Genomic DNA, 43,924 nt, shown 5'->3' on the forward strand with positions numbered 1-43,924 from the left:
CTATTGACGACCTGCTCGACATCGACGGCATTGACGATGATCGTGCCGGCAAGTTGATCATGGCCGCCCGAGCCCATGGTTCGAGTAATTAGGCGCGGCCTGAGGAGAGAAATGCATGACGCAAGTCACGGTGAAACAACTGGCCGATGAGGTCAAAACACCGGTTGAGCGCCTGTTGCAGCAGATGCGTGAGGCAGGTCTGCCGCACACCGCCGCCGAGCAGAATGTGACCGACAGTGAGAAGCAAGCTCTGCTGACTCACCTGAAAAGCAGCCACAAGGCGAAAGTGGAAGAACCGCGCAAAATTACTTTGCAGCGTAAAACCACCAGTACCCTGCGTGTTGCTGGAAGCAAAAGTATCAGCGTTGAAGTACGCAAGAAGAAAGTCTTCGTACAGCAAAGCCCGGAAGAAATCGAAGCCGAGCGTAAACGCGAGATGGATGAACGCCGTGCAGTAGAAAATGCCGCACGTCAAAAGGCTGAAGAAGAATCCAAGCGTCGCGCCGAAGAAGAAGCGCGTCGTCAGCCTGCCGCTGCTCAAACTGCCGCGCCTGTTGCTGCTCCTGCTCCAGTGCAAACCGCACCGGTAGCAGCACCGGCACCTGCTCCAGCAGCAGATGCACGCAAGCGTGATGAGCAACGTCGTCCAGACAAGCCACGTGCTGACGATAACAATCGTCGCGGCAGTGGCGATGGCGAGCGTAAAAACGCCCCGCATCGCGCTTCTGTTAAAGAAAAAGCGCCAACTCCACGCGTAGCACCTCGCACTTCTGACGAAGAAAGCGACAGCTTCCGTCGCGGTGGTCGTGGCAAGAGCAAGCTGAAGAAGCGTAACGCTCACGGTTTCCAGAGCCCAACCGGCCCTGTGGTTCGTGACGTACAGATTGGCGAGACAATCACTGTCGGCGATTTGGCTGCACAGATGTCGGTCAAGGCTGCCGAAGTCATCAAGTTCATGTTCAAGCTGGGTACTCCAGCGACCATCAACCAGGTACTGGATCAGGAAACTGCCCAACTGGTTGCTGAAGAACTGGGCCACAAAGTGACTCTGGTCAGCGACAACGCCCTGGAAGATTCCCTGGCCGAGTCCCTGAAGTTCGAAGGTGAGTCGTTCTCCCGTGCACCGGTTGTGACCGTAATGGGCCACGTTGACCACGGTAAAACGTCCCTGCTCGACTACATCCGTCGTGCCAAGGTAGCTGCTGGCGAAGCCGGTGGTATTACTCAGCACATCGGTGCATACCACGTTGAAACCGAACGCGGCATGGTCACTTTCCTCGATACCCCGGGTCACGCTGCGTTTACCGCAATGCGTGCACGTGGTGCCAAGGCAACTGACATCGTGATTCTGGTTGTGGCTGCAGACGACGGTGTAATGCCACAAACCATCGAGGCTGTTCAGCATGCGAAAGCAGCGGGCGTCCCACTGGTGGTTGCAGTGAACAAGATCGACAAGCCAGGTGCTGACCTCGATCGCATCCGTAGCGAACTGTCCGTTCACGGCGTGACGTCGGAAGAGTGGGGTGGTGACACTCCGTTTGTTTCGGTCTCGGCGAAAATGGGTACTGGCGTTGACGAGTTGCTCGAAGCCGTATTGCTGCAAGCTGAAGTTCTGGAACTCAAGGCCACTCCATCGGCCCCTGGCCGTGGCGTAGTCGTTGAGTCCCGTCTGGACAAAGGCCGTGGCCCTGTTGCGACTGTTCTGGTTCAAGACGGTACCCTGCGCCAAGGCGACATGGTTCTGGTCGGTTCCAACTACGGCCGCATCCGCGCCATGCTCGACGAGAACGGCAAGCCAATCAAGGAAGCCGGTCCATCCATCCCTGTCGAGATTCTCGGCCTGGACGGAACGCCAGATGCTGGCGACGAGATGAGCGTAATGACCGACGAGAAGAAGGCACGTGAAGTTGCCCTGTTCCGTCAAGGCAAGTTCCGCGAAGTGAAACTGGCGCGTGCTCACGCAGGCAAGCTGGAAAACATCTTCGAGAACATGGGCCAGGAAGAGAAGAAGACGCTTAACATCGTCCTCAAATCTGACGTCCGTGGTTCGTTGGAAGCTCTGCAGGGTGCTCTGAGCGGCCTGGGTAACGACGAAGTGCAAGTGCGCGTAGTGGGCGGCGGTGTCGGTGGTATCACCGAGAGCGACGCTAACCTGGCACTGGCCTCCAACGCTGTATTGTTCGGCTTCAACGTGCGTGCTGATGCTGGCGCTCGCAAGATTGTCGAGCAAGAAGGTCTGGACATGCGTTACTACAACGTCATCTACGACATCATCGAAGACGTCAAGAAAGCCCTTACCGGCATGCTTGGCAGCGACGTTCGGGAGAACATCCTGGGTATCGCTGAAGTTCGCGACGTATTCCGTTCGCCTAAGTTCGGTGCGATTGCAGGTTGTATGGTGCTGGAAGGTGTTGTTCACCGTAACCGTCCAATCCGTGTACTGCGCGAAGACATCGTTATCTTCGAAGGCGAGCTGGAATCCCTGCGTCGCTTCAAAGATGACGCGTCTGAAGTGCGTGCCGGCATGGAGTGCGGTATCGGCGTCAAGAGCTACAACGACGTTAAAGTCGGCGACAAAATCGAAGTGTTCGAGAAGGTCCAGGTTGCTCGCAGCCTCTAAATCGCGAGCCTCAAGAGCCAGGACGAGCACACGCATGCAAATGCAACGTGCTCGGCCTGGACTCTAAACGCAACGCCCGGTCCGGCTTCTGTCTGGCCGGGCGTTTGCCGCTTTCAGAACGCATGGGTTTCCCATGGGTGAGTAACAGGTAACAAGACATGGCAAAAGAATACAGCCGTACCCAGCGTATCGGCGATCAGATGCAGCGCGAGCTGGCCCAACTGATCCGTCGTGAAGTCAAAGACCCGCGTGTGGGTCTGGTCACCATTACTGCCGTTGAAGTCAGCCGTGACGTGGGTCACGCCAAGATCTTCATCACCGTGATGGGGCAGGACAACGCAGAAGATATTGCTCAGACCATCAAGGTACTGAACGCTGCAGCGGGCTTCCTGCGTATGCAACTGGCGCGTGAAATGAAACTGCGCAGCGTTCCTCAATTGCACTTCCACTACGACGAAAGCGTTGTGCGTGGTGCCCATCTGTCCGCTTTGATCGAGCGTGCAGTGGCTGAGGACAACCAGCGCCCTGACGCCATCGCTCCTGAAGACACCAAGGAGTAACCGGTGGCTCAGGTCAAGCGTATCCGTCGTAACGTCAGCGGCATCATCCTGCTCGATAAACCGCTAGGATTCACCTCCAACGCGGCTCTGCAGAAAGTCCGCTGGCTGCTCAATGCCGAGAAGGCAGGGCACACTGGTAGCCTCGATCCATTGGCCAGCGGCGTCTTGCCGTTGTGCTTTGGCGAAGCCACCAAGTTTTCGCAATACCTGCTCGATTCCGACAAGGGTTATGAAACCTTGATGCAATTGGGCAAGACCACGACGACTGCCGACGCCGAAGGTGAGGTTTTGCTCACGCGCCCGGTGACCGTTGGTCGCACCGATATCGAAGCTGTTTTACCTGGATTTCGTGGGCAAATCAGTCAGATACCGCCGATGTACTCGGCGCTTAAACGCGACGGTCAGCCGCTTTACAAGCTAGCCCGTGCAGGCGAAGTGGTGGAGCGCGAACCGCGTTCTGTTACTATAACCCGCCTCGAATTACTGGCCAGCGAAGGCGACACTGCGCGCTTGTCCGTTGACTGCACCAAAGGCACCTATATCCGTACCCTCGTGGAAGATATTGGTGAAGCGTTGGGTTGTGGTGCCTACGTTGCAGAGCTTCGTCGCACGCACGCCGGACCTTTCAGCCTGGCCCAAACGGTAACGCTGGAAGAACTGGAAGCGGTTCACGCCGAAGGCGGCAATGAAGCGGTTGATCGCTTCCTCATGCCATCGGATAGCGGTTTGCTGGACTGGCCGTTGCTGCACTTCTCGGAGGCCAGCGCGTTCTATTGGCTCAATGGCCAACCTGTACGTGCTCCTGATGCCCCGAAGTTCGGCATGGTGCGGGTACAAGATCACAACGGTCGCTTTATCGGTATCGGTGAAGTGAGCGAAGACGGGCGCATCGCGCCACGTCGACTGATTCGGTCAGAATGACCGGAACAGCACGGGTTGGGGTGTAATGCCCTGGCCCGTACTGGAAAGAGGGTGGCTGTTATTAGGCACGGTCACATCTCACATTTAAATACGAGGGTTTGTCCTCGGCCTATTGGATCTGTCTTGTTCGCAAGCAGACCCCTAATGAAAGGAAATGCCTCATGGCACTGACAGTTGAACACAAAGCAGAAATCGTAAAAGACTACCAGCAAGCTCCAGGTGATACAGGTTCTCCAGAAGTGCAAGTTGCACTGCTGACCTTTAACATCAACACGCTGCAAGGTCACTTCAAAGCAAACAGCAAAGACCACCACTCCCGTCGTGGTTTGATCCGCATGGTAAACCAGCGTCGTAAGCTGCTGGACTACCTGAAAGGCAAGAACGTTGAGCGTTACAAAGCGCTGATCGCTCGCCTGGGTCTGCGTCGCTAATAGCGATGTTGCTAGAGGCTGGTCGTCTGTTGTGTGTTTGTGGGTTTCCCCAGGCATACGGCAGGCTTCCAGCCTCAAGTTTTATCTGGACCAGACGGATCCTTACGAAAGCTCGCCCAGCAGGCTGTTTTCGTAAGCATCTTGAATCGGGCATGACCCGGCAGTGCAGACGTATTTCGTAAGAAACCCTTTCCCCAAGAGCCACAAAGAAGGTAGGACACCGTGAACCCGGTTATCAAAAAATTTCAGTTCGGTCAGTCGACCGTCACCCTCGAGACTGGCCGTATCGCCCGTCAGGCCTCCGGCGCAGTATTGGTCACCGTTGACGATGACGTCAGCGTATTGGTGACTGTAGTGGGTGCCAAGCAAGCTGATCCAGGCAAGGGCTTCTTCCCTCTGTCGGTTCACTACCAAGAAAAAACCTACGCTGCGGGTAAAATCCCAGGTGGTTTCTTCAAGCGTGAAGGTCGTCCTTCCGAAAAAGAAACCCTGACCTCGCGTCTGATCGACCGTCCGATCCGTCCACTGTTCCCGGAAGGCTTCATGAACGAAGTGCAGGTTGTCTGCACCGTTCTGTCCACCAGCAAAAAAACCGATCCGGACGTCGCTGCGATGATCGGTACCTCGGCTGCGCTGGCCATCTCCGGCATTCCTTTTGATGGCCCAATCGGCGCTGCCCGTGTTGCTTACCACGAAAGCACCGGTTACCTGCTGAACCCGACCTACGAGCAACTGGCCGCCTCAAGCCTGGACATGGTTGTTGCCGGTACATCGGAAGCCGTATTGATGGTTGAATCGGAAGCCAAAGAGCTGACCGAAGACCAAATGCTGGGCGCTGTACTGTTCGCCCACGACGAATTCCAGGTTGTAATCCAGGCTGTTAAAGAGCTGGCTGCCGAAGCTGCAAAACCAACGTGGGACTGGGCTGCTGCTCCAGAAGCTACCGAACTGCTGGGCGCTATCCGTGCCGAGTTCGGCGAAGCGATCTCCCAGGCTTACACCATCACCATCAAGGCCGACCGTTACGCGCGTCTGGGCGAACTGAAAGACCAAGTGGTTGCCAAGTTCTCCGGTGAAGAAGGCCAGCCTTCCTCCAGCGAAGTTAAAGCTGCATTCGGCGAAATCGAATACCGCACCGTTCGCGAAAACATCGTAAACGGCAAGCCGCGTATCGACGGCCGTGACACCAAGACTGTTCGCCCTCTGAACATCGAAGTGGGTGTTCTGCCAAAAACCCACGGTTCGGCTCTGTTCACCCGTGGCGAAACTCAGGCACTGGTCGTTGCAACACTGGGTACTGCCCGTGATGCACAACTGCTGGACACCCTGGAAGGCGAGAAAAAAGACCCGTTCATGCTGCACTACAACTTCCCACCGTTCTCGGTAGGTGAGTGTGGTCGTATGGGTGGCGCTGGTCGTCGCGAAATCGGCCACGGTCGTCTGGCCCGTCGTTCGGTTCAGGCCATGCTGCCTGCTGCTGATGTTTTCCCGTACACCATTCGTGTTGTATCGGAAATCACTGAGTCCAACGGTTCCAGCTCCATGGCTTCGGTCTGCGGCGCTTCCCTGGCACTGATGGACGCTGGTGTTCCGATGAAGGCACCGGTTGCCGGTATCGCCATGGGTCTGGTCAAGGAAGGCGAGAAATTCGCAGTTCTGACTGACATCCTGGGTGACGAAGACCACCTGGGCGACATGGACTTCAAAGTAGCCGGTACCTCTAAAGGTGTTACCGCGCTGCAGATGGACATCAAGATCAAAGGTATCACCGAAGAAATCATGGAGATCGCCCTGGGCCAAGCCTTGGAAGCTCGCCTGAACATCTTGGGTCAGATGAACCAGATCATCGGTCAGTCGCGTACCGAGCTGTCGGCCAACGCTCCGACCATGATCGCGATGAAAATCGACACCGACAAAATCCGTGACGTTATCGGTAAAGGCGGCGCGACAATCCGTGCAATCTGTGAAGAAACCAAAGCTTCGATCGATATCGAAGACGACGGTTCGATCAAGATCTTCGGCGAGTCCAAAGAAGCAGCAGAAGCGGCTCGTCAGCGCGTTCTGGGTATCACCGCAGAAGCGGAGATCGGCAAGATCTACATCGGTAAGGTTGAGCGTATCGTCGACTTCGGCGCATTCGTAAACATTCTGCCAGGCAAAGACGGTCTGGTTCACATCTCCATGCTGAGCGACGCTCGCGTTGAGAAAGTGACTGACATCCTGAAAGAAGGTCAGGAAGTGGAAGTACTGGTACTGGACGTGGACAACCGCGGCCGTATCAAGCTGTCCATCAAAGACGTAGCGGCTGCGAAGGCGTCGCAAGCTTAATCGCTGCCGGCACCTGCTTTGAAAAAAGGATCCTTCGGGATCCTTTTTTTATGCCGGCAGTAAAGGCAGTGCAAAAGGCCATGACTCAAAAGCCGCAACTTGCATGCAGACTTGAAGAGCGTCATGCAATCTGCACGATACCTTGAAAACTGATTGTTTATAAGTTATTGATTTATAAGGTTTTAATTATTTTTGAAAGTTGGCACAAGCCCTGCACTAGTACTTGTAACCCTGCTGCCGTGAGACGGCGCAGATTTTAAAGAAGACAGGAGTTACTCGTATGAAGAAGTTCGCTATCGCTGCCGCAACTGCCACCGCTCTGACCCTGACCATGGCCAATGCTGCATTTGCTGCTCAAGCAACGACTCAGGCGCCTATGGTCGTAGCTGCTGGCGAAGTCACCAAAGCTAAAGAAGCCACTTCTGATACCTGGATCACGACCAAAGTTAAATCTGACCTGCTGACCGAGAAAGGTATTCCAGGTTCAGACATCAAAGTTGAAACCAACAAAGGCGTGGTTTCCCTATCTTCGACAGTGGCTGTCACTGAAGCACAGAAGAAAATGGCCATCGATATCACTAAGAAAATCAAAGGTGTTCAAGCTGTTTCGGCTGATGGCCTGAAAGCTGAGTAACACACCCTTTTCGTGGAACCGGGGGGAAAGCAGGAGCAGGTGATTTAAGCGACACACCTGCTGGCTTTCAAAATTGGTTCATGCGACGGCCATACGGATATGGCCATTACAGCCCTCGGCGTTCTGCGCCGGGGGCTGTTCTATTGGAGGAGAGAAAAGAGTCTCCGTCGGCGGGAGCTCGCACCAACGCGTAGCAGCTGCCGAATTTATCGTACGGCTGCGCAGCAGTCGTAAAGCCAGACGATTGAGTGTGGCCATTCAACCTTGCATTCAGTGTTTACGATCGCTTCGCAATCGGACGTAGAACTGCGACGAAATCGGTTTACTCACTGTCCAGATGCAGCGGCGAGACCACTCGGCCATCGCTCTCAGGTTCACCGAGCGTGGCATCGACAAAATACACACGCTCATCGGCCAATCCGCCTTTATCCACCAGATAATCCTTGATGCTACTGGCGCGGTCCTGGCCCAGTTGGCGCAGCAGAACTTCGCTTTTACTCCAGAAGTCGATGAGTGCAGCGCTCATCCTGGCCGCGCGTTCATCACGACTCAGATCAGCCCACTCAGCCGGGGGCTGCTGTTTGAGTCGCGTGCGGTAAATGCCTTCCAATAAGGGACCTTTTTCGTCATCCGGCACTTTAAGCAACGATGCCTGAGCGGGCACCTTCTCGCCACGGCGCTGGAGAATCTTGTAGTAGTTGTACTGGTACTCGCGCTCCAGTCGTTCTTGGGCAATCAGCGGCCCGTCACTTTTTTGCGCAGCAGTGCCTTCGATCTCCAAGCGCAAGGCCGGACGTTGCTTCAGGGCCTCAGCCAGAGTATCCAGGGCTTTTTGTGCTTCAGGGCTCAGCTCGCTCGATCCTGGGGCGAATGACACCGTGCCCAGGTCTTCGGCGCCCCCACCACTGATCAGCCCGCCAATGAACTTGAACGGGGCTTGTACAGCACGCATCACCAGATTGCGCAGGGTCTGCCAAACAATGGGCATCACACTGAACTGCGGATTATTCAGGTCGCCCGTCACGGGCAGTTCAATAGAGATCGTGCCGTCCGAGTCTTTGAGCAGGGCAATCGCCAGTTTCAGTGGCAGGTTGACGGCGTCCGGGCTGTCGACTTTCTCGCCGAGTTGCAATTGCTCGATTACCACCTTGTTCTCTGCCTTGAGCTGGCCTTGGGTGATCAGGTAGTGAACATCCAGGCTCAGACGGCCTTTGCGAATCCGGTAGCCGGCGAATTTACCGGAATAGGGCGTCAGGGTAGTGAGCTCGACACGTTTGAAGCTGGTGGCGATATCGAGGCTGGCCATTGGGTCAAAAGGATTGACACTGCCCTTGATTGTCACGGGTGCGTAACGGTCAACTTTACCTGTGACACTGACACTGGCCGGCTTGGCCTGACGGCTATCGATGGTGCCGATCTGGCCGTTGAGCTGTTGAATGGCCGTGGCGAAGTTGGGGGTCAGGCTGAAGTCGGCAAAGTTTGCGGAGCCATCATTGATCGCAATACCGCCGACATGGATACCCAGTGGTTTTTTCTGGGGTGCGGGTTTGGCAGCACTCTTGGCGCTGCTGTTGGCAGGTTGCGCAATCAGTAAGTCATCGATGTTGGTGGTGCGATCATCGTTGATCATGAACCGCACGTAGGGCTGTGTGATGTTGATCCGGGAAATCGACACGTTATCGTCGTGCTGATACTTCACATCTTCGAGCACCAGCCGCTGCCATTTAAGGAAGTCGCGGTTTTTCATGGTGTCCAACGTGTGCAACTGATCAATCTGGGCTCGCCCTTCGACTGTAAAAGCCAAAGGCTCAACACTGTTGAGGTTGACCGCCAAATCGCTGTCGAGCATACCGCTGCGCAGTTCCAGACGAATAAACGGGTCGATGTAGGCTTGGGCGACCCGCAGGTCAATGTCTTTGGTGGTGACTTGCAGTTTTGCGCCAATCGGGCTCAGATTGACGTTGCCGCTGGCCGTCAGCTTGCCCTGCTTGCCCACGCCGGTGTCGAGCGTGAGGCTGAAGGGTGACTGATTCAGGCTGTCGAAGTTTTTCAGGTTCAGGTTGAGCGGGCCAATGTCCAGCGCCACCGGGGTTTTGGGCTCTTTGTCGGCCAAGTGCACGCGGTAATTGCGCAGCTCCACATCCTTAAGCAGCACTTGCCACGGCTTGCTGGGTGCTGCGGGGCTTGAGGCGGGCTTCGACGCTTGAGTCGCCAGCTTCTCTTCAGCGGTGTGTGCAGGTTTGGCGGGTTGGCTGGCAAACAGCTTTTGCCAGTCGAGCTGGCCATCGTTCTCCCGCGTGGCCCATGTTTCAAGGTTGTTGCTCTGAATTTTTCCGACAACCACGTGCTGCTTGGCCAGGTCGACCGTGGTATCGCTGACATTCAGACGTTCCAGACGCACGAGTGGCCGACCGTCGGGGGCATTGATCTTGAATGGCGCGATGCTGGCGGAAACGTTGCTCAAGACCATTTCAGTGTTTTTAGTCAGGTTCAACGTGTAGTCAGTGCTGAAACTCAACACGCCGTCTTCGAGTGCCAGCGGCAGCGCATCACGCACATACGGCCACCAGACCTTCATCTGCCCATCGGTGACCTTGAGTTTGCCTTCGGACGCAATCGGCACCAGGCTCAGCGTACCGCTCCAATCGATCCGCCCCCCGGTAGGCCCCATCGCCACGAGCGTCATATCCGCGTTGTCTTTGGGCAAGGTGCTGAGATTTTTCAGCTCAAGGTTCATCGCGTCGTACAAAAACTCGATCGGTTCGCTGGGCCGCCTATCAGTGAAATGCAGGTAGCCGTCAGCCAGCTTGATGTTGTCGATGCGTACGGGGAAGGGTTTGCTGTCAGGCTGTTCGGGTTTGGGTTCACTGGCTGGCAGTTTGAACAACTGAACCAGGTTGAGTGAGCCATCTTTGTTAAACAGCAGCTCAGTCTTGGGTTTGTCCAACTGCAGGTCGGTCAAGTGCAAGGCTTTGGTCCACAGGCTGTCGGCCTGCAAATTGCTGTAAAGGCGCTCGAAGCCGATTTGCTCCTTGCCAGGCTCGCCGACGCTAAAGCCCCACAACGTGAGTTCCAGGCTGAACGGATTGAACTCTAACCGGTCGAGTTTGGCGGGAACCGTGGCGTAGTTGGCCAACTGCTGGTTGATAACGCGTAAGCCAATGCCGGGCAAAATAAAGAAGCCCAGCACGCTATAAATAGCGATAGCAGTCAGCACTGCGCCAATGGCGCGGATCAATCCTTTGAGCATGTGAGGCGTCGTCTTTACGTTCAGGAGTGCCTTTGAGTATGGCACGCGTTTGCGGTTCCGATACGGACGCCTTATTTCGTGTGGGACTTTCCCCGGTGTTGCGAGGTTTTAGAACTGCAAGATCAGCGTTTTCAACGGCGGCTGCTGATCCTGTGACGGGAAGTCCGTGGCGGGTTTCAGCTCTTGCCAGTCGCGCACTGGGCGACCTGCTTTCTGCGCACAACGCAGCACCTGTTCGCGCCAGTCGTCCATGCCGACTTTTGCCAGGTTGTTGCAACAGATCAGCACGCCATTCGGTGCGGTGGCGAGTACTGCAGGCTTGAGCAGGCTTTGGTAGTCGCGCAGCAGGTCAACAGTGCCGAAAGCACTCTTGGCCCAAGCAGGCGGGTCGAGCAGTACCAGATCGTATTCGCGCTGCTCCAGGCGCGGATAAGCCGGCAATTTGTGACGACGCTGAATGATCGGTAGCCCGGCCAATTGGCGGATGGCGGCGAAATAATCAGATTGTACGAATTGCATTTTCTTCAGCTCAGGGTTCAGCAGGCCATTCTCACGGCCAACGGCCAGATTGCCTTCGGCGAAATCCAGGTTACAGATTTCGCTGGCGCCACCGGCCGCGGCGCTCAAGCCCACGCCGCAGGTGTAGGCAAACAGGTTGAGCACGCTTTTACCGGCGCTGTGCTGCTTGACCCAGCCGCGCGCATTACGCAGATCGAGGAATAACAGCGGATCCTGGCCAGCATGACGCCCGCGCACACGGTACTTAAGGCCCCATTCGTGACCGACCATGTCAGCCAGCGCGGCCTCTTGAGCTTGGTACACCGTATCTTCGCGATCGATGCGCGAGTTGCCTTGGGAGCGATCGTTGTAGACCAGCAGTAATTCCAGACCCAACTGGCGATTGATGGTGTCATGCAGTTGCAGCAGATCATCGCGGTCAAGGCGCTGATGGAAACTTTGCACCAACAGTTGCGGGCCGTAGCGGTCGATGGTCAAACCGCCAGCACCTTCTTGGCTGCCGTGGAACAGGCGATAGCAGTCAGTGCCCTGAGCGTGCAACTCGGCCAGCAAATCCTGACGATTATCGAGGGCGGCGCGCAGCGCCTGATTCAAGGAAGACATGCGATGCGCCTTGGGGATGGATAAGGCGCGGCAGTTTAACAGAATAGGGCGATGGTACGTCTCAAACCTGTGGGAGCAGGCAAGCCAGGCGCTCACAGCTTTTCGCTGCATAGTAAGGTCAGGATTCAGACATCCAGCCCCATCCGCCGCCGTGCCCGTTGCACAGAGCCATTGCGTACGGCCCAGCGCAGGATCGGCGCCGTACTGTTTACCCCCGCACGCACCAGCTTACGGGTCAGCGGCTGCTGCTCAAGTTCAAGTTGATCGCTGGCCCAGTCCGGCAGTAAATCAATTGCGGCCTGCATCATCAGTGACCCAAAGGGTTTGGCCAGCAGACTGGGGGCGGGTGCATTCAGCAGCAGGCGAATCACCTCGTGGCTGCGTTCATCGCACAGTAACTGGGGGCGAATACCTTCAAGGTAGTCAGTTATTTGCTGACGTGAGCGCGGCACATCGGTGGCGCCCAAGCGTTCAGCGACCACCGCAATTTCATCGTAGTAACGGTCTTGATCTTCGGCGCTCAAGTGCGGATTGCGGTAGCGAAGATGAGCCGCGAGGAAGTTGCTGACTTCTGCCACATGCACCCATGTGAGCAATTCAGGGTCGCTGGCGGCATAAGGTTTGCCATCAAGCCCAGTGCCAATGACTTGCAGGTGAATGGTGCGGACTTTGTCGATCAGCCAGTTGGCGTCTGCGGTAGAGCCAAATGTGGTGCCGGAAATGAACTGCCCGGTGCGGCGCAACCGGCCCAGCATGTCCTGGCGAAAATTGGAGTGATCCCAGACCCCGGCCAAGGCCAGCGGGTGCAAGGCTTGCAGCATCAAGGCGCTGATGCCGCCAATCAGCATGCTGGTGAAGTCACCGTGCACACGCCAACTGATAGAGTCCGGACCAAACAGCCCGGGGTCGCCTTTGGGGTTTTCGAGGTCGAGCTGGCCGAGCGCAAGCCCGGTCAGGCTCATGATTTGGTGTTCGATGGGACGACGGATAAATTCCATGCTGCCTCGGTGCCAGCCAGTCGCGCAGACTGGCTGGCCATCAATCAACCGCGATGACGTCCGCGGAAGTAGTTGATCAGCCCTTGGGTCGATGCGTCGTCGGCAGGCTCTTCGAGGCTGCCGGTCAGGCGATTGTAAACGCCCTTGCCCAGCTCTTTGCCCAGTTCCACGCCCCATTGGTCGAAGGCGTTGATGCCCCAGATCACGCTTTGCACGAAGACTTTATGCTCGTACAGCGCAACCAGTGCTCCCAGACGGCGAGGGCTGATGCGTTCAACCACCAGGGTATTGCTCGGACGGTTGCCCGGAATCACCTTGTGCGGTGCCAGTTTTTGCACCTCTTCTTCGCTCAGGCCTTTGTCACGCAATTCAGCTTCGGCTTCTTCGCGGGTTTTACCCAGCATCAGCGCCTGGCTTTGCGACAGACAGTTGGCGTACAACCACTGATGGTGATCGGACACCGGGTTGAAGCTGACGATCGGCACGATGAAGTCAGCCGGAATCAGTTGGGTGCCTTGATGCAGCAACTGGTGATACGCGTGCTGGCCGTTGCAACCCACGCCGCCCCAGATGACCGGGCCTGTGTCGGTGGACACTGGCGTACCGTCCTGGCGCACGCTTTTGCCGTTGGATTCCATGTCCAGTTGTTGCAAGTGCTTGGTGATGTTACGCAGGTAGTGGTCGTACGGCAGGATCGCGTGACTTTGCGCACCCCAGAAGTTGCCGTACCAAACACCGAGCGAGGCCATCAAGACCGGCATGTTCTGTTCGAACGGCGCGTTCTGGAAGTGCTGGTCCATGCTGTAGGCACCCGACAGCAGCTCTTTGAAGTTGGACATGCCGATGGCCAGTGCAATCGGCAAACCAATGGCCGACCACAGCGAATAACGACCGCCTACCCAGTCCCACATCGGGAAGATGTTTTCTTCGCGAATCCCGAACGCTACTGCGGCCGCGTTGTTGCTCGACACCGCGATAAAGTGGCGATGCAACTCGGCTTCCGAGCCACCTTGAGCCAAGTACCAGGCACGCGAAGCCTGGGCGTTTTTCAGGGTTTCTAGGGTGTTGAAAGATTTCGACGAAACGATAAACAGCGTGGTTTCAGCGCGCAGTTTTGCAGTCAGTTCGTGGAATTCACTGCCGTCGATGTTCGCCAGATAGTGGCAGCGCACGCCTTTTTGGGCATAGGACAGCAGTGCTTCGGAGACCAGCTCCGGGCCGAGGAACGAGCCACCAATACCGATGTTGACCACATCAGTAATCGGCTTTTCGGTGTAGCCACGCCACAAACCGTCGTGAATCCGGCCGACCAGTTCGGTCATTTGGTTCAGGACTTTGTGCACCTGCGGCATGATATTTACGCCGTTCACCGACAGTTTGTCGGCCACTGGGCGGCGCAAAGCGGTATGCAGGGCAGGGCGGCCTTCAGAGGCGTTGACGATTTCGCCGTCAAACAGCGACTTGATCGCACCCTTGAGGTCGGCCTCGTTCGCCAGGTTTACCAGCAAACTGCGGGTTTGATCGGTGATCAGGTTTTTCGAGTAATCCAGAAACAAGCCACAACTGCTCAGGGTGAAATCTTCAAAGCGTTTGGGGTTGTTGTTGAATGCATCGCGCATGCTGAAATGCTGCATGTCGGCGCGGTGGAGTTTCAACGCTTGCCAGGCGGGCAGAGCGGTAACGTCATGAGGAGTGCGGTAGTACGCCATCGCTGCGAATATCCTTTTGCTTGAACTGCCTTTTGGACACTGAAAACACCGAAACCTTCGTTCTAATGTCGATATTTCGGTCGGTCTGCTTCTGCGCTTCATTCAGAAGCAGGGCGATAACAGTAAACCTCGCGCCTGCTTCTGTCTCGGCTTTGTCGGACGCTACTGAGTAACTTTTGTCACGAGCATGTTACTCGGGCCCTACACGGTTTTCAGTGTTGGATCATGAGGGGCGGTTTATCCGCTGTTCCGCGCAGCCTGCCTCTTACAGCGAGCTGTCGAGATTCAGGTGAATGTTGTCGATCAGGCGTGTGGTGCCCAGGAACGCCGCAACCAGAATCACGATGTCACGATCATTGGCTTGCGCTGGCAGCAAGGTCAGTGCATGACGGATTTCCAGGTAGTCGGGGCGAAACCCTTCGGCTTCGATACGCTGCAGATGCTGGCGAATCAGTTGTGGGTAATCATGCTCGCCCGTTTTAATGGCTTGAGCGATCTCGTTCAGATGACGATACAGAGCAGGTGCAACATGGCGCTGTTCTTCGGTCAAATAGCCGTTACGCGACGAGAGGGCTAAGCCATCTACGGCACGCACCGTCGGCTCGCCAATAACTTGCACCGGGATGTTCAGGTCATGAACCATGGCGCGAATAACTGCCAATTGCTGGTAGTCCTTTTGCCCAAAGATCGCCAGATCGGGTTGGACCATGTTGAACAATTTGCTAACGACCGTTGTTACGCCGTCGAAATGCCCGGGCCGGCGGCTGCCGCACAGTTCATTGCTGAGCTGGGCCGCCGTTACGCGGGTCAGGCCAGCCATGCCGTGAGGGTACATTTCTTCTACTGTGGGGGCGAACAACAGGTTGCAACCTGCTTGCAGGAGTGTTTCCTGATCGGCCGCGAGGGTGCGCGGGTAGGTATCCAGGTCTTCGTTGGCGCCGAACTGCAACGGGTTGACGAAAATACTCGCCACAACGAAGTCGGCCTGCTGAGCGGCGGTGGTCACCAACGCTGCGTGGCCGCTGTGCAGATTGCCCATGGTGGGCACGAGGCCAATTTGTTTACCTTCGCTACGGGCGCGGGCGACTGCAGCGCGCAATTCGCGAACGGTTTTTACTGTGTTCATGCAGAGAATCCGTGTTCGGTACCAGGAAAACTGACGGCTTTGACTTCAGCCACGTAAGCGCTGAGTGCCGATTGAATGTCGGGTTGCCCCGTCATGAAATTCTTTACAAATTTGGGTACGCGTCCAGTCAAGGACAGGCCGAGCATGTCGTGCAGCACCAAAACCTGGCCGTCAGTGTCGCTGCCAGCGCCAATGCCGATCACCGGGATTTTGACCGCAAGGGTGATTTCCCGGGCCAGCTCGCTCGGCACGCATTCGAGCAGCAACATGGCCGCGCCTGCTTGTTCCAGAGCGATAGCATCGGCGCGCATTTGACGGGCCTGAGCTTCATTGCGGCCCTGGACTTTGTAACCGCCCAATACGTTTACAGTTTGCGGGGTCAGGCCCATGTGTGCACACACGGGAATGCCGCGCTCGGTCAGCACACGGATGGATTCAGCGAGCCAGACGGCACCTTCGACCTTGACCATATGTGCGCCGGCTTTCATCAGCTCGGCGCTGTTGTTCAAGGTTTGCTCGAGTGTCGCGTTGGCCATGAAGGGCAGGTCGGCGAGAATCAGTGCGTCCTGGTTGCCGCGTTTGACGCTGGCCACGTGGTACGCCATTTCTGCGGTAGTGACTGGCAGCGTGCTGTCATGCCCTTGCAGAACCATGCCCAAGGAGTCGCCCACCAGTAACACTTCCACTCCGGCCTGATTACAGACGTGGGAAAAGGTGGCGTCATAGCACGTCAGCATGGTGATTTTTTCACCTTTTTGCTTAAGGCTTTGCAGGGTGGTCAGGGTGATAGCCGGCATGAAAAAGGATCCTCGTCAGGCAGTGTGATAACCACAGTGCGTTACGCACGTGATTGATCGTATAAGCAGGAACACCTTTATGGACGGTGCTTATAAAGCCTGCTTTTCACATTGCGCCGCCCAATGGACGGCAGCGGGACGCCTATAGTCGTGACGGGAACACTGGAAGTCAATTAGAGGTGTTACCGCGGGTGTGTTACCGGGATCATTGATTCGTTTCAGCTTAAGGTTCGAGGCGCTCAAGACCGACAAACGGGCAGTCTGCCAGCAACTGTTCGAGGCTACGGCCATCGGCGAGCGTCAGCGACGCAGGCGCCAGTTCGGCCAATGGATACAAAACGAAGGGCCGGGCGTGCATGTGGTAATGCGGAACTTTGAGTCTGGGCTCGTCGATCAGTCGATCACCGAACAGCAGGATGTCCAGGTCCAGAGTGCGCGGCCCCCAGCGTTCATGGCGTTCGCGACCTTGATCCAGCTCGATGGCTTGCAGCGCATCCAGCAAGTCCAGAGGTGCCAGCGTGCTGTCGATGGCTGCCACGGCATTGGTGTAACGCGGCTGGCCGGGTAGCAACGAGTCGCTTTGATAGAACGCCGACACCCCCACGAAACGGGAGTCTGGCAGTTGCGTCAGCGCCTGCACAGCGCTGCGCAATTGGTCTGCCGGGGCAGCCAGATTGCTGCCCATGCCGATGTAGATTCGTTCCATCGCTTACTCGTCCGCGCCAGCGCTGCGTTTGCGCTTACCGGCGCTACTGGTGCGGCGGCGTTTACGCGGGGCAGCCCCGGAGCCGTCATCTTTGCTGTTGCTCAAGTCGCGGATCATATCGCGGCGGCCGCTTTCATTGGCGTCCTGATACTCAGTCCACCACTCGCCTAAGCCATTGGTCTGCTCGCCAGCGCTTTCACGCAACAGCAAGAAGTCATAGCCCGCACGGAAACGCGGGTTGTCCAGCAACATGTCAGCACGTTTGCCACTGCGACGTGGCAGGCGTTCTTGCATGTCCCAGATCTCACGAATCGGCATGGTGAAACGCTTGGGAATGGCAATCCGCTGACACTGCTCGGCGATCAGTTCGTGGGCAGCTTCCTGCATGGCTGGAATAGGCGGCATGCCACGGTCTTGCAGGCGCAATACGCGGGCAGGCAACGCAGGCCACAGCAACGCGGCAAACAAGAAGGCCGGGGTCACAGGCTTGCCCTGCTTGATCCGCAGATCGGTGTTGCGCAAGGCTTCGCTGATCAGGGTGTGGGTGTACGTCGGATTGTGTTCCAGTGCTTCGGCGCTTGCCGGGAACAGTGGATCGAACAATTCAAGGTCGACCAGCATTTCAAACGTGTCGCTGGCATTGCCGGAGAGAAACAGCTTCAACACTTCTTCGAACAGCCGTGCTGCCGGGATCTCACGCAGCATGGGAGCCAGGTCGCGGATGGGGGCTGCCGTGTGTTTTTCGATACCAAAGTCGAGCTTGGCGGCAAAACGCACAGCGCGCAGCATGCGCACCGGATCTTCCTGGTAGCGCTGTTGCGGATCACCGATCAGGCGCAGCAAGCGGTTGCGAATGTCGTGCACGCCATTGGCGTAATCGAGAATGCGTTCGCTGACCGGGTCGTAGTAGAGGGCATTGATCGTGAAGTCACGACGCTGAGCATCTTCTTCAAGGGTGCCGTAAACGTTGTCGCGCAAAATACGCCCGCTTTCGTTACGAGAGGACTGATTGCTGTCTTCCTCTTCGTCGTTTTGCGGGTGATTGGCTCGGAAGGTCGCGACTTCAATGATTTCGCGACCAAAGTGGATGTGCACCAACTTGAACCGCCGACCGATGATTCGCGCGTTGCGAAACTCTGCACGCACCTGTTCAGGGGTAGCGCTGGTGGCGACGTCGAAGTCTTTAGGGGTGATGTTGAGCAGCATGTCGCGTACACAGCCGCCGACCAGGTAAGCCTGGTAACCGGCGTTCTGCAGGCGCTCGACAATATTGACCGCGTAACGGCTGAATTGGGCGCGTTGCAGCGAGTGTTGGCTGCTGTTGAGCACTTCAGGAGTGCTACGCAGTTGTTGCGTGCGACGCTTGGGAGAACGGAGTGACTGGAACAGCTTCTTCAGCATGGGATGCACTGTTTGAAGGAATGTTCGGCCAAAACGAAGAATGACCGCATGATGGGCGGGGATTCTAGCATTTAGTCAGGGGATGGTGTAGGAAGCTGAGCCGCTCTTGTGACCGAAGCGCTACGCGGCGAGTAGAAATAGCGGCAAGAAAGGCGAGCCAGACAGTCAGAGGATTTTGTCGAATCGCAGGAAGCACAAGGGGAGCCGAAGCTCCCCCAGAATTAGTTGCATGCTCTATTTTTATTATGTTTTTCGGGCTTTTTGTTTTTATTAAGTGCCCTGGCTACAAAGGTTTTGCCTGTGTAGCCCTCTCAAATTGAGAGATAAGAGCAAACGGATTGCTTTGGTCGCTGTGTTGATGTGATCAAAGATCCAACTAGTTCAGGCTCTGCTTTAAGTGCAGTTTTTGTTGTTCTCTGCCTAGTCGTGGGGCAAGCCCCATTTACAACGCCTCTCCAAAACAATCAGTTAGCTGCGCCTCCGCCGTGTTGTTTTTGTTATGCGTGAGCCGATACGTCTTATTTTTATTGTGTGTTGCTGTGATTCTTATTGTTCTTGTACGAATACATATAGCAGGGGTCGTGCCAACTTTTGCGCGGCCTAGCAAAATAAGGGGTTTTGGCGGTTTTGACTTTTTTACGGACCAAAAAAAGCCGGGGGTTCGTTACCGTAATCCCCGGCTTTTGTTACGTTTTAGATGGCGGTAACAGTTTTTTTACCGTCTTGCGTGTTACCTGACTCAGTTTTCGCTGGCAACCCCGGTTTTTCGGCGCGGAATACCCAGGCGCTGGCGCCGTTCCCACAGGCATTTGCGGCTGACCCCTAGTTTGCGGGCCAGTTCGGTCTCGGTCATGTGGTCCTGGTGTTCCAGGACAAAGTGCTGGAAGTAGTCTTCCAGTGACAGGTCTTCGGTCGGATCCAGGCTGGTGTTACCGCTGCTGATGCTCTGCTGCGGGGCCAGGCCGATGAAGTCGTCGTCTTGCAAGTCGCTCAGTTCAATGTCGATGCCCAGTAGATCAGCCGAAATTTCCGGGCTTTCGCACAGGATAACGGCGCGCTCTACGGCGTTCTCCAGTTCGCGAACGTTACCCGGCCACGTGTAATGGCTGATGGCACGCTCTGCGTCTGGGGCGAATTTCAAGTCGGTACGGCCAACGCGGGCGCTTTGGCGGGCGAGGAAGGCGTGGGCAATTTCGTTGACGTCAGCGCCTCGTTCACGCAAGGCGGGCAGCTTGAGTGCGATGACGTGCAGGCGGTAGTACAAGTCTTCGCGGAACTGGCCGACCTTGGCCAGGTTTTTGAGGTCTCGGTGGGTCGCCGCGATCAGGCGTACATCGACCTTTTGCGATTGCACCGAGCCGACGCGGCGAATTTCGCCTTCTTGCAGGACGCGCAACAGGCGCGCCTGGGCTTCAAGTGGCAGTTCACCGATTTCATCGAGGAACAAGGTGCCGCCATCGGCCGCTTCGACCAATCCGGCACGCCCTGCGCTGGCGCCGGTAAATGCGCCTTTTTCGTGTCCGAACAATTCTGATTCGATCAGCGATTCGGGAATGGCTGCGCAGTTGACCGAAATCATGGGGGCCTTGGCGCGCTTGGACAGATTGTGCAGGGCGCGTGCGACCAGCTCTTTACCTGTACCAGATTCACCTTGAATCAATACATTGGAGTCGGTAGGCGCCACTTTGCGAATCTTGCTGTACATGTCGAGCATCGGCGGGCACGAGCCAATAATGCCAATTTCACCGTTGCTGTTGTCCACAGTGCTTTTTTCGGCGCTGTCGGCCTTGTTCGCCGGGCGTTCAGCGGCCACGTTCTGCAGGTGTTGACGGTCTCGCAGAATACGCGCGACGGCTTGCAGCATTTCGTCGTGATCAAAGGGTTTGGCGATGTAATCGACCGCGCCCATCTTCATCGAGTCTACGGCTGAACGCAGGCTTGCATAGCTGGTCATGATCAGCACCGGCTTGCCTTGCCCCAGCTTGATCAGCTCGGTACCTGGCGCTCCTGGCAGGCGCAAATCGCTGACAATCAAGTCGAACGAGGGAATGCTGAAACGCTCTTGCGCTTCCTGAACCGAGCCAGCTTCGCTGACCTGGTACTGATTACGCTCCAACAGACGGCGCAACGCGGAGCGGATGATTGTTTCGTCTTCGACGATCAAAATATGCGGCATTGATTCGGTTCTCTCGACGGTCTCAGTTCACAGCGGACGTCGCTTCGACATGACGCGGTAGTGTCACCCGGATACGGGTTCCGCGTTGGCTTTGAATGTCAGCCGGGCTGTCGATGGTGATTTGTCCATAATGCTCTTCAACGATGGAATAGACCAGTGCAAGGCCCAGGCCGGTGCCTTCGCCAGGGTCCTTGGTGGTGAAGAAAGGTTCGAACAATCGGTCCATGATGTTCTTCGGAATACCGGTGCCTTCGTCTTCCACGATCAGGTCGACCGTGTGTTCGCTGGCTTCGCTTTTGACGCGTACGGCACTGCCTGCAGGCGAGGCGTCGCGGGCGTTTGACAGTAAATTGATCAGCACCTGAGCCAGCCGTTGCGGGTCGCCGTCGACCCAATGGTCGGGATCGCACAGGTTATAGAACTGGACTTCAAAATTGCGCCGGTTCAGGGCTAGCAGACCAATTGCATCCTGAGCGACTTCGGCCAGACAGACGGGCTCGTCGTTGTGCTGATGACTGCCGGCGTGGGCGAAGCTCATCAACGACTGCACAATGCGCGAAATACGTTTGGTCTGTTCAAGAATCTGGCTGCTGATTTCGGTCAGCTCGCTGTCGTCTTCGCGCTCTTCGCGCAGGTTTTGCGCCAGGCAGGCGATGCCGGTTACCGGGTTACCGATTTCATGGGCCACACCCGCCGCCAGTCGACCGATGCTGGCCAGACGCTCGGAGTGCACCAATTTGTCTTCGAGCATTTGTGTTTCAGTCAAATCTTCAACCAGTAACACCAGACCACTGTTGCCCGGCGCCAACGGTTCATCAATAGCCGCCTTGTGCAGGTTTAACCAGCGCGTCTGACCGTCCAGCGCCAAGTGCTGTTTGTGCAAGTGCTCGTCGGGCAGGTCGATAAAGCCTTGCAGCAGTTCACGCCACGGGTTGGCCAGGGTACTCAGGCGCGAACCCACGACGCGTTGCGCAGGAATGCCCGTCAGCTCTTCCATGGCCTTGTTCCACATCAGGATCTCTTGATCCTTGGCCAGTGAGCACACGCCCATTGGCAGCTCTTGCAGCGTTTGACGGTGATAGCGGCGCAGGGCATCGAGTTCGGCGGCGAGCCCGGTCAGGCGCGAGTGGTAGTCCTCCAGTCGGCTTTCGATGAAATGAATGTCTTCGGTAACGTAGTTCTCGCCGCCTGATTTATAGGGCAGGAAGGTTTCGACCATGTCTTGGGCAACGCTTGGGCCCATAAGGCCTGACAGGTTGGCTTCGATTCGGTCACGCAGACGGCGCAAGGCATAAGGGCGGCGCTCGTCGAACGGCAAATACAGGTCACGCAAGGCTTGCTCGACTTCTTTCTGCGCGGCTTTGGCGCCCAAAGGCTTGGCCAGTTGGGTGGCGAACTCTTGCGGAGAGGCCGCATGCAATTCGCGACGCTGCGGGCGGCGAACGTTATCCACAGCGCAGGCTTCGGCGGCACTGGCTTCTTCGGGGCTGGCGTTGGTGAACAAGGAGATCAGGGTAAACATCAGCACGTTGGCGGCGAGCGAGGCAATGGCTGCCATGTGCCAGCTGGTATCGTCCAGCACGTAGATCATGTCCAGCCACGGGATGTAGAAACCCTGGAAGTTGCCAATCAGCGGGAACAGCATGCTGACCATCCACACCATAATCCCGGCCAGTAAACCCGCTATAAAGCCGCGTCGGTTAGCGGTGGGCCAGTACAGGACCGAGAGCACGCCCGGCAAGAATTGCAACGTGGCGACAAAGGCCACGATGCCGAGGTTGGCCAGATCCTGCTCGGCGCCCAGCAGCAGGTAGAACCCGTAGCCGGCCATGATGATGGCCACAATCAGTGCGCGGCGGGTCCACTTTAGCCAGCGGTAGATGTTGCCTTCTGCGGGCGGCTGGTAAAGCGGAAGCACCAGATGGTTCAGTGCCATGCCCGACAGCGCCAGCGTGGTGACGATAATCAACCCACTGGAAGCCGACAATCCGCCCACATAAGCCAGTAAGGCCAGGGGTTTGCTGTTGGCGGCGATGCCGATACCCAGGGTGAAGTATTCGGGATTGGTGGTGGCACCCAGTTTGAGCCCGGCCCACAGGATGAGTGGCACCGCGAGGCTCATCAACAGCAAGAACAGCGGCAAGCCCCAACTGGCGCTGACCAGCCCGCGAGGGTTGAGGTTCTCGGTGAAGGTCATGTGATACATATGCGGCATCACAATGGCCGAGGCAAAAAACACCAGCAGCAAAGTGCGCCAGGGCCCTTCTTGCAACGGTGTGTGCAGGGCTGCGAGCGCCGCCTGGTTTTGCAGCAGCCACACTTCCAGCTGCTGCGGGCCATCAAATACGCCGTACAGCGCGTAGAGGCCCACTCCGCCAATGGCCGCCAGCTTGATCACCGACTCAAAGGCAATTGCAAACACCAGCCCTTCGTGTTTTTCACGGGTAGCGATGTGCCGTGACCCGAAGAAAATTGTGAACAGGGTGATCATCGCGCAGAAGCTCAGGGCCACACGGTGCTGCACGGGCTCGCGGGTCAGGATGCTGATGGAGTCCGCCACAGCCTGGATTTGCAGGGCCAGCAGGGGTAACACGCCGATCAGCATGAAAATGGTGGTCAGTGCCCCCGCCCAGGAACTGCGAAAACGAAAGGCAAACAGGTCGGCCAGCGATGACAGCTGGTAGGTGCGGGTAATTTTTAAAATGGGATAGAGCAGCACGGGGGCCAGCAGAAACGCTCCGGAAACCCCGAGGTAGCTGGACAAAAAGCCGTAGCCGTATTCATAAGCCAGGCCCACGGTGCCGTAGAAAGCCCAAGCGCTGGCATACACGCCCAGTGACAAGGTGTAGGTCAGCGGGTGACGAATGATGGCCCGCGGGATCATGCCGCGTTCACTGATCCACGCCACACCAAACAGCACCAGCAAGTAGGCGGCGCTGACCAGCACCATCTGGGTCAGGCTAAAGCTCATCGGCATCTTTTTGGCTCTGAAGAATAAAGGTCACAACGATCAGAATCAGCCAAAGCAGATACGGCCTGTACCAGGCGCCCGTCGCGTCAATCCACCAATCCATGATGGCGGGGGAAAACAGGTAAATCCCGACAACCAGCAACAGGACCAAACGATAGATATACATCCTGCCCTCACTTTTGCTGGCCGCATGCCCTAAAAACGTGCGGCGATGGTAACGGATGGCTGGCAACCTGCAAGGGGTGTCAGCGTAATTGCGCTTCGGCCAGGGTGAGCGTGCGCGGTATTCGTTCGGCATTCCAGTGTGCGATGCCCCAATCGAGGATTTCACGCGGGCTGGCGCCAGTCAGGTACGCGTCGGGAGCCTGCCCCAATGTGCGCAAGGCACGAAGCAGCAAGGGGGATGCCTGTTCGGGGGGCAGCGGCGGTGAACGGTATGACTTGCCGAGCTTGTGGCCGTCCGGCTGTACGATCAGCGGCACGTGCAAATAGCGAGGTTGCGGCAAGCCGAGCAGTTCTTGCAGGTAGAGCTGACGCGGCGTGGAGTCGAGCAGGTCGGCGCCACGGACAATATCGGTCACGCCTTGCCAGGCATCATCGAGCACTACGGCTAATTGATAGGCGTACAGCCCGTCGCGGCGACGAATCACAAAGTCGCCGACGTCCCGGCCCAAATGCTGGCGGAATACGCCTTGCACGCGGTCTTCAAATGCATATGCCAGCTCGGGGACACGCAAACGTATGGCGGCGTTTTCCATCGAGTGACCCGCGTTGCGGCACAACCCCGGATAAATCCCGTTATAGCCTTCGAGTTGCTTGCGAGAACAGGTGCAGGCGTAGGCCAGGCCTTGGTTGAAGAGCCGATCCAACACCTGCGCGTAGGCGTCGTTGCGTTCGCTTTGGCGAACCAGCTCGCCGTCCCACTCAAAACCATAGCGTTGCAGCGCATCCAATATCGCGGCTTGGGCGCCAGGCATTTCGCGCGGAGGATCGAGGTCTTCCATACGCAACAGCCAGCGGCCACCGACGGAGCGGGCATCAAGGTAAGAGGCGAGGGCGGCTACCAGCGAGCCAAAGTGCAGATGGCCACTGGGCGTTGGGGCAAAACGCCCGATGTATGAGGGGAGGGGAGAGGCGGTCATGGCATAGATCCTGTAGCCGCTGCCGCAGGCTGCGATGGGTGCGCAGCAGCCCTGGTGTTTTGAAGGCCCTTCGGTCCTTATCGCAGCCTGCGGCAGCGGCGACAGAGCTGGGTGACCAAATCTCACAAACGAAAATGGGGCGTTCGCACGCCCCATTTGTTCAAGCCGACGATTATTTGCCGACTTGTTTTTCCTTGATTTCAGCCAAGGTTTTGCAGTCTACGCACATATCCGCTGTGGGACGTGCTTCGAGCCGGCGGATACCGATTTCGACGCCGCAGGACTCGCACCAACCGTATTCTTCGTCTTCGATCAGTTGCAAGGTCTTGTCAATTTTCTTGATTAGCTTGCGCTCGCGATCGCGGGCACGCAGTTCCAGGCTGAATTCTTCTTCCTGGCTAGCGCGGTCAGCTGGATCAGGGAAGTTGGCCGCTTCGTCTTTCATGTGATCAACGGTGCGGTCGACTTCCTGCATCAAGTCCTGTTTCCACTTTTGCAGAATTTTGGTGAAGTGCTTGCGCATGGGCTCGCCCATGTACTCTTCACCCTTCTGTTCAACGTAGGGTTCGAAGCCGCTAAGTTGACTATTCTGTTGCTTTGCTTGTGTGGGCATGAAATGGACCGCCTCTCATTCTTCTAATCCATTGCGCAGGATTGCAACATCACCGACACCTGCCGGCCCTGCGGCTGCAAGCGGGCGAACTTACCAGATCAAATCGGGCCGCGCTACTCCCGGTTGTCTAGCCCATTGTCAGTTGTTGTGTACAGAGCCTGTGATGCTTGAGATTAGTGGCTAATTAATAATTTTAGTCGAGCTATGACCGACGCTTGCGTCGTTTGGTTCTAGTCACAGGCAGTCTAAGACTCTATTTCGCTCTCCCTTGTGACAGTGCTTGGGTAGAATCGGGCTTTTGCTTACCCAGGAAGGCAGGCTCATGGCTCAGTCTTACAGTGCGCGCAGTCGCGCGATTGAACCGTTCCACGTGATGGCGTTGTTGGCGCGTGCCAACGAGCTGCAAGCGGCGGGGCACGATGTGATTCACCTGGAGATCGGTGAGCCGGACTTCACCACGGCTGAGCCGATTATTGCGGCTGGTCAGGCGGCGCTGGCTGCTGGCAAGACGCGTTATACAGCCGCGCGCGGCCTGCCTGAGTTGCGCGAAGCCATTAGCGGGTTTTACCAGCAACGCTATGGCCTGAATATTGACCCTTCCCGCATTCTGATTACTCCTGGAGGCTCCGGTGCTTTGCTTTTAGCTAGCAGCCTACTGGTTGACCCCGGTAAACACTGGCTACTTGCGGATCCGGGTTACCCATGTAACCGACACTTCCTACGCTTGGTCGAAGGTGCCGCGCAGTTGGTTCCGGTCGGTCCCGACGTTCGTTACCAACTGACCGCCGATTTGGTCGAGCGGTACTGGGATCAAGACAGCGTAGGAGCGTTGGTGGCTTCGCCGGCCAATCCGACGGGCACGATTTTAAGCCGTGATGAGCTGGCTTCGCTGTCGGCGGCCATCAAGGCGCGCAACGGTCATTTGGTGGTGGACGAGATCTATCACGGCCTGACGTATGGCTGCGAGGCGGCCAGCGTGCTGGAGGTAGATGACGGTGCGTTTGTGCTCAATAGCTTCTCCAAATATTTCGGTATGACGGGCTGGCGCCTGGGCTGGCTGGTGGCACCGCCTGAGGCCGTGGCCGATCTGGAAAAGCTCGCGCAGAACCTCTACATCAGCGCCCCGAGCATGGCGCAGTACGCTGCGCTGGCCTGTTTTGAGCCGCAAACGCTGGCCATTCTGGAAGAGCGCCGTGCCGAGTTTGGGCGTCGCCGCGATTTTCTGTTGCCGGCTTTGCGTGAGCTTGGGTTCGGCATTGCGGTTGAGCCCGAAGGTGCGTTCTATCTGTATGCCGATATCAGCGCGTTTGGCGACGATGCATTCGCTTTTTGCCGGCACTTCCTGGAAACGGAGCACGTAGCGTTCACACCTGGGTTGGATTTTGGTCGTTTTCAGGCTGGGCACCATGTTCGCTTTGCCTACACTCAAAGCCTGCCGCGCTTGCAGGAAGCCGTTGAGCGGATCGCTCGTGGCCTGCGCAGCTGGAAAAACTGATGCAGTTCTCACCCGCGTTAGAAGAAGGACGCCTGCTCAAGCGCTACAAGCGTTTTTTGGCGGACATTGAGACCGCCACGGGCGAGTTGCTGACCATCCACTGTCCAAATACGGGCTCGATGCTCAATTGTATGGTGGAGGGCGGGCAGGTTTGGTTCAGTCGCTCCAATGACCCCAAGCGCAAGTTGCCAGGCACCTGGGAAATCAGCGAAACCCCGCAAGGACGGCTGGCGTGTGTGAACACCGGACGTGCCAACCGTTTGATTGAGGAAGCGCTGTTGGCGGGCGTCATCACCGAGTTGAACGGTTTTACCGCGCTCAAGCGTGAAGTGGCTTACGGACAGGAAAACAGCCGGATTGATTTTCGTCTGGAGTACCCGGACGGTTTTGCCTTTGTCGAGGTTAAAAGCGTCACGCTGGGGTTTGATGACACGCGGGTGGCCGCTTTTCCCGATGCAGTCACACAGCGAGGCGCCAAACACTTGCGTGAGCTTGCCAGTTTGGCCCGTGACGGTGTGCGGGCCGTGCAGTTGTACTGCGTCAATCTCACCGACATCGACGCCGTGCGCCCGGCACAAGAAATCGATCCCGGTTACGCCCAAGCCCTGCAGGAAGCCGTCGCCGCCGGGGTCCAGGTGCTGGCTTATGGTGTAAGTCTTAGCTCTGATGCCGTTGTGGTTGATCGCCGGTTAGGCGTCATCCTCTGATTCTTCTGATGTTATCCAGATTCCTTGATGGTCTTCGCGGCAATTAAGGGCTGTCAGAAACTGCCCGGCACAAGGCCCGGCCACGCATTCCCCGGTCTCAATCAAAAACAGCGCGGCGTGGGTCGCGCACTGAATCAGGCTGGCGCTGGGGTCGAGGAACTGATTGGGGTGCCACTCCAACGGTACACCGCGATGCGGGCAGCGGTTTTTGTAGACATAGACCTGGCCGTCTCGGCGAACCGCGAACACGCGTGTCGCGTCCTGTTCGAAACCCAGGCTGGCGCCTTCGGCCAGCGCTTCAGAGGGGCATAAAAACGTCATTGCAATCCTTAACCTACTCTGTTGATTGGGGTAGATAGCGCGCAAGGGGTTGGTTAAGAGGTTGACGCGCAAATGCAAACAATTATCAAATGGCCGCTTGCTCTGCGATGTGCTGTTTTGACTGCGCGGCAAAACTGTTGTCCCGTTGTGCCCTCTTATCAAGGAACGCCCTCTATGCGCTTGAGTACCCGCCTGACAATGCTTTGTGCAGGCCTTGTGATCAGTCATGCCAGTTTGGCTGGTGAGTTGCCACAACGTTGGGTCAGCGCTGGGGGCGCGCTTTCTGAGTGGGTCAGCGCATTAGGTGCAGAGTCTAAATTGGTTGGGGTCGATACCACCAGTCAGCATCCTGAATCACTTAAATCCCTGCCCAGTATTGGCTATCAGCGTCAGCTCTCGGCGGAAGGGATTTTAAGTTTGAAGCCGGACGTTTTGATCGGCACAGACGAAATGGGGCCACCCCCAGTTGTGGCGCAGATTCGCAATGCGGGTGTCTTGGTCGAAATGTTCTCAGCAGAGCCTGACCTGGCGAGCTTGCAGGGCACGCTTACGCATTTGGGGCGGCTGCTTGGTGAGGAGGCGCAGGCGGCGCAGTTGTTCAAGGCTTATCAACAACAGCTGGACGAGCACCAGCAGCAGGTCAAACAGGCGCAGACGAATCACTCGTCACCCGGCGTGCTGCTATTGCTCGGGCATGCAGGTGGCAAGCCGTTGATCGCTGGCAAAGACACCGCAGCAGATTGGCTGCTGACTCAGGCAGGCGGGCACAACCTGGCGACTCACACCGGCTACAAACCTTTTTCCGTCGAAGCGCTGGCAGGTCTGGACCCTGAAGTGCTGGTATTTGCAGACCGCAGCCTCACCGGGGAGCAGGCACGTAAAGCGCTGATGAAGCAGAACCCTATTCTGGCTTCGTTCCGTGCCGTCAAAGAGGGCCGCATTTATGAGTTGGACCCAACGCTTCTGGTGGGCGGCCTGGGCCCTCGTTTGCCGGCCAGTTTGAAGCAATTGACCGCTAAGTTTTACCCTGCGACTTCGGCCAATCCATGAGAACGCTGGTTAAACCGCGTCCTTTGTTTATTGGGCTGAGTGCGCTGTGCATGCTTGCAATCTGGTTGTCACTGGCGCTGGGGCCGGTCAGCTTGCCGCTATTTGACACGTTGCGGGCTGCACTGCGTTTGATCGGCGTGCCGATTCAGGGTGAAGGGTTGGAGCAAGCCGAGTTGATTCTGGGGCAGATTCGTTTGCCTCGGACACTCCTCGGACTGGCGGTCGGCGGGGTGCTGGCGCTGTCAGGTGTGGCCATGCAAGGACTGTTTCGTAACCCTCTGGCCGACCCGGGTTTGGTGGGGGTGTCCAGTGGCGCCGCGTTAGGGGCGGCGATTGCGATTGTTGGCGGTGCGGCATTTGGCGGACTGCCAGATGTCATGGGGCCGTATTTGCTGTCGCTCTGTGCATTTCTCGGTGGGTTGGGTGTGACTGCGTTGGTGTACCGGCTTGGTCGACGTAACGGTCAGACCAATGTCGCGGTGATGTTGCTGGCGGGTATCGCGTTGACGGCGTTGGCCGGCTCTGCCGTCGGGTTGTTTACGTACCTGGCCGATGACGCAACGTTGCGCACATTGACGTTCTGGAATCTGGGCAGCCTGAACGGCGCCAGTTATTCACGTCTGTGGCCTTTGCTGATTGTCACTGCGGGGGTTGCCTTGTGGCTGCCGCGCCGCGCCAGTGCGCTCAATGCGTTGTTACTGGGTGAGTCTGAAGCCAATCATTTGGGCGTCAATGTCGAGGGCCTGAAGCGTGAGTTAGTGTTTTGCACCGCATTGGGCGTCGGTGCGGCGGTGGCCGCGGCAGGCATGATCGGTTTTGTCGGCTTGGTGGTGCCGCACTTGGTACGACTGCTGGCGGGCCCTGATCATCGGGTGTTGTTGCCCGCGTCGATATTGGCTGGCGCAGCTTTGCTGCTCTTTGCCGATCTGATTGCGCGCCTGGCCTTGGCCCCGGCAGAACTGCCGATTGGTATTGTGACTGCGTTTTTGGGCGCGCCGTTTTTCCTTTTCTTGCTGTTGCGAGGCCGCCACTGATGCTACGCACAGAACATTTGCAGATTCGCCGCGGTTCAAAAGTGGTATTGGCTGATGTCACCCTCGATGTTCGTCCGGGCGAAGTATTGGGCGTACTGGGTCCAAATGGCGCGGGTAAAAGCACGCTGTTGGCGGCGTTGTGCGGGGAGTTGGCACCGACCCATGGGCAAGTCTGGCTCGATGATCAGGCCTTGAGTCACTGGAAGGGCGGCGAGCGGGCGCAACGTCTTGCTGTGTTGCCACAAACCTCGACCCTCGACTTCGGGTTTCGTGTTGAAGAAGTGGTGGGCATGGGCCGCTTGCCGCATCAGACCGGGAGCGTGCGTGACGCCGAGATTATCTGCGCGGCCTTGCAAGCGGCGGATGTCGAACATCTATCAGGTCGCAGCTATCTGGCTTTGTCGGGCGGAGAGCGTCAGCGGGTTCATCTGGCGCGAGTGCTGGCGCAATTATGGCCAGGGCAAAATGGGCAAACGTTATTGCTCGATGAGCCAACCTCGATGCTTGATCCTTTGCATCAGCACACAACCTTGAAAGCTATCCGCGCATTCGCCGATCTCGGTGCCGCGGTATTGATCATCCTGCATGACTTGAACCTGGCTGCGCGTTATTGCGATCGCCTGCTACTGCTTGAAGACGGGCGCCCACGTGCGCTGGATTGCCCGCAACAGGTGTTGCAGCCGCAGTTGCTCAAAGCCGTGTTTGGTCTGGATGTATTGGTGCAGCCGCACCCTGAGCTAGGTCATCCAGTGATTATTGCGCGCTAGCAGGTTGATGCCTGCCTCCTGCGTGAGGGGCTTACCCGCGATGGCCACTGCGCGGTTTGACAGAGGAACCCTATCGTCTGTATCGCTGGTAGCCAGGCTCCTTCAGAATTTTCGCTGCATTTGAAACACTACTCGCTTAACTGACCGGCATTGCGCGAGCCGATAGCTGGTTTGCAGACAGCTTTTCAGTAGGCAAAAAAAGACCCGGCAAGAGCCGGGTCAAATAACCGTGATTAGCCTGATGAGGAGATTTTCTGAGAGTCCGAACCAAGGGCTTTTCAGAAGATCGGCTGGCCTCGCGACCAGATGGCGTAATAATAACAATTCTCATTTCCGTGTCAACACCTGTTTTTGAGCTTTTTTAGCGGCCCCGATAAACGGTGTTTGCTAACTTTTTTTCAGTGTCGACAAACTCTCCACTTGCTTGTTCAGAAACACTTTTCGCTCCGTCGGTATATCGTTCCAGTGAACGTCCAGCAGGGCTCCTTCAATGGCATACAGCAGCACTTTCGATGCTCGGAACCCTCGAGCCTTGACGGCTCGGTAGGCATCAACGGCCCCAAGGCGCCTTAAGTCCGAGGCACTGTGGATACCCACTGCGTGCAGCCATTGTGCTGAGGTTTTTCCAAGGTTTTTTAGATGCTGGAGTTCATCGTGCATCAGCCCTCCTTGCGACGGCGTGAGCTCAGCGTTTACGAGATAAAACGTATCTGTATGAGTGTAGCGGCTGATAGGAAAGTCGCCGTGCGTTAGTCGTTTTTGGAACAAGCAGGGGGGATAGATGAAGAAGTTTGCGCTAGGCCACTATGAGTAAATGGCTGAGATGCAGAGGCTAGAGCATCTGCCATGCGTTTAAAGTTACAGCCCAACGCCGCGCGGGTATTGAGCTGGGTGTCGTATTTGCTTTATTTGGTGCGGTAGCGCAAACGCGTACCGAAATTAACAGACATCAGAATTTCATCAGCCGTCAGTTCGACCGGGAAATACGCGCCCGAAATTTGCGCATGGGCGAGGCTGGCGCCTTCGATGCACGTATTGCGCAAGTCCACGCCGCGTAGGTCTGCCGAGCGAAAATAGCCATCGGTAAAGTCCACCCCGTCGGCATTTAACGTTCGCAAGTCCAACCCGCGAAAGTCTCCGCCGCGCATATCGATGTGCCCGGGGGGGCGCTGCTGGTTAAACCCGTCGATATCGTCTTTATGCAGTAGTGAGTAGAGCGCCGATTCAAGCAAGGCTGGGCGGCTCATGGGGCGTCTCCTGAGGGATGTGCACGCTAGTATTATAGTGCCACTATTGGTGCGCCGTGAAACCCTTGCAGCTTCACGGCGCGTACCTGCATTTACAGACCAGGCAGGCGTTTGCGGATGTCGCTGATCAGCGTATCGAGGCTTTTGCTGTTGTTGGTTTCAACGCGCTTGCTGCGCAGGATTTCATCCGCACCGAGTGCTTCGCGGCTGGCTTGTTGTGCCTTGACGACTTCGATGGTGGCGTCAGACGGATCGCTGCCAATGCTTTGGCGGTGGGCCAACCAGCCTTCGATCACGGCGTCTGGTGCGGTGCAATCGAGTATCAGGCACGGTACGCCAGTGGCCTCCGCCACTTTGGCTGCGGCATCGCGTTGTTTGCGTGTGAGATAGGTCGCGTCAATGACCACGGGGAAGCCAGCACGCAGAACGATGTCTGCCAGTTCATGTAGTTTGTTGTAGGTAGCAGCGCTGGCGTCGGCGCTGTAAATGCCTTGGCCGACGGCGTTGTCAGTGTTTTGTTCGCCGAACAATTGTTTGCGGACAACGTCGGAGCGCAAACGAATGGCACCCAGCGATTCAACCAGGCGCATGGCAACGGAGCTTTTACCGACAGCCGAAACGCCGTGGGTAATGGTCAGGAAGCGTGAAGGAATCGTGCTGTAGCTTTCCGCCAGGTTGGCATAGTTGCGGTATTGGCGCAGGGTGGCGGCACGCTGAACGGCGCTGGCCTCGGCTGGCATGCTGAACAGACTGACTTTGGCGCGAACCAGAGCCCGGTAGGCTTTGTAGAAGTTCAGCAGCTCAAGGCCCTGATAGTCGCCGGTCAGTTCCAGGTACTGGCTGACAAACCGTCGTGCCAGGGATTTTAGGCCACGGTCTTCAAGGTCCATGGCCAGGAACCCTGCGTCGGCATACACGTCCGTAAAGCGGAAAGGTTCGTTGAATTCGATACAGTCGAAAATCACCACCTTGCCGTCGATTATTGTGGCGTTGCCCAAATGAATATCACCGTGGCACTCGCGGATAAAGCCTTGTGCCTTGCGTTGTTCCAGAAGCGGTTTGAGCCGGGTGAAGCTGGCTTCAGCCCAGGCCTGAAGTGCCTCGAGTTGCTGTAAGTCGGCCTTGTCCGAAAGGAAAGGGCGAATCTGCTCGAAGTTTTGGCGCACCGGCTCCATGACGGCATCGGGGGTGCCTTGGTGGTGTTCCAGCGGAACATGCGGGGCATGAGCATGGAAATGGGCGATTTGCTGGGCCATCTCGTCGATGTGCGCGGCAGTCAGTTCGCCATTGGCTTGCAGTGTGCTCAGCAATTGGCTTTGTGGGAATTGGCGCATTTTTAGTGCGTATTCGATGACTGGGCCATCACCGCCCAGTTGTGGCGCTTCAACGGTGCCGGTGATGGGCAATACGTCGAGGTACAGACCTTCGGTCAGGCGTTGGTTGAGGCGCAGTTCTTCGTTGCAAAAGAATTGGCGGGCGCTGAGTTCGGTGAAGTCAAGAAAGCCGAAGTTAACCGGTTTTTTGAGTTTGTAGGCATAGGGCCCGGTGAGGATGACCCAGGAAATGTGGGTCTCGATAACCTGAAACCCGTCGATTTTATGCGGGTATAAGCTCGGATCTTGTAACGCGGCAATCAGGTTCTGGCTCACAGTCGGTCCTTCTAAGGCGGGAAAATTCGATGCGCCATTATGGCTGTTGACAGCGGTCGTGCAAACCGCCGGACGCGCATGATGATCCTGAGCAAAGTGCGTATAATCCCGCGCCATGACTCGATCTCGATCCCCCCGTACTCGCTCCAAACGTCCTTCTGGCGGCCTTCGGCCCTGGCTGGGCTGGGCCCTGAAGCTCAGCCTGGTTGGCCTGGTTGTGCTGGCAGGTTTTGCTGTTTACCTCGATGCCATCGTTCAGGAGAAGTTCTCCGGCAAGCGCTGGAGCATCCCTGCCAAGGTCTATGCGCGGCCGCTGGAGCTGTTCGTCGGCCAGAAGTTGAGCAAGAACGACTTCCTGACGGAGCTCGATGCGCTGGGCTATCGCCGCGAAAGTGTGGTCAATGGCCCCGGCGCGGCGTCGGTGAATGGCAACACGGTTGACCTCAACACACGCGGCTTCCAGTTTTATGAAGGCGCCGAGCAGGCGCAGCCTGTGCGTGTCCGGTTTTCTGGCGACTATGTATCAGAGCTTTCCGCGACCAATGGCGCCAAGTTACCCGTAGTACGGCTTGAGCCGCTGTTGATTGGCGGTATTTATCCGAAAAACCTTGAAGACCGCATTCTGATCAATATCGATCAGGCCCCACCGTATCTGCTCGATACGCTGGTAGCGGTAGAGGACCGCGATTTTTATCATCACTTTGGCGTGTCGCCCAAGTCGATCATTCGTGCCATGTGGGTCAATACGTCGTCCGGGCAAATGCGCCAGGGTGGCAGTACGTTGACTCAGCAGTTGGTCAAGAACTTTTACCTGACCAACGAACGCAGCCTGACCCGCAAACTGACTGAAGCGATGATGGCGCTGCTGTTGGAGATGCATTACGACAAACGCGAGATTCTTGAGGCGTACCTCAACGAGGTGTTTGTCGGCCAGGACGGCCAGCGTGCCGTGCACGGTTTTGGTTTGGCCAGTCAGTTCTTCTTTAGTCAGCCGTTGTCTGAACTCAAGCTGCACCAAGTGGCGTTGCTGGTGGGGATGGTCAAGGGGCCTTCTGCTTATAACCCGCGTCGTTACCCTGAGCGGGCGCTCGAGCGCCGTAACCTGGTGCTCGATTTGCTGGAGCAGCAGGGTGTAGCCACTGCTGAGCAGGTTGCCGCTGCCAAGAAAATGCCGCTGGGTGTGACCAAGCGAGGCAGTTTGGCGGACAGTTCTTTCCCGGGCTTCCTGGACCTGGTCAAACGTCAATTGCGTGAGGATTATCGCGACGAAGACTTGACCGAAGAAGGCCTGCGGATCTTCACCAGTTTCGATCCGATTTTGCAGATGAAATCTGAAGCGGCTGTAGGCGATACGTTTAAACGTCTGGCCGGGCGTAAAGGTTCGGATGAAGTCGAAGCGGCGATGGTGGTGACCAACCCTGAAACCGGTGAAGTTCAAGCGTTGATCGGCAGCCGTTTGCCGGGCTATGCGGGCTTTAACCGGGCGCTGGATGCGGTACGTCCAATTGGTTCGTTGATCAAGCCGGCGGTTTATCTGACGGCACTTGAGCGGCCGAGCCAGTTCACGCTGACGAGTTGGTTGTCGGATGAACCGATATCGGTCAAAGGTGCCGATGGCCAGGTCTGGACGCCGCAGAACTATGACCGTCGCTCGCACGGTACGATTTTCCTTTATCAGTCGATGATGAACTCCTACAACCTCGGTACTGTTCGGTTGGGACAGCAAGTCGGCGTGCCTAATGTGCTCAAGACGCTTGCGCGGCTTGGTGTTGAGCGTGAGTTTCCGGCGTTCCCATCCATGCTGCTGGGGGCTGGGGCGCTGAGCCCGATGGAAGTGGCGACGATGTATCAAACATTGGCCAACGGTGGTTTCAATACGCCAATGCGCGGAATTCGCAGTGTGTTGACGGCTGAAGGTCAGCCGCTGAAACGTTATCCGTTCCAGATCCAGCAGCGCTTCGATCCGGCGTCTATTTACCTTATTCAGACCGCGATGCAGCACGTGATGCGCGAAGGTACGGGGCGTTCGGTCTATAACGTGTTACCGAAAAATCTCACGTTGGCGGGTAAAACCGGTACCAGTAATGATTCGCGTGACAGCTGGTTTGCAGGTTTCAGTCAGGACTTGCTGGCGGTGGTGTGGCTGGGCCGCGATGACAACGGTAAAACGCCATTTACTGGCGCGAGCGGTGCATTGCAGGTATGGACCAGCTTTATGAGTAAGGCTGATCCATTGCCGCTTGATATGCCGCAGCCGGATAACATTGTTCAGGCCTGGATTGATCCGCATACCGGGCAAGGCTCTGCCGCTGACTGCCCGGGCGCGGTGCAGATGCCGTATATTCGCGGCAGTGAGCCGCCTGCGGGGGCCGGTTGTAGCGCTCAGGCGCCAGCGACAGGCGAAGCCGTGATGGATTGGGTCAAGGGCTGGTTGAATTAAGCAAAGAGGGTTTGACGTGAATAAGTGGTGGATTCCGGCTGTTTCAGCCCTGGCTTTGCTCAATGGTTGCGCCAGCGTGCCACAGGGTTCGATCCCTGTGGTCGATTCCGGTGTTCCGGTGTCGAACAGCGAACGCGTTTCGTCGCAGCGTACGACAAATAGTTACCCGCAGGCTGCCGCGACGCGTGTAACGCAGGCTCAGGCGATTCCTCAGGATTCGGGTGTGGTGGTGATGATCCCGGGTGGTGGTGCGGCCGTTTCGACGCCGATCAGCAGCGAGCCTTTCACGCCAGGGCCTATAACCCCAGGTCCTGCAGCGGTTGCGCCGATCAGCACGGGTAGTTACACGCCGTCAACGACGTACAGTGCTCCAGCACCTATTACGCCGAGCGGGATTCCGTCCAGCAGCAATGGCCTGGCCGCTGATGAGCAGTTGGATGGGCCGGTATTGGCATTGCTGACTACGGCTCAGCAGCAACAGGCGAGTGGCGACTTGAACGGCGCTTCGTCGAGCCTTGAGCGGGCGCAGCGTGTGGCGCCTCGTGAACCGCAGGTGCTTTATCGCCTGGCGCAAGTGCGTATGGCCCAGGGCGATGCAGCCCAGGCTGAGCAGTTTGCTCGTCGTGGTTTGAGCTTTGCCAGTGGCCGTCCGGATTTGCAGGCGAGCTTGTGGGCGTTGATCGCCCAGGCGCGAGACAAGCAAGGTGATGCAGCGGGCGCTGCTTTGGCGCGTCAAAAAGCCAAGGTTAGTCTCTGATGGATGTCCGATTTCCGGCGATTGCCGAACAACTATTGCTGATTGAGCGTGAGTTGCGCGTTCAGGGCTGGTGGGACGAGGAGCCGCCTAGCGCTGAAGCTCTGAACAGTGTTGAGCCTTTTTCTGTCGACACGCTGGACTTCCATCAGTGGTTGCAATGGATCTTTCTGACAAGGATGAAGTTGATCCTTGAACGGGATCTTCCACTTCCCAATGCGTCGGGGATTCTTGAGATGGCCGAGATGGTCTATGCCGATCGGCCACTAGAGAGCCTTGGATTGCGGGCAGCGCTGAAAAAGTTCGACCAATTGATCGTCGACGCTCGTTAATTGCCTGGCTGCCGGTTTTTCCGGCAGTCTTGCGCATATTTCTACCGCTTTGCGCCATTTATGCGAGTTTTATCCCTCCTCAAGTCGGTTTCTTCTATGTTCTCATGCGCTTAGTTGGAAAAAAGCGCAATTATTGCTTGACTTGGAGAGGCTGAAACAGAAGAATCCAAAGTCCGCTGTACAGGGACTGCCAGAAGCAGACCCTCTCAGCAGATCATGAGGCGCATACCCGCGCCGACCTGTTACACCCGCAACGCGTTACCTCGCGCTGGGTGGGAAAACCCCGCAACATTTGGGGACTCCCAATACTTGCTCAGTCAGTGCTGACGTAGTCGGCGACCACCGTCGCTCATGCTCTGCTGAGAAGTAAACCTATTAAGACCCGTTCGTATTTTTGCGCACGGTATTCTGGCGTTTTAGAGGTGAACAACGTGGAGCTTTTATCTGGCGGTGAGATGCTCGTCCGCTTTTTGCGCGACGAAGGTGTCAAATATATTTACGGGTACCCTGGTGGTGCTCTCCTGCATGTCTACGATGCACTGTTCAAGGAACCGGATGTGACCCACATCCTGGTTCGTCATGAACAAGCTGCTACCCATATGGCTGACGGCTATGCCCGTGCTACCGGTAAAGCCGGTGTGGTACTGGTAACTTCCGGGCCGGGTGCTACCAACGCTATCACCGGTATTGCGACTGCCTACATGGACTCCATTCCGATGGTGATCATTTCTGGTCAGGTGCCTAGCACTATGGTCGGGACTGATGCCTTCCAGGAAACCGACATGATCGGTATCTCGCGGCCTATCGTGAAGCACAGCTTCATGATCAAGCATGCGTCGGAAATCCCGGAGGTCATGAAAAAGGCGTTCTATCTCGCGCAATCCGGCCGTCCTGGTCCGGTGGTGGTCGATATTCCGAAAGACATGACCAACCCGGCTGAAAAGTTCGAATACGTTTTCCCGAAAAAAGCCAAGCTGCGCTCTTACAGCCCGGCTGTGCGTGGGCACTCGGGACAAATCCGCAAAGCGGTAGAAATGCTTCTGGCGGCCAAACGTCCGGTTCTGTACGCAGGCGGCGGCGTTATCTTGGGGGGCGGTGCTGCACCGTTAACCGAGCTGGCGAAAATGCTTAACGTTCCCGTGACCAATACGCTGATGGGCTTGGGTGCATACCCGGGCACCGACCGTCAGTTTATTGGCATGCTCGGCATGCACGGTAGCTTCACCGCCAACATGACCATGCATAACGCTGATGTCATCCTGGCTGTGGGGGCGCGTTTTGATGACCGAGTCATCAACGGAGCTTCCAAGTTCTGCCCGAACGCCAAAATCATCCATGTCGATATCGACCCGGCCTCCATCTCCAAGACCATTAAGGCAGACGTGCCGATTGTCGGTCCGGTCGATAGTGTGATGACCGAAATGGTTGCGATCCTCAAGGACATTGGCGAGAAGCCAAACCCTGAAGCGGTAGCTAGCTGGTGGAAGCAGATTGATGAGTGGCGCGGTGATCGCGGCCTGTTCCCTTACGACAAAGGCGACGGTAGCAAGATCAAGCCACAAGCTGTGATCGAGATGCTCTGCGAAGTCACCAAGGGCGATGCTTTTGTGACATCCGATGTGGGCCAGCACCAGATGTTCGCCGCTCAGTACTACCGTTTCAACAAGCCTAATCGCTGGATCAACTCGGGCGGTCTGGGCACGATGGGCTTCGGTTTCCCGGCTGCGATGGGTGTAAAACTGAGCTTCCCAGATGCTGACGTCGCTTGTGTGACGGGCGAGGGCAGTATTCAGATGAACATTCAAGAGTTGTCGACATGCTTGCAGTATGGCCTGCCGGTAAAAATCATCAGCCTGAACAACGGTGTTCTCGGTATGGTGCGCCAGTGGCAGGACATGAATTACGGCAGCCGTCATTCGCACTCTTATATGGAGTCGCTGCCTGACTTCGTCAAATTGGCCGAGGCCTATGGGCATGTGGGTATTCGGATCACCGATCTCAAAGACCTGAAGCCCAAGATGGAAGAAGCCTTCGCCATGAAAGATCGCCTGGTGTTCCTGGATATACAGGTTGATACCAGTGAGCACGTTTATCCGATGCAGATCAAAGATGGCTCCATGCGCGACATGTGGCTGAGCAAGACGGAGCGTACTTAATCATGCGGCACATTATTTCTTTGCTTCTTGAAAACGAACCCGGTGCTCTGTCTCGCGTGGTTGGGCTGTTCTCGCAACGTAACTACAACATCGAAAGCTTGACGGTAGCGCCCACAGAAGACCCGACCTTGTCGCGTCTGACGTTGACGACCGTGGGGCATGATGAAGTGATTGAGCAGATCACCAAAAACCTGAACAAGCTGATCGAAGTGGTCAAGCTGGTGGATTTGTCGGAGAGTGCTCACATCGAGCGCGAGCTGATGTTGGTTAAGGTCAAGGCCACTGGCGCTCAGCGCGCAGAGATCAAACGCACGACGGATATTTTCCGTGGGCAAATCGTTGATGTCAGCGCCAGCGTGTACACCGTGCAGTTGACAGGCACCAGCGACAAGCTCGACAGTTTCATCCAGTCGATTGGTACCGCTTCGATCCTGGAAACAGTTCGCAGTGGCGTGACGGGTATTGCCCGTGGCGACAAAGTACTCAGCATCTAAAACTAACAAGTGCTAATGGCCTGAATGGCCTGGATACATAAAGGAAAATCATGAAAGTTTATTACGACAAAGACTGCGACCTTTCGATCATCCAGGGCAAAAAAGTAGCCATCATCGGTTACGGCTCTCAAGGTCACGCTCAAGCGTGCAACCTGAAAGATTCCGGCGTGGACGTTACTGTCGGTCTGCGTAAAGGTTCGGCTACTGTCGCCAAGGCTGAAGCTCATGGTCTGAAAGTTACTGACGTTGCCAGCGCTGTTGCCGCTGCTGATCTGGTTATGATTCTGACCCCGGACGAGTTCCAATCGTCTCTGTACAAGAACGAGATCGAGCCGAACATCAAGAAGGGCGCAACTCTGGCCTTCTCCCACGGCTTCGCGATTCACTACAACCAGGTTGTTCCGCGTGCTGACCTCGACGTCATCATGATCGCGCCAAAAGCGCCGGGCCACACTGTACGTTCCGAATTCGTTAAGGGCGGCGGCATCCCAGATCTGATCGCGATCTATCAGGACGCTTCGGGCAACGCTAAAAACGTAGCTCTGTCGTATGCAGCTGGCGTCGGTGGCGGTCGTACCGGCATCATCGAAACCACATTCAAGGACGAAACCGAAACTGACCTGTTCGGCGAACAAGCCGTTCTGTGCGGCGGTACTGTTGAGCTGGTTAAAGCTGGTTTCGAAACCTTGGTTGAAGCTGGCTACGCGCCAGAAATGGCTTACTTCGAGTGCTTGCACGAGTTGAAGTTGATCGTTGACCTCATGTACGAAGGCGGTATCGCCAACATGAACTACTCGATCTCCAATAACGCTGAATACGGCGAGTACGTAACCGGCCCAGAAGTGATCAACGCTGAATCCCGTCAAGCAATGCGCAACGCTCTCAAGCGCATTCAAGATGGTGAATACGCGAAGATGTTCATTAGCGAAGGTGCTACCGGTTACCCATCGATGACCGCCAAGCGTCGTAACAACGCTGCTCACGGCATCGAAGTTATCGGCGAGCAACTGCGCTCGATGATGCCTTGGATCGGCGCGAACAAGATCGTCGACAAAGCAAAAAACTAAGTCAGTACGATGCAGAGAAAACGCGGCCTAGGCCGCGTTTTTTCGTTTAAGCGGCGGCTTCTGGTATAAAGCAGGATCGTTTGCGGGTGAGTGTTGGTCTGCAAGCTTCTATTGAAACTTTCCATATCGTTGCAAGGTAATGTCCATGAGCGAACGTCCCGAAGAGCCAAAACAGGCTCCTGACGCCGATAGCCTGCTACCTATCGATGAGCATGTCGAAGAAGGGCATGACGCTGAAGGTCGCAAAGTCCGGCATCGTGGTATCTATCTGCTGCCGAACCTTTTCACGACTGCGAACCTGTTCGCCGGTTTTTATTCGATCATCAGTTCCATGAGTGCCCAAAGCGCCATGAGTGCGGGTGATGCTGCGGGTGCAAGCAAGTATTTTGCGTTTGCGGCCATCGCGATCTTTGTCGCCATGGTGCTGGACGGCCTTGATGGTCGTGTTGCCCGTATGACGCATACCGAAAGCGCTTTTGGCGCTGAATACGATTCCTTGTCGGACATGGTCGCCTTTGGTGTGGCGCCCGCGTTGCTGGCGTTTGGCTGGGCGCTGGGGGACATGGGCAAGGTTGGCTGGATGGTTGCCTTCATTTATGTCGCGGGTGCTGCTTTGCGTTTGGCCCGTTTCAATACGCAGGTCGGAACTGCCGACAAGCGTTACTTCATCGGTTTGGCCAGCCCGGCTGCCGCTGGTGTCGTGGCGGGTATTGTGTGGGCGTTCAGTGATTACGGAATCCAGGGTTCGAAAATGTCATTCCTGGTGGCTTTGCTGGTGGCTGCTGCGGGCATGCTGATGGTCAGCAACATCAAGTACAACAGCTTTAAAGAGTTGGATTTGAAGGGTCGCGTACCCTTTGTCGCGATTCTGGCGGTGGTGCTGGTGTTTGCAGTGGTATTCAGTGATCCGCCGCGCATTCTGCTACTGGCTTTCCTGGCGTATGCCGCATCGGGGCCGATTCAGTATTTATTGCATCTGCGCCGTAACAAAAACGGGCAGTGATGTAATTTCTCCCATACTCCGTAGTCTATTGGTGCATCAGTCCTCCAATACTGCGGAGTTGCCATGCTCATCAAGCTGCCAAAAGCGTCCGACTGCAAAGAGTCGGACGTCACACCTGAAGCCTTCTATCTATCTCGTCGTGCATTGCTGGGCAGCTCGTTTGCAGGGTTAGCCGTGGGTGTACTTGCGCGCTGGGCGAATGCAGAGGAAGCTTCGCGCTATGCGCAGGTTGAACCGGGCAAGGCGCCAGGCTGGTTTGCTGAAAAGCTGCCGCAAACCAAATGGCAAGCGATCACGGTCAAGGGCGAGGCGATCACGCCCTTCAAGGACGCCACGCACTACAACAACTTTTATGAGTTTGGCACTGACAAAGGTGATCCTGCGCAAAACGCTGGTGCTTTGAAAACCGAGCCTTGGACAGTGGTTGTGGACGGGGAGGTTGGTAAGCCTGGGCGTTACGCGCTTGAGGATTTCATGAAGCCTTATCAGTTGGAGGAGCGGATCTACCGTTTGCGCTGTGTTGAAGCCTGGTCGATGGTGATCCCCTGGATGGGGTTTCCATTGTCTGCATTGCTCAGTCAGGTTGAACCGACATCGAAAGCTAAATACATACGTTTTGAAACCTTGCAGGACCCAAAGGTGATGCCGGGCCAGCGTTCGGGTTTTGCTTTGATTGACTGGCCTTATGTAGAAGGTTTGCGTTTGGACGAGGCGATGAATCCATTGGCTATATTGGCGGTGGGGATGTATGGCCGCGAACTACCCAATCAGAATGGTGCTCCGTTGCGCTTGGTGGTGCCGTGGAAGTATGGCTTCAAGAGTGTTAAGTCGATTGTGCGGATCAGCCTGGTTGAGACGCAGCCGAAAACCACTTGGCAGAGCATTGCGGCTGATGAGTATGGTTTCTATGCGAATGTGAATCCGCAGGTCGATCACCCTCGCTGGACTCAGGCCAGGGAGCGGCGTCTGCCGAGCAGTTTGTTCAGTCCGAATGTGCGGGATACGCAGATGTTTAATGGCTATGCGGATGAAGTCGCTTCTTTATATACCGGCCTGGATTTACGGAAGAACTACTGATGCGATTTCCTCTTTGGCGCCTTGGTGTATTCATAGCGGCGGCGATCTGGCCTTTGTATTGGCTCTATGAGGCGTGGAGCTTTGCATTGGGGCCGGACCCTGGAAAGGTATTAGTTGACCGGCTTGGTCTAGGAACACTGGTTTTGCTGCTGGTGACGTTATGCATGACGCCCATGCAAAAGCTGACAGGATGGCCGGGGTGGATTGCCGTCCGGCGCCAAATTGGGTTGTGGTGCTTTGCTTACGTGGTGCTTCATCTATGCGCTTATTTGTTCTTTGTGCTTGGGCTCGACTGGTCGCAGTTGGGGGTAGAGCTACGCAAGCGGCCTTACATTATTGTCGGCAGCTTGGGGTTCCTGTGTTTGCTGGCGCTAGCGGTGACATCCAATCGCTACAGTCAAAGGCGTATGGGGGCGAGTTGGAAAAAGCTCCATCGTTTGGTGTACGTGGTCTTGGGGTTGGGGCTGCTGCATATGTTGTGGATTGTGCGAGCTGACCTTAAAGAATGGTCGATCTATGCCTTTATAGGTGGCTGCCTTATGGTGATGCGGATACCAGCTGTGATGCGTCGAATTGCGCGTCTATATAAGAAGAAACCACAAACTGTCACTTAATTCTGAATTAGCCCTTGACTCAAATTTTCAACGGCCTATAATTCGCCCCACTTCCGGCGCAGTCGAAACGGAAAACTCCTTGTATATCAATGAGTTGGATTGGTTTTAGGCGGTGCAAGCTTCAAGTCATCGAAGCAGGAAATGAGGTGTTGACAGCAGCGTGTAACGCTGTAGAATTCGCCTCCCGCTAACGAGAGATCGAAAGCGCAAGT

38 protein-coding genes are annotated in these 43,924 nt (G+C 56.5%); 21 read left to right on the plus strand and 17 right to left on the minus strand.

Features of this window, described 5'->3' with window-relative positions; translation table 11 throughout:
- From ACIQYF_RS22390 to ACIQYF_RS22420, 7 genes are all read left to right on the plus strand, one after another.
- Positions 1–92: hypothetical protein (locus tag ACIQYF_RS22390; RefSeq protein ID WP_402866232.1), on the plus strand; the 92-nt coding region annotated here is incomplete at its 5' end.
- Between the two features lie 23 nt (positions 93–115).
- Positions 116–2,620 carry a translation initiation factor IF-2 gene (gene infB / locus ACIQYF_RS22395; RefSeq protein WP_402866165.1) on the plus strand — a complete coding sequence of 835 codons (2,505 nt, stop codon included), beginning with the start codon at positions 116–118 and terminating at the stop codon, positions 2,618–2,620.
- A 158-nt stretch (positions 2,621–2,778) separates the two neighbouring features.
- Positions 2,779–3,180 carry a 30S ribosome-binding factor RbfA gene (gene rbfA / locus ACIQYF_RS22400; RefSeq protein ID WP_402866167.1) on the plus strand — a complete coding sequence of 134 codons (402 nt, stop codon included), beginning with the start codon at positions 2,779–2,781 and terminating at the stop codon, positions 3,178–3,180.
- 3 nt (positions 3,181–3,183) lie between these two features.
- Positions 3,184–4,101 (plus strand): tRNA pseudouridine(55) synthase TruB, encoded by a 918-nt coding sequence (truB, locus tag ACIQYF_RS22405; protein WP_402866169.1) that lies wholly within the window; start codon positions 3,184–3,186, stop codon positions 4,099–4,101.
- Positions 4,102–4,262: 161 nt separating this feature from the next.
- Complete coding sequence (gene rpsO, locus ACIQYF_RS22410; protein WP_016783433.1) at positions 4,263–4,532, plus strand: 30S ribosomal protein S15; 270 nt, start codon at positions 4,263–4,265, stop codon at positions 4,530–4,532.
- Between the two features lie 222 nt (positions 4,533–4,754).
- Positions 4,755–6,860: a polyribonucleotide nucleotidyltransferase gene (gene pnp, locus ACIQYF_RS22415; protein ID WP_402866172.1), complete on the plus strand. Its 2,106-nt coding sequence runs from the start codon at positions 4,755–4,757 to the stop codon at positions 6,858–6,860.
- Positions 6,861–7,140: 280 nt separating this feature from the next.
- The gene (locus tag ACIQYF_RS22420) at positions 7,141–7,494 is read left to right on the plus strand and encodes a BON domain-containing protein (protein WP_402866174.1); all 354 of its coding nucleotides are present in this window, start codon (positions 7,141–7,143) and stop codon (positions 7,492–7,494) included.
- 322 nt (positions 7,495–7,816) lie between these two features.
- On the opposite strand, the gene ACIQYF_RS22425 is transcribed toward ACIQYF_RS22420, so the two are convergent.
- The 13 genes from ACIQYF_RS22425 to dksA form a co-directional block, all read right to left on the minus strand.
- On the minus strand, positions 7,817–10,744 hold the full coding sequence (locus tag ACIQYF_RS22425; RefSeq protein ID WP_402866176.1) for a DUF748 domain-containing protein: 2,928 nt from the start codon (positions 10,742–10,744) through the stop codon (positions 7,817–7,819).
- Between the two features lie 108 nt (positions 10,745–10,852).
- A complete protein-coding gene (locus ACIQYF_RS22430) occupies positions 10,853–11,866 on the minus strand; it encodes a class I SAM-dependent rRNA methyltransferase (RefSeq protein WP_402866178.1) in 1,014 nt (337 codons plus the stop codon).
- Between the two features lie 125 nt (positions 11,867–11,991).
- Positions 11,992–12,864 carry an oxygenase MpaB family protein gene (locus ACIQYF_RS22435; RefSeq protein WP_402866180.1) on the minus strand — a complete coding sequence of 291 codons (873 nt, stop codon included), beginning with the start codon at positions 12,862–12,864 and terminating at the stop codon, positions 11,992–11,994.
- A gap of 44 nt (positions 12,865–12,908) precedes the next feature.
- Positions 12,909–14,573: a glucose-6-phosphate isomerase gene (gene pgi, locus ACIQYF_RS22440; protein ID WP_402866182.1), complete on the minus strand. Its 1,665-nt coding sequence runs from the start codon at positions 14,571–14,573 to the stop codon at positions 12,909–12,911.
- Positions 14,574–14,838: 265 nt separating this feature from the next.
- Entirely contained in the window at positions 14,839–15,699 is an 861-nt protein-coding gene (panC, locus tag ACIQYF_RS22445) for a pantoate--beta-alanine ligase (protein ID WP_402866184.1), read from the minus strand.
- Positions 15,696–16,496 carry a 3-methyl-2-oxobutanoate hydroxymethyltransferase gene (panB, locus tag ACIQYF_RS22450; protein WP_402866186.1) on the minus strand — a complete coding sequence of 267 codons (801 nt, stop codon included), beginning with the start codon at positions 16,494–16,496 and terminating at the stop codon, positions 15,696–15,698. The genes panC and panB overlap by 4 nt, the downstream gene beginning before the upstream one ends.
- A 223-nt stretch (positions 16,497–16,719) precedes the next feature.
- A complete protein-coding gene (gene folK / locus ACIQYF_RS22455; protein ID WP_402866188.1) occupies positions 16,720–17,202 on the minus strand; it encodes a 2-amino-4-hydroxy-6-hydroxymethyldihydropteridine diphosphokinase in 483 nt (160 codons plus the stop codon).
- A gap of 3 nt (positions 17,203–17,205) precedes the next feature.
- Positions 17,206–18,603 carry a polynucleotide adenylyltransferase PcnB gene (locus tag ACIQYF_RS22460; RefSeq protein ID WP_402866190.1) on the minus strand — a complete coding sequence of 466 codons (1,398 nt, stop codon included), beginning with the start codon at positions 18,601–18,603 and terminating at the stop codon, positions 17,206–17,208.
- Positions 18,604–19,342: 739 nt separating this feature from the next.
- The gene (locus ACIQYF_RS22465; protein ID WP_402866192.1) at positions 19,343–20,779 is read right to left on the minus strand and encodes a sigma-54-dependent transcriptional regulator; all 1,437 of its coding nucleotides are present in this window, start codon (positions 20,777–20,779) and stop codon (positions 19,343–19,345) included.
- Between the two features lie 22 nt (positions 20,780–20,801).
- The gene (locus tag ACIQYF_RS22470) at positions 20,802–23,756 is read right to left on the minus strand and encodes a sensor histidine kinase (protein WP_402866194.1); all 2,955 of its coding nucleotides are present in this window, start codon (positions 23,754–23,756) and stop codon (positions 20,802–20,804) included.
- Complete coding sequence (locus tag ACIQYF_RS22475) at positions 23,740–23,916, minus strand: hypothetical protein (protein ID WP_003176118.1); 177 nt, start codon at positions 23,914–23,916, stop codon at positions 23,740–23,742. Before ACIQYF_RS22475 ends, ACIQYF_RS22470 begins: the two co-directional genes overlap by 17 nt.
- 79 nt (positions 23,917–23,995) lie before the next feature.
- Complete coding sequence (gene gluQRS / locus ACIQYF_RS22480) at positions 23,996–24,892, minus strand: tRNA glutamyl-Q(34) synthetase GluQRS (RefSeq protein ID WP_402866197.1); 897 nt, start codon at positions 24,890–24,892, stop codon at positions 23,996–23,998.
- A 172-nt stretch (positions 24,893–25,064) separates the two neighbouring features.
- Entirely contained in the window at positions 25,065–25,505 is a 441-nt protein-coding gene (gene dksA, locus ACIQYF_RS22485) for an RNA polymerase-binding protein DksA (RefSeq protein WP_019410380.1), read from the minus strand.
- Between the two features lie 322 nt (positions 25,506–25,827).
- Between dksA and ACIQYF_RS22490 the strand changes: the two genes are divergently transcribed.
- Together ACIQYF_RS22490 and sfsA are read left to right on the plus strand one after the other, a co-directional pair.
- Positions 25,828–27,000 carry a pyridoxal phosphate-dependent aminotransferase gene (locus ACIQYF_RS22490; RefSeq protein ID WP_402866200.1) on the plus strand — a complete coding sequence of 391 codons (1,173 nt, stop codon included), beginning with the start codon at positions 25,828–25,830 and terminating at the stop codon, positions 26,998–27,000.
- Positions 27,000–27,707: a DNA/RNA nuclease SfsA gene (gene sfsA, locus ACIQYF_RS22495; protein WP_402866202.1), complete on the plus strand. Its 708-nt coding sequence runs from the start codon at positions 27,000–27,002 to the stop codon at positions 27,705–27,707. Before ACIQYF_RS22490 ends, sfsA begins: the two co-directional genes overlap by 1 nt.
- Here sfsA and ACIQYF_RS22500 read toward each other — a convergent pair.
- Positions 27,690–28,028, minus strand: coding sequence for a Rieske (2Fe-2S) protein (locus ACIQYF_RS22500; protein ID WP_402866204.1), 339 nt, complete (start codon positions 28,026–28,028; stop codon positions 27,690–27,692). The two genes, sfsA and ACIQYF_RS22500, sit on opposite strands and share 18 nt — an antisense overlap.
- Positions 28,029–28,202: 174 nt before the next feature.
- On the opposite strand from ACIQYF_RS22500, the gene ACIQYF_RS22505 reads away from it, so the two are divergent.
- Genes ACIQYF_RS22505 through ACIQYF_RS22515 form a run of 3 tightly spaced genes read left to right on the plus strand, consistent with a single transcriptional unit; the run spans position 28,203 to position 30,879 of the window.
- The gene (locus ACIQYF_RS22505) at positions 28,203–29,078 is read left to right on the plus strand and encodes a hemin ABC transporter substrate-binding protein (RefSeq protein ID WP_402866206.1); all 876 of its coding nucleotides are present in this window, start codon (positions 28,203–28,205) and stop codon (positions 29,076–29,078) included.
- 50 nt (positions 29,079–29,128) lie between these two features.
- Positions 29,129–30,112, plus strand: coding sequence for a FecCD family ABC transporter permease (locus tag ACIQYF_RS22510; RefSeq protein WP_402866208.1), 984 nt, complete (start codon positions 29,129–29,131; stop codon positions 30,110–30,112).
- Positions 30,112–30,879, plus strand: coding sequence for a heme ABC transporter ATP-binding protein (locus ACIQYF_RS22515; RefSeq protein ID WP_402866210.1), 768 nt, complete (start codon positions 30,112–30,114; stop codon positions 30,877–30,879). The genes ACIQYF_RS22510 and ACIQYF_RS22515 overlap by 1 nt, the downstream gene beginning before the upstream one ends.
- 387 nt (positions 30,880–31,266) lie before the next feature.
- On the opposite strand, the gene ACIQYF_RS22520 is transcribed toward ACIQYF_RS22515, so the two are convergent.
- The 3 genes from ACIQYF_RS22520 to ACIQYF_RS22530 form a co-directional block, all read right to left on the minus strand.
- Positions 31,267–31,539 (minus strand): TfoX/Sxy family protein, encoded by a 273-nt coding sequence (locus tag ACIQYF_RS22520; RefSeq protein ID WP_019410373.1) that lies wholly within the window; start codon positions 31,537–31,539, stop codon positions 31,267–31,269.
- A 245-nt stretch (positions 31,540–31,784) separates the two neighbouring features.
- Positions 31,785–32,126 carry a pentapeptide repeat-containing protein gene (locus ACIQYF_RS22525; RefSeq protein WP_402866213.1) on the minus strand — a complete coding sequence of 114 codons (342 nt, stop codon included), beginning with the start codon at positions 32,124–32,126 and terminating at the stop codon, positions 31,785–31,787.
- A 92-nt stretch (positions 32,127–32,218) separates the two neighbouring features.
- Positions 32,219–33,775, minus strand: coding sequence for an AAA family ATPase (locus ACIQYF_RS22530; RefSeq protein WP_402866215.1), 1,557 nt, complete (start codon positions 33,773–33,775; stop codon positions 32,219–32,221).
- 115 nt (positions 33,776–33,890) lie between these two features.
- Here ACIQYF_RS22530 and mrcB point away from each other — a divergent pair, with 115 nt between their 5' ends.
- From mrcB to msrQ, 9 genes are all read left to right on the plus strand, one after another.
- On the plus strand, positions 33,891–36,215 hold the full coding sequence (gene mrcB, locus ACIQYF_RS22535; protein WP_402866217.1) for a penicillin-binding protein 1B: 2,325 nt from the start codon (positions 33,891–33,893) through the stop codon (positions 36,213–36,215).
- A gap of 16 nt (positions 36,216–36,231) precedes the next feature.
- Positions 36,232–36,972: a tetratricopeptide repeat protein gene (locus ACIQYF_RS22540; RefSeq protein WP_402866219.1), complete on the plus strand. Its 741-nt coding sequence runs from the start codon at positions 36,232–36,234 to the stop codon at positions 36,970–36,972.
- The gene (locus tag ACIQYF_RS22545) at positions 36,972–37,301 is read left to right on the plus strand and encodes a YqcC family protein (RefSeq protein ID WP_402866221.1); all 330 of its coding nucleotides are present in this window, start codon (positions 36,972–36,974) and stop codon (positions 37,299–37,301) included. The genes ACIQYF_RS22540 and ACIQYF_RS22545 overlap by 1 nt, the downstream gene beginning before the upstream one ends.
- Before the next feature lie 431 nt (positions 37,302–37,732).
- Positions 37,733–39,457 carry an acetolactate synthase 3 large subunit gene (locus tag ACIQYF_RS22550; RefSeq protein WP_402866223.1) on the plus strand — a complete coding sequence of 575 codons (1,725 nt, stop codon included), beginning with the start codon at positions 37,733–37,735 and terminating at the stop codon, positions 39,455–39,457.
- Positions 39,458–39,459: 2 nt separating this feature from the next.
- Positions 39,460–39,951, plus strand: a complete 492-nt coding sequence (gene ilvN / locus ACIQYF_RS22555) for an acetolactate synthase small subunit (RefSeq protein WP_019410366.1) — start codon at positions 39,460–39,462, stop codon at positions 39,949–39,951.
- Positions 39,952–40,001: 50 nt separating this feature from the next.
- Complete coding sequence (gene ilvC, locus ACIQYF_RS22560; protein ID WP_003194132.1) at positions 40,002–41,018, plus strand: ketol-acid reductoisomerase; 1,017 nt, start codon at positions 40,002–40,004, stop codon at positions 41,016–41,018.
- A 145-nt stretch (positions 41,019–41,163) separates the two neighbouring features.
- A complete protein-coding gene (gene pssA / locus ACIQYF_RS22565) occupies positions 41,164–42,021 on the plus strand; it encodes a CDP-diacylglycerol--serine O-phosphatidyltransferase (protein ID WP_402866226.1) in 858 nt (285 codons plus the stop codon).
- Positions 42,022–42,084: 63 nt separating this feature from the next.
- Positions 42,085–43,098, plus strand: a complete 1,014-nt coding sequence (gene msrP, locus ACIQYF_RS22570; RefSeq protein WP_402866228.1) for a protein-methionine-sulfoxide reductase catalytic subunit MsrP — start codon at positions 42,085–42,087, stop codon at positions 43,096–43,098.
- Positions 43,098–43,712, plus strand: coding sequence for a protein-methionine-sulfoxide reductase heme-binding subunit MsrQ (msrQ, locus tag ACIQYF_RS22575; protein WP_402866230.1), 615 nt, complete (start codon positions 43,098–43,100; stop codon positions 43,710–43,712). The genes msrP and msrQ overlap by 1 nt, the downstream gene beginning before the upstream one ends.
- The last annotated feature ends 212 nt before the right edge of the window (positions 43,713–43,924 follow it).

This window comes from Pseudomonas sp. NPDC096917, assembly GCF_044762555.1.
GTDB lineage: Bacteria > Pseudomonadota > Gammaproteobacteria > Pseudomonadales > Pseudomonadaceae > Aquipseudomonas.

Coding starts and splice junctions, on each gene's coding strand:
- infB (WP_402866165.1), top strand. CDS start 116: ATGACGCAAGTCACGGTGAAACAACTGGCCGATGAGGTCAAAACACCG.
- ilvC (WP_003194132.1), top strand. CDS start 40,002: ATGAAAGTTTATTACGACAAAGACTGCGACCTTTCGATCATCCAGGGC.
- ACIQYF_RS22520 (WP_019410373.1), bottom strand. CDS start 31,539: ATGCACGATGAACTCCAGCATCTAAAAAACCTTGGAAAAACCTCAGCA.
- folK (WP_402866188.1), bottom strand. CDS start 17,202: ATGGAACGAATCTACATCGGCATGGGCAGCAATCTGGCTGCCCCGGCA.
- pssA (WP_402866226.1), top strand. CDS start 41,164: ATGAGCGAACGTCCCGAAGAGCCAAAACAGGCTCCTGACGCCGATAGC.
- ACIQYF_RS22515 (WP_402866210.1), top strand. CDS start 30,112: ATGCTACGCACAGAACATTTGCAGATTCGCCGCGGTTCAAAAGTGGTA.
- mrcB (WP_402866217.1), top strand. CDS start 33,891: ATGACTCGATCTCGATCCCCCCGTACTCGCTCCAAACGTCCTTCTGGC.
- ACIQYF_RS22525 (WP_402866213.1), bottom strand. CDS start 32,126: ATGAGCCGCCCAGCCTTGCTTGAATCGGCGCTCTACTCACTACTGCAT.
- ACIQYF_RS22425 (WP_402866176.1), bottom strand. CDS start 10,744: ATGCTCAAAGGATTGATCCGCGCCATTGGCGCAGTGCTGACTGCTATC.
- ACIQYF_RS22470 (WP_402866194.1), bottom strand. CDS start 23,756: ATGCCGATGAGCTTTAGCCTGACCCAGATGGTGCTGGTCAGCGCCGCC.
- rbfA (WP_402866167.1), top strand. CDS start 2,779: ATGGCAAAAGAATACAGCCGTACCCAGCGTATCGGCGATCAGATGCAG.
- ilvN (WP_019410366.1), top strand. CDS start 39,460: ATGCGGCACATTATTTCTTTGCTTCTTGAAAACGAACCCGGTGCTCTG.
- dksA (WP_019410380.1), bottom strand. CDS start 25,505: ATGCCCACACAAGCAAAGCAACAGAATAGTCAACTTAGCGGCTTCGAA.
- msrP (WP_402866228.1), top strand. CDS start 42,085: ATGCTCATCAAGCTGCCAAAAGCGTCCGACTGCAAAGAGTCGGACGTC.
- ACIQYF_RS22510 (WP_402866208.1), top strand. CDS start 29,129: ATGCTTGCAATCTGGTTGTCACTGGCGCTGGGGCCGGTCAGCTTGCCG.
- ACIQYF_RS22460 (WP_402866190.1), bottom strand. CDS start 18,603: ATGCTGAAGAAGCTGTTCCAGTCACTCCGTTCTCCCAAGCGTCGCACG.
- ACIQYF_RS22420 (WP_402866174.1), top strand. CDS start 7,141: ATGAAGAAGTTCGCTATCGCTGCCGCAACTGCCACCGCTCTGACCCTG.
- pgi (WP_402866182.1), bottom strand. CDS start 14,573: ATGGCGTACTACCGCACTCCTCATGACGTTACCGCTCTGCCCGCCTGG.
- ACIQYF_RS22505 (WP_402866206.1), top strand. CDS start 28,203: ATGCGCTTGAGTACCCGCCTGACAATGCTTTGTGCAGGCCTTGTGATC.
- ACIQYF_RS22465 (WP_402866192.1), bottom strand. CDS start 20,779: ATGCCGCATATTTTGATCGTCGAAGACGAAACAATCATCCGCTCCGCG.
- sfsA (WP_402866202.1), top strand. CDS start 27,000: ATGCAGTTCTCACCCGCGTTAGAAGAAGGACGCCTGCTCAAGCGCTAC.
- ACIQYF_RS22500 (WP_402866204.1), bottom strand. CDS start 28,028: ATGACGTTTTTATGCCCCTCTGAAGCGCTGGCCGAAGGCGCCAGCCTG.
- gluQRS (WP_402866197.1), bottom strand. CDS start 24,892: ATGACCGCCTCTCCCCTCCCCTCATACATCGGGCGTTTTGCCCCAACG.
- ACIQYF_RS22475 (WP_003176118.1), bottom strand. CDS start 23,916: ATGTATATCTATCGTTTGGTCCTGTTGCTGGTTGTCGGGATTTACCTG.
- msrQ (WP_402866230.1), top strand. CDS start 43,098: ATGCGATTTCCTCTTTGGCGCCTTGGTGTATTCATAGCGGCGGCGATC.
- ACIQYF_RS22435 (WP_402866180.1), bottom strand. CDS start 12,864: ATGGAATTTATCCGTCGTCCCATCGAACACCAAATCATGAGCCTGACC.
- ACIQYF_RS22545 (WP_402866221.1), top strand. CDS start 36,972: ATGGATGTCCGATTTCCGGCGATTGCCGAACAACTATTGCTGATTGAG.
- ACIQYF_RS22490 (WP_402866200.1), top strand. CDS start 25,828: ATGGCTCAGTCTTACAGTGCGCGCAGTCGCGCGATTGAACCGTTCCAC.
- panB (WP_402866186.1), bottom strand. CDS start 16,496: ATGCCGGCTATCACCCTGACCACCCTGCAAAGCCTTAAGCAAAAAGGT.
- rpsO (WP_016783433.1), top strand. CDS start 4,263: ATGGCACTGACAGTTGAACACAAAGCAGAAATCGTAAAAGACTACCAG.
- ACIQYF_RS22430 (WP_402866178.1), bottom strand. CDS start 11,866: ATGTCTTCCTTGAATCAGGCGCTGCGCGCCGCCCTCGATAATCGTCAG.
- panC (WP_402866184.1), bottom strand. CDS start 15,699: ATGAACACAGTAAAAACCGTTCGCGAATTGCGCGCTGCAGTCGCCCGC.